This is a genomic window from Halomonas campaniensis, assembly GCF_014193375.1.
Classification (GTDB): Bacteria; Pseudomonadota; Gammaproteobacteria; order Pseudomonadales; family Halomonadaceae; genus Halomonas; species Halomonas campaniensis.
In genome coordinates this window covers 1-56,523 of sequence record NZ_JACHZF010000018.1, presented here as the reverse complement: position 1 = coordinate 56,523, position 56,523 = coordinate 1, and the positions used below count along the sequence as shown (strand labels likewise).

51 protein-coding genes and 2 pseudogenes (1 of these 53 only partly in view) are annotated in these 56,523 nt (G+C 64.3%); 16 read left to right on the top strand and 37 right to left on the bottom strand.

The genetic code is table 11. From position 1 onward, the window contains the following. The 3 genes from BDK63_RS12905 to BDK63_RS12895 all read left to right on the top strand — a co-directional run. On the top strand, positions 1-981 hold the 3' portion of the coding sequence (locus BDK63_RS12905; RefSeq protein ID WP_183332610.1) for a Gfo/Idh/MocA family oxidoreductase. The gene continues 201 nt to the left of window position 1, outside the view; the window shows 981 of its 1,182 coding nt (coding positions 202-1,182); its start codon lies beyond the left edge, outside the window; the stop codon is at positions 979-981. A gap of 65 nt (positions 982-1,046) precedes the next feature. Then, the gene (locus BDK63_RS12900; protein WP_086508639.1) at positions 1,047-1,532 is read left to right on the top strand and encodes a MarR family winged helix-turn-helix transcriptional regulator; all 486 of its coding nucleotides are present in this window, start codon (positions 1,047-1,049) and stop codon (positions 1,530-1,532) included. Positions 1,533-1,578: 46 nt separating this feature from the next. Continuing rightward, a complete protein-coding gene (locus tag BDK63_RS12895) occupies positions 1,579-2,343 on the top strand; it encodes a class II aldolase/adducin family protein (RefSeq protein ID WP_183332608.1) in 765 nt (254 codons plus the stop codon). An 85-nt stretch (positions 2,344-2,428) separates the two neighbouring features. Here BDK63_RS12895 and nadC read toward each other — a convergent pair whose 3' ends face one another. The 8 genes and pseudogenes from nadC to BDK63_RS12855 form a co-directional block, all read right to left on the bottom strand. After that, the gene (gene nadC / locus BDK63_RS12890; RefSeq protein ID WP_183332606.1) at positions 2,429-3,277 is read right to left on the bottom strand and encodes a carboxylating nicotinate-nucleotide diphosphorylase; all 849 of its coding nucleotides are present in this window, start codon (positions 3,275-3,277) and stop codon (positions 2,429-2,431) included. 30 nt (positions 3,278-3,307) lie between these two features. Then, entirely contained in the window at positions 3,308-4,204 is an 897-nt protein-coding gene (locus tag BDK63_RS18760) for an EamA family transporter (RefSeq protein WP_183332604.1), read from the bottom strand. 90 nt (positions 4,205-4,294) lie between these two features. After that, on the bottom strand, positions 4,295-6,235 hold the full coding sequence (locus tag BDK63_RS12880) for a TRAP transporter permease (protein ID WP_246386092.1): 1,941 nt from the start codon (positions 6,233-6,235) through the stop codon (positions 4,295-4,297). 12 nt (positions 6,236-6,247) lie between these two features. Beyond that, entirely contained in the window at positions 6,248-7,246 is a 999-nt protein-coding gene (locus BDK63_RS12875; protein ID WP_183332601.1) for a TAXI family TRAP transporter solute-binding subunit, read from the bottom strand. 103 nt (positions 7,247-7,349) lie between these two features. After that, positions 7,350-8,342: an ABC transporter substrate-binding protein gene (locus BDK63_RS12870; RefSeq protein ID WP_183332599.1), complete on the bottom strand. Its 993-nt coding sequence runs from the start codon at positions 8,340-8,342 to the stop codon at positions 7,350-7,352. 82 nt (positions 8,343-8,424) lie between these two features. After that, positions 8,425-9,738 carry a Rieske 2Fe-2S domain-containing protein gene (locus BDK63_RS12865; protein WP_183332598.1) on the bottom strand — a complete coding sequence of 438 codons (1,314 nt, stop codon included), beginning with the start codon at positions 9,736-9,738 and terminating at the stop codon, positions 8,425-8,427. Positions 9,739-9,918: 180 nt separating this feature from the next. Then, positions 9,919-10,346, bottom strand: a pseudogene (locus BDK63_RS12860) (integrase core domain-containing protein); the annotation flags it as partial. Between the two features lie 50 nt (positions 10,347-10,396). Then, positions 10,397-11,650 carry an IS256 family transposase gene (locus tag BDK63_RS12855; protein WP_183332595.1) on the bottom strand — a complete coding sequence of 418 codons (1,254 nt, stop codon included), beginning with the start codon at positions 11,648-11,650 and terminating at the stop codon, positions 10,397-10,399. A 375-nt stretch (positions 11,651-12,025) separates the two neighbouring features. On the opposite strand from BDK63_RS12855, the pseudogene BDK63_RS12845 reads away from it, so the two are divergent. Beyond that, a pseudogene (locus BDK63_RS12845) lies at positions 12,026-12,712 on the top strand (LysR substrate-binding domain-containing protein). Positions 12,713-12,768: 56 nt separating this feature from the next. Here the strand turns inward: BDK63_RS12845 and BDK63_RS12840 are convergent. The 5 genes from BDK63_RS12840 to BDK63_RS12820 form a co-directional block, all read right to left on the bottom strand. Further along, entirely contained in the window at positions 12,769-13,860 is a 1,092-nt protein-coding gene (locus BDK63_RS12840) for an NAD(P)-dependent alcohol dehydrogenase (RefSeq protein ID WP_183332589.1), read from the bottom strand. Between the two features lie 66 nt (positions 13,861-13,926). Continuing rightward, entirely contained in the window at positions 13,927-15,393 is a 1,467-nt protein-coding gene (locus BDK63_RS12835) for an aldehyde dehydrogenase family protein (RefSeq protein WP_183332587.1), read from the bottom strand. A 37-nt stretch (positions 15,394-15,430) separates the two neighbouring features. Further along, positions 15,431-16,981 (bottom strand): FAD-binding oxidoreductase, encoded by a 1,551-nt coding sequence (locus BDK63_RS12830; protein WP_183332584.1) that lies wholly within the window; start codon positions 16,979-16,981, stop codon positions 15,431-15,433. 31 nt (positions 16,982-17,012) lie between these two features. After that, the gene (locus BDK63_RS12825) at positions 17,013-17,552 is read right to left on the bottom strand and encodes a hypothetical protein (protein ID WP_183332582.1); all 540 of its coding nucleotides are present in this window, start codon (positions 17,550-17,552) and stop codon (positions 17,013-17,015) included. A gap of 4 nt (positions 17,553-17,556) precedes the next feature. Next, positions 17,557-17,931 carry a c-type cytochrome gene (locus BDK63_RS12820; RefSeq protein WP_183332580.1) on the bottom strand — a complete coding sequence of 125 codons (375 nt, stop codon included), beginning with the start codon at positions 17,929-17,931 and terminating at the stop codon, positions 17,557-17,559. A gap of 314 nt (positions 17,932-18,245) precedes the next feature. Between BDK63_RS12820 and BDK63_RS12815 the strand changes: the two genes are divergently transcribed. Further along, positions 18,246-19,991: a sigma 54-interacting transcriptional regulator gene (locus BDK63_RS12815; RefSeq protein ID WP_221202615.1), complete on the top strand. Its 1,746-nt coding sequence runs from the start codon at positions 18,246-18,248 to the stop codon at positions 19,989-19,991. Between the two features lie 41 nt (positions 19,992-20,032). Here BDK63_RS12815 and BDK63_RS12810 read toward each other — a convergent pair whose 3' ends face one another. The 10 genes from BDK63_RS12810 to BDK63_RS12765 form a co-directional block, all read right to left on the bottom strand. Next, complete coding sequence (locus tag BDK63_RS12810; protein ID WP_183332578.1) at positions 20,033-20,440, bottom strand: nuclear transport factor 2 family protein; 408 nt, start codon at positions 20,438-20,440, stop codon at positions 20,033-20,035. Positions 20,441-20,521: 81 nt separating this feature from the next. Next, positions 20,522-21,355: a 3-oxoadipate:acetyl-CoA acetyltransferase gene (locus tag BDK63_RS12805; protein ID WP_183332576.1), complete on the bottom strand. Its 834-nt coding sequence runs from the start codon at positions 21,353-21,355 to the stop codon at positions 20,522-20,524. 148 nt (positions 21,356-21,503) lie between these two features. After that, positions 21,504-22,136, bottom strand: coding sequence for a protocatechuate 3,4-dioxygenase subunit alpha (gene pcaG / locus BDK63_RS12800; RefSeq protein ID WP_183332574.1), 633 nt, complete (start codon positions 22,134-22,136; stop codon positions 21,504-21,506). 13 nt (positions 22,137-22,149) lie between these two features. Further along, a complete protein-coding gene (gene pcaH, locus BDK63_RS12795; RefSeq protein ID WP_183332572.1) occupies positions 22,150-22,872 on the bottom strand; it encodes a protocatechuate 3,4-dioxygenase subunit beta in 723 nt (240 codons plus the stop codon). Positions 22,873-22,990: 118 nt separating this feature from the next. Then, positions 22,991-23,914, bottom strand: coding sequence for a pca operon transcription factor PcaQ (pcaQ, locus tag BDK63_RS12790; RefSeq protein WP_183332570.1), 924 nt, complete (start codon positions 23,912-23,914; stop codon positions 22,991-22,993). A gap of 70 nt (positions 23,915-23,984) precedes the next feature. Further along, complete coding sequence (locus tag BDK63_RS12785) at positions 23,985-25,160, bottom strand: alpha/beta fold hydrolase (RefSeq protein ID WP_183332568.1); 1,176 nt, start codon at positions 25,158-25,160, stop codon at positions 23,985-23,987. A 13-nt stretch (positions 25,161-25,173) separates the two neighbouring features. Continuing rightward, complete coding sequence (pcaF, locus tag BDK63_RS12780) at positions 25,174-26,376, bottom strand: 3-oxoadipyl-CoA thiolase (RefSeq protein ID WP_183332566.1); 1,203 nt, start codon at positions 26,374-26,376, stop codon at positions 25,174-25,176. Positions 26,377-26,412: 36 nt separating this feature from the next. Beyond that, positions 26,413-27,186 carry a CoA-transferase subunit beta gene (locus tag BDK63_RS12775; RefSeq protein WP_183332564.1) on the bottom strand — a complete coding sequence of 258 codons (774 nt, stop codon included), beginning with the start codon at positions 27,184-27,186 and terminating at the stop codon, positions 26,413-26,415. Further along, a complete protein-coding gene (locus BDK63_RS12770) occupies positions 27,186-28,016 on the bottom strand; it encodes a CoA transferase subunit A (RefSeq protein WP_183332562.1) in 831 nt (276 codons plus the stop codon). The genes BDK63_RS12775 and BDK63_RS12770 overlap by 1 nt, the downstream gene beginning before the upstream one ends. A 175-nt stretch (positions 28,017-28,191) precedes the next feature. Further along, positions 28,192-29,535: a class-II fumarase/aspartase family protein gene (locus BDK63_RS12765; protein WP_183332560.1), complete on the bottom strand. Its 1,344-nt coding sequence runs from the start codon at positions 29,533-29,535 to the stop codon at positions 28,192-28,194. Between the two features lie 124 nt (positions 29,536-29,659). Between BDK63_RS12765 and BDK63_RS12760 the strand changes: the two genes are divergently transcribed. From BDK63_RS12760 to BDK63_RS12735, 6 genes are all read left to right on the top strand, one after another. Beyond that, positions 29,660-30,451, top strand: a complete 792-nt coding sequence (locus BDK63_RS12760) for an IclR family transcriptional regulator domain-containing protein (protein WP_183332558.1) — start codon at positions 29,660-29,662, stop codon at positions 30,449-30,451. 70 nt (positions 30,452-30,521) lie between these two features. Next, entirely contained in the window at positions 30,522-31,301 is a 780-nt protein-coding gene (locus BDK63_RS12755) for an IclR family transcriptional regulator (protein ID WP_183332556.1), read from the top strand. Between the two features lie 75 nt (positions 31,302-31,376). Beyond that, positions 31,377-32,333, top strand: coding sequence for an AEC family transporter (locus BDK63_RS12750; RefSeq protein WP_183332554.1), 957 nt, complete (start codon positions 31,377-31,379; stop codon positions 32,331-32,333). A gap of 109 nt (positions 32,334-32,442) precedes the next feature. Then, positions 32,443-34,188: an FAD-dependent oxidoreductase gene (locus BDK63_RS12745; protein WP_183332552.1), complete on the top strand. Its 1,746-nt coding sequence runs from the start codon at positions 32,443-32,445 to the stop codon at positions 34,186-34,188. Continuing rightward, positions 34,181-35,008 (top strand): sugar phosphate isomerase/epimerase family protein, encoded by an 828-nt coding sequence (locus BDK63_RS12740; protein ID WP_183332550.1) that lies wholly within the window; start codon positions 34,181-34,183, stop codon positions 35,006-35,008. Before BDK63_RS12745 ends, BDK63_RS12740 begins: the two co-directional genes overlap by 8 nt. Before the next feature lie 76 nt (positions 35,009-35,084). Next, complete coding sequence (locus tag BDK63_RS12735) at positions 35,085-35,978, top strand: DMT family transporter (protein WP_183332548.1); 894 nt, start codon at positions 35,085-35,087, stop codon at positions 35,976-35,978. A 109-nt stretch (positions 35,979-36,087) separates the two neighbouring features. Here BDK63_RS12735 and aroQ read toward each other — a convergent pair whose 3' ends face one another. The 3 genes from aroQ to BDK63_RS12720 form a co-directional block, all read right to left on the bottom strand. After that, positions 36,088-36,534, bottom strand: a complete 447-nt coding sequence (gene aroQ, locus BDK63_RS12730) for a type II 3-dehydroquinate dehydratase (protein ID WP_183332546.1) — start codon at positions 36,532-36,534, stop codon at positions 36,088-36,090. Next, entirely contained in the window at positions 36,534-37,397 is an 864-nt protein-coding gene (locus tag BDK63_RS12725; protein ID WP_183332544.1) for a shikimate dehydrogenase family protein, read from the bottom strand. The genes aroQ and BDK63_RS12725 overlap by 1 nt, the downstream gene beginning before the upstream one ends. A gap of 62 nt (positions 37,398-37,459) precedes the next feature. Then, positions 37,460-39,304 carry a bifunctional sugar phosphate isomerase/epimerase/4-hydroxyphenylpyruvate dioxygenase family protein gene (locus BDK63_RS12720; RefSeq protein WP_221202613.1) on the bottom strand — a complete coding sequence of 615 codons (1,845 nt, stop codon included), beginning with the start codon at positions 39,302-39,304 and terminating at the stop codon, positions 37,460-37,462. 440 nt (positions 39,305-39,744) lie between these two features. On the opposite strand from BDK63_RS12720, the gene BDK63_RS12715 reads away from it, so the two are divergent. The 5 genes from BDK63_RS12715 (at position 39,745) to BDK63_RS12695 (ending at position 44,634) form a co-directional block, all read left to right on the top strand. Then, positions 39,745-40,746, top strand: coding sequence for a tripartite tricarboxylate transporter substrate binding protein (locus BDK63_RS12715; protein ID WP_183332540.1), 1,002 nt, complete (start codon positions 39,745-39,747; stop codon positions 40,744-40,746). Between the two features lie 58 nt (positions 40,747-40,804). Further along, positions 40,805-41,281: a tripartite tricarboxylate transporter TctB family protein gene (locus BDK63_RS12710; RefSeq protein ID WP_183332538.1), complete on the top strand. Its 477-nt coding sequence runs from the start codon at positions 40,805-40,807 to the stop codon at positions 41,279-41,281. A gap of 15 nt (positions 41,282-41,296) precedes the next feature. Further along, positions 41,297-42,799 (top strand): tripartite tricarboxylate transporter permease, encoded by a 1,503-nt coding sequence (locus BDK63_RS12705; protein ID WP_183332536.1) that lies wholly within the window; start codon positions 41,297-41,299, stop codon positions 42,797-42,799. Between the two features lie 103 nt (positions 42,800-42,902). Next, positions 42,903-43,565, top strand: a complete 663-nt coding sequence (locus BDK63_RS12700) for an HAD family hydrolase (RefSeq protein WP_221202612.1) — start codon at positions 42,903-42,905, stop codon at positions 43,563-43,565. A gap of 262 nt (positions 43,566-43,827) precedes the next feature. Next, complete coding sequence (locus BDK63_RS12695; protein ID WP_183332534.1) at positions 43,828-44,634, top strand: SDR family NAD(P)-dependent oxidoreductase; 807 nt, start codon at positions 43,828-43,830, stop codon at positions 44,632-44,634. A 25-nt stretch (positions 44,635-44,659) separates the two neighbouring features. Here the strand turns inward: BDK63_RS12695 and BDK63_RS12690 are convergent, their stop codons facing one another. From BDK63_RS12690 to BDK63_RS12640, 11 genes are all read right to left on the bottom strand, one after another. Further along, complete coding sequence (locus BDK63_RS12690; protein WP_183332532.1) at positions 44,660-46,432, bottom strand: ABC transporter substrate-binding protein; 1,773 nt, start codon at positions 46,430-46,432, stop codon at positions 44,660-44,662. 81 nt (positions 46,433-46,513) lie between these two features. Next, a complete protein-coding gene (locus BDK63_RS12685) occupies positions 46,514-47,251 on the bottom strand; it encodes a sulfite exporter TauE/SafE family protein (RefSeq protein WP_183332530.1) in 738 nt (245 codons plus the stop codon). A 129-nt stretch (positions 47,252-47,380) separates the two neighbouring features. Beyond that, on the bottom strand, positions 47,381-47,971 hold the full coding sequence (locus BDK63_RS12680; RefSeq protein WP_183332528.1) for a malonic semialdehyde reductase: 591 nt from the start codon (positions 47,969-47,971) through the stop codon (positions 47,381-47,383). A 55-nt stretch (positions 47,972-48,026) separates the two neighbouring features. After that, entirely contained in the window at positions 48,027-48,890 is an 864-nt protein-coding gene (locus BDK63_RS12675; protein WP_183332526.1) for an intradiol ring-cleavage dioxygenase, read from the bottom strand. A gap of 4 nt (positions 48,891-48,894) precedes the next feature. Next, entirely contained in the window at positions 48,895-49,812 is a 918-nt protein-coding gene (locus tag BDK63_RS12670) for an NAD(P)-dependent oxidoreductase (RefSeq protein WP_183332524.1), read from the bottom strand. Further along, positions 49,809-51,173: an amidohydrolase family protein gene (locus tag BDK63_RS12665; protein WP_183332522.1), complete on the bottom strand. Its 1,365-nt coding sequence runs from the start codon at positions 51,171-51,173 to the stop codon at positions 49,809-49,811. Before BDK63_RS12665 ends, BDK63_RS12670 begins: the two co-directional genes overlap by 4 nt. Further along, the gene (locus tag BDK63_RS12660; protein ID WP_183332519.1) at positions 51,170-52,249 is read right to left on the bottom strand and encodes a maleylacetate reductase; all 1,080 of its coding nucleotides are present in this window, start codon (positions 52,247-52,249) and stop codon (positions 51,170-51,172) included. The genes BDK63_RS12665 and BDK63_RS12660 overlap by 4 nt, the downstream gene beginning before the upstream one ends. A 66-nt stretch (positions 52,250-52,315) precedes the next feature. After that, entirely contained in the window at positions 52,316-53,875 is a 1,560-nt protein-coding gene (locus BDK63_RS12655; RefSeq protein ID WP_183332517.1) for a sugar ABC transporter ATP-binding protein, read from the bottom strand. Then, positions 53,872-54,831, bottom strand: a complete 960-nt coding sequence (locus tag BDK63_RS12650; RefSeq protein WP_183332515.1) for an ABC transporter permease — start codon at positions 54,829-54,831, stop codon at positions 53,872-53,874. Before BDK63_RS12650 ends, BDK63_RS12655 begins: the two co-directional genes overlap by 4 nt. Positions 54,832-54,847: 16 nt before the next feature. After that, on the bottom strand, positions 54,848-55,795 hold the full coding sequence (locus tag BDK63_RS12645) for an ABC transporter permease (RefSeq protein WP_221202611.1): 948 nt from the start codon (positions 55,793-55,795) through the stop codon (positions 54,848-54,850). A 179-nt stretch (positions 55,796-55,974) separates the two neighbouring features. After that, positions 55,975-56,523, bottom strand: a 549-nt coding sequence (locus BDK63_RS12640; protein WP_246386089.1) for a sugar ABC transporter substrate-binding protein, incomplete at its 5' end; no start/stop codon positions are given.

Sequence of the window (56,523 nt, the reverse complement as noted above, 5' to 3'; positions counted from 1 at the left end):
GAAGCGATATATGTCGCCACTCCCCACCAGCTGCATCGCGAGCATGTCGAACTGGCGGCGGCACATGGCAAGCATGCCCTAGTCGAGAAGCCGATGGCACTCTCCCTTGAGGATTGCCAGGCCATGATCGATGCCATGCGCCGCGCCAGACGCTGGCTAGTCGTCGGACACAGTCATAGCTTCGATGCGCCTTATCTGCGCACTCGCGAGATGATCGACAGCCAAGGGTTCGGGGCGGTGCGCATGATCAGCGCCCTCAATTACACCGACTTTCTCTACCGCCCCCGCCGTCCGGAAGAGCTGGATACCTCGCAGGGCGGCGGTGTGGTGTTCAGCCAGGCTGCTCATCAGGTCGATATCGTGCGTCTACTCGGCGGCGGGCACGTCAAAAGCGTACGGGCCGCCACTGGAAGCTGGGATCCTGCACGCCCCACGGAAGGCGCCTATAGTGCGCTACTCACCTTCAATAACGGTGTCTTTGCCAACATGACCTACAGCGGATTCGCGCATTTTGATAGCGACGAACTCTGCGGATGGTCTGGCGAACTAGGCCAGCCTCGAGATCCCAACCAGTACGGCACTGCCAGGGCGAAGCTGGCGAAGATTCAAGGACCCGAAGAGGAGACCGCTCTCAAGAATACCCGCACCTATGGCGCCGGCCTGTCCCTAGCCAATAGTCAACTACCAGACTCGGCACACAATCATTTTGGCTTCATCCTTGTTTCCTGTGATGGTGCCGACCTTCGTCCCCTACCGCACGGGGTACAGGTCTATGCCCATACTCGCCGCTATCTAGAAACATTGCCGTCACCGGAGATCCCGAGGCGTGAAGTCCTGGATGAACTGATAGGTGCCATACGCCATGACCGTCCCCCCATTCACACCGGCGAATGGGGCATGGCCACGATGGAAGTCTGTTTTGCACTGCTTGAATCCGCACGACATGGACATGAAGTCACGCTATCTCACCAGCACGCATGACGGAACTGGTGTGTTATAATGAAACGTTGGAGTAGGGCAATATTGCTTTCTTGGAGGACGTCACGATGCCCCGTACCAACAATAGGGAAACGCAAACGGTTCTTCGTCATTGGCAAGAGGATGTTCCGGACGATCGCCTGGCCCACTTGATACGCGATGCAGGCCGAGTTCTGACAAAGAGCCTACAGACACGCTTGGCAGAGCACTCAGTAAGCTTCGGCCACTGGTCGTTTCTGCGCATCCTCTGGGTAACGGAAGGATTGACGCAACGCGAGCTCAGTGAACAGGCTGGACTGATGGAGCCCACGACCTTTACCGCCCTGAAAGCAATGGAGGCCAAAGGCCTGATCGAGCGCCGACAACTCAATGGTAACCGCAAGAACATACATATCTACCTTACGGAAAAAGGGCGTAATCTCAAGAAAACCCTGATCCCACTGGCTGAGGAAGTCAATGATATTGCCGTGCAAGGTGTCGAATGTGAAGATCTTCGAGTGACACGGCGCACCTTGCTCAAGATCATCAGCAACTTGGCCGAGGCTAACGAATAATTTCTGACCCCGACCACTTATACACTCACCACCCTATGGAATAGCGATGAATACCGATAATTCGACCTCAGTTACGGCCACCCAAAGCACAGAAGATCTATTGAGGGACCTCGTAGATGCTAACCATATCCTTTTCAATGAAGGCGTACTCGATGCCTTCGGACATGTCAGCATCCGGCACCCGGAAAATACCGAACGGTTTCTGCTGGCGCGGAACATGGCACCCGGGCTCGTCACGTTGGACGATATCCTGACATTCGATCTCGATGGCAACCCCATCGATGCAGATGACCGGCCCGTCTATCTTGAGCGCTTCATTCATGGAGAGATCTACCGGGCACGACCGGATGTCATGGCGGTTGTACATAGCCACTCTCCTTCCGTCGTCCCCTTCAGTGCCGTCAAGTCGACTCCTTTGCGGCCGATGTGCCATATGAGCGGCTTCTTGGGTGCTGGTGCGCCGATCTTCGAGATCCGGGACACGGCAGGCACGGCGACTGACCTGCTGATCCGGGATCGTTCGCTGGGGGCTTCACTTGCCGATTCCCTGGGAAACGACAATGTCGTACTGATGCGTGGGCATGGCGCGACGGTCGCCGGACCTACCTTGAAGCAAGCAGTCTATCGAGCCATCTATGTCGAAGTAAATGCACGGCTTCAAGCTGATGCACTGCGACTTGGCCCCATCGAGTACCTTACCCTCGACGAGGCACGCTCAGCCAGGGAGACGACCGAGGGGCAGGTGGAAAGGCCCTGGCAACTTTGGAAAATGCGAGCACGCCAAGCACAAACTCACCTTGGCAGATTTTGAACCCTTGTACATCGGAGATACATCTAACTGCCGACACCACGGTATTATTCGATTGACGTCGGCAGTCCATTGTCCTCTCGCCTTTTTATATCGATAGACGCATCGACAGATCAATCGCCTCGAGGTCCTTGGTCAGGGTGCCAAGGGAGATGTAGTCCACTCCTGTCCTTGCGATATCGATCAAGGTGGCCTCCGTGATGCCTCCAGAGGCCTCAAGCACCACGCGCCCTGCTGCTAAACGGACTGCCGTACACATGTCCTCGACCCCGAAGTTATCCAACATGATAATATCGGGACTCGCCTCAAGTGCTTGATGGAATTCCTCAATGTCTTCGACTTCTACTTCAATCGACTTCTCGGGCGCCAAGCGTCTCGCTTCGTTTATTGCCAATGCTATACCCCCACAAGCTGCTATATGATTCTCTTTGATAAGGTAAGCATCGTACAATCCCATTCGGTGACTATGGCAGCCTCCGCAACGCACCGCATATTTCTGAGCCAAGCGCATTCCTGGCAGCGTCTTCCTGGTATCCAGAAGCTTAACCGATGTCCCTTCAATTAATTTACAATAAGACCAGCTACGAGTTGCTGTTCCCGAGAGAGTCTGCAGATAGTTGAGTGCCGTTCTTTCACCTGCCAGAAGTGATCTCGCACGCCCGGTAATCTGACAGATACCTTGACCGACCTCTACCTCGTCACCATCCTTGACGCTCCAGAAGACTCTTACCTCCGGATCAATTTGATAAAAAACCTCATCAACCCAGCCAGCACCACATACTATAGCTGTTTCCTTTGCTGTAATAACAGCCTCACCAATGCAATCAAATGGCACTAATTTAGCAGTAACATCTCCGTCTCCAACATCCTCCATCAGTGCAGCAGCAACATTCCGCCGCATGTCAGCACAAAGGTTATTTCTATCCAGTTGATACATATTTCACGCTCGCCTATGAAGTATAAGGCTTTAAGATACCCCAAAATACAGTATCAAGCCAACACCTAAAACGGTAAAAATGGTGCCGAGCACAACCCATTTGTTGAAGACCTCTTCATCTCGCATGAACAGCCCTGTAACAAGCAACACAAAGAAAGGGGTTGTCGAAGCCAAGGGGGCAACAACGGAAACCCTCCCCACTTGCAACGCCATATAAAGAAGCACAGGACCAAGGCTCGAAAAAACACCTGCGGCTACAAATCCAACAAGTTCTGGAAGCTCACACCTCAATACTCCTGAAGGCCTGAAAGCCACCAGGTATAGAGCGAACAACAGCCAAGAAGTGGATGTTGTTACCGCTGCTGCAGTGACTGCGTCCGTACCAATATCAATACCGATCTTTCTGAATAAGACTGATACACCGTAAGCAAGTGATGCAGCGAGTGGAAATAAAAGATACGGTTTCGGTGCTATAGTACAGCTCATGGAGTCCTTACCGCTCTGCAAGCCAAGAAGCATGCTTCCAGCGAGCACAAGCATAATACCGAAAAATATTTCGGAATCAAGAATCTCACCTAGGAAAATGGCTGCCAGAAATACAGTAAACACCGGATGTGTCAATGTGATAGGGGTGGTGATGTTAGCACCCAACCTAGCCATGCCTTGAAACTGAAATAGCCGGCCAAGTAATGGTGCAAAAATACCAGCGAGTGCGAAATACTGCCACTCCACAGAAGGAGAGATACTACCTTTATCCCTCATCAAGCTCCATGCCCAGAGAAACACCACATTTGTGGTGAGGGTTACCCATAGGGCAGCAAGGGATGAAGCACTTTTACCGGCCATCTTGACGAAAATAAATGTGACAGCAAACATCAGTGACGAGGCTAAAGAAAGTAAGATAGGGATGGCTTCCGAACTCGTCACATCGCCCTCACATAAAAATTAAAAAAGACAGGGAACATATTAGAACCCTGCCTTGATGAGCCAACAAACCCAAAAAATATCTTTAAATAATTACACTACCACTTTATTTGCATATAATCGTAGATGCGGTGTTGCCATTATGGCTAGGGCAACACAAATGGTCGCGATCACTATAGCCCACCAACTTGGCATGATAAAGAGTAGACCGGCCAGGCCAAAGCCAACTCTCGGGAGAGCCTTAGTCAGCTTCTGGCGCCAGAAGCCTTCTACCGCGACACTGAGCAATAGCACTCCCACCACTGCAGAAATGCAAGAAATGGCGATCTCTATCCAGCTACCTACCAGCAGCAAGCCCTCGCCATGCACGAATGCAAACGGCACGATGAAGGCCGTAATGGCCAGTCTCACTGCCCCAGTAGCAATTTCCAGAGGCTTGGCATCGGCGATCGCCGCGGCAGCGAATGCCGCTACGGCAACTGGTGGCGTCATGGCTGAGAGCACGGCAAAATACAGGATGAACATGTTCGCCTGGAGGACACTTAAATCCATGCTCAGCAGAGTGGGCCCGACCAGTACAGCTGCCAAGATGAAGGCTGAGGGTGTCGGCATTCCCATTCCCAGGATGATAGCTAGCATGGCAGAAATGATCAGCGCAATAAACGTGCTATCACCAGCGAGCATAAAGACGAGTTCGGCAAACTTTCCTCCCAGCCCTGTCATGGAAATTCCGCCTATCACCAGTCCAGCCGCCGCGCAGGCTGCCACGACGGACACCATACGCAGCGTGGTAACAGCCAAGGCGTCCCAGATCGCCTTAAGACTCATCCGAGTCGAAGATCGAATTGCAGATACAAGTAGAACCGAGACAGTAGCAATCACCGCCACATAAGTCGGAGAGTAACCCATCACTAGAGCCACTGACAAGGCTACCAATGGAAGAATAAACAAGCCGCCGTTCTTAAGCGTTTGTTGGAGGCGCGGCGTTTCATCCTCCGAGAGCCCCTTCAGGCCGAGTTTCTGTGAGCGCAAATGCACCTGAACATAAACGCAAAGGAAATAAAGTAGCGCCGGAACAATGCCGGCAATTACGATATCGCGGTATTCGATTCCAGTATATTCCGCCATGATAAATGCTGCTGACCCCATCACTGGAGGCAAAAGGCTTCCCCCCGTTGATGCAGCTACTTCAACACTGCCCGATAGCGGTTTGCTGTATCCAAGACGCTGCATAATAGGGATGGTAACGGAGCCCGTTGTGACCACATCGGAGGTAGGACTACCTGACATGGTACCATAAAGGCCAGATGAAATGACGGCGATCTTAGCCGGGCCTCCAGGCTTTCTTCCAGCAATAGCCGACGACAAATTATAGAAAAACTCGGCCCCACCCGCTTTAGACAGAAAGGTTCCGAACATCACGAACAGGAAGGCATAAGTCGCCGCCACCCTGAGCGGTACCCCGAACAATCCATCCGAGGTAAACATCATAATATCAAGGAAGTGATTGTAGCTGACCTCCCTGAAGCCAAATGCACCCGGGAGGGAGTGACCCCAAAGATTGTAGGCGACAAAGACCAACACTACACTGGTAAGACCAAAACCCACGGTGCGACGAGTCGCTTCAATTGTCAGCGCCAAAAGCACGCTAGCCGCTAGCAAGTCCGGCGTCTCCAGTGGATCGAATAGGGTGATCCGCTCGGCTATCCTCTGGCTTTCCATAAAGAAATAAGCACCGACGATGATGCTGGCTACGACAAAGCACCAGTCGATCAGGCTGGGGCGATCCTGCCGCCCCTTGGGCCCAGCACTAATATTGATAAACAAAAGAGCCAACATAGCGGATAGAAAGACGACCATCATGACATAAAGATCAATGTATATGATTGTCGTCGTATAAATGACCGCCAGCGCTACAAGGGCAGCGCATCCATGCACTGCCATACCCAACATCCCTGTCAGGTTCCTCTTGGAGCCGGTCCCCGCTAGCAGAAATAAGATATGACTCATAATTAAGCCTCTTGGCTGAATCATTATTTTAATAACTTATCGGAGGCCTACTTCGCTTAGATAACGTGCGGCGCCATCATGATACGGCACAACTTCAACAGAAGCCATGATTTCCGGTGTCAAAGCTCTCATTGCAGAGTGAACACCAGCAATTTTTTCATAGTTTTCATAAAATGCTTTTGTTAAATCATATGCCATATCCTCATCCATGTCGCTTCGCACAGCCAAGGCAGCACTAACCGTTACAGTCGGGGTGTCGCCTGGCGCCCATTCATAAGCGCCGCCAGGGATAACGAATGGGTTAGTGCCGGTCCTCTCCGCTACTGTATTGATAGTTTCATCAGCCAGTGACAACAGTTTCAAATCAACGCTTGACGCAGCCTGCATGATGGAAGCCTGCCCGACGAAAAGGCTGTTCAAGAACATATCAATCCGGCGATCCTGGATCAGGCTAGTCTGCTCACCTGATGCTGCATAGATGATATCACCTCCCCAGCTCTTGAGTTCATCCGGCCCAGCCCCAATGGTTTCCAACATGACTTCGGCAACATTAGATGCGATATTTCCTCGTCTATTTATGGCTATGGTAAGTGGCTCCTCGACTTCAGAAATATCCTCAAAGTTTTTAATCCCATACCTCTCAGCGACAGACTCCCTTATGACAGCTTGCATAGGAGACCAAGTATAGAGATAAGCAAGCACTCTGATGTCGTCATTTACTGGCTCACGAAACGGTGCTTCACCATCACGAGCCAGTTGCAATACAGAATCCTCAATAATGGCAAGGTTTGCATCATCGCGCTGCAGGATAGCAACGTTGGCAATACCTCCTCCTGACGTTTGGTAAGTAACAGTCGAGCCCGGAAAGTCTTCTTTCAGGGCACTGTCTAGACCCGCACCGAGTAACGACCACAGACCACCTGGGGATGCGCCAGAGACAGTCATGTTATAGCTTTGAGCTGAAGCGACATTCATCATCAGCCCAGGAGCAACAAGGGCCATGGCCATCAAAGACTTCTTGATTGATTTTTTCATTTGTTTACCTTTTGTACTGGCGTCGTCATTGGTTCTACAGGGAATTGCTTGTTTTTGTAAATATGTCGCTGTGCAACGAAAACAATCTTCGTATAAACGCATTTTAGATCTTGAAGCTTTCCAGCGTGGCGGGATGGAACAGTTCCTCCGGCTTCAGGAGCCGCCGGGAAAGTCCCTCCGCATGGTGTTGCTCAAGAAACCTCTCCAGCGTTTGTCGATTGGGAGAAAATCCATAGGACCAGAAATCCTCACCCATCAGGCTCCGAGCGGCTTGGAGCTGGTCCTCGACGAACGGAAGTGTCACCTTGGTTGCTGAGGTATCACTGAGCTTCGCCAGTGCGCTAGCCTTGGATTGCTCGAATGCTTTGTAGACGGAGAACGGTAGCCAGGGATGGCGCTCTACAAGCGTCTTGCGAATACCCAGCAGATGCATGATGGGGAAGATGCCGGTTCGCCGATACCAGTCCGAGGCTGCCTGTTGAGGATCACGGTAGAGGTACCCCACATGAGGATGCCCCTGCATGAAACAGGACGGCGCTCGAGGCCCCATTACCGCATCCAACTCGCCGGAGGCCAGCATACCGGAGAGCGTTTCCCCTTCGGGAATATTCTCCACTCTAACTCCTTCGGGGAGATCGAGGTTGATTTTCTCGACCCGGCCTGGCTCCTCGTAACCGCCACGCATCCAGGTCACATCACGGGGCTGGAGGCCATGATCCTCCTCGAGGAACAAACGGGCCCAGACATTGGCGGTCAACTGATATTCGGGGACTCCAATGCGCTTGCCCCGCAGGTCGGCCGGCGATTCGATGCCGCGATCGGTCCGAATGTAGATGGAGGTATGCCGAAAGGCGCGAGAGGGGAAGACGGGCACCCCAATATAGGGACAATCACCCGCCGCTGTTTTCACGGTGTAGCTGCTCAGCGAGAGCTCCGTGATATCGAAATCGGCATGACGGAAGGCGCGAAAGAAAATCTCCTCCGGATCATGCAGCATGAATACAGGATCCACACCATCGATCTGCACCTCTCCATCGATCAATGGTCTCACGCGGTCGTAATTGCCGACGGCAACCGAAAGTTCCAGCTTGTTCATCAGGGCTCCTACTTTGTTATCCGTGATTCGGAACGTTCAGCAACATGAATGGGGTTGCTCCTTGGCTCAGCGTATCTATTTCCTAACGGTAGTAGTGGTGCGGCTCGCCGTCATACAGCTCCGCCTCTTCCGGAGCGGTACCCAATTGACGCCAATCCTCTTCTTTGGGGACGATACCCTGGAAGGACTTGAGCTTGTAATGCGGAATCCGCGGCTCCTTAGTGCCAATGGCTGGCCCTCCTTGCTGCATGGTCTTGGCAGCCTGCACCATCTGGCGACGGAATTCGACGATCGCCAGGTCACTCGCACCGAGACGATCATGGGTACGATCGGCAATCGGGCCCATGGTTTCCCACATCGCGATGTCCTGATTGGGGATGCCCTTGATCCCGGTGAAACTTGTACCGAGTTGCATGATGCGGCGATCCTGCCAGTAGTTGTTTTCGCGGGTGCGGAACTTGCGGAAGTGCTCGTCGACATCGATCCCGATCTGCGTGCCGAGGAACTTACGCCAGGACTCTGTATCAGGCGTGGTACTCGCGTCGCCCCATGCGATGAAGTGGAACGCTGTATGGGTGTCATCGATCGGCACGTGCAGGATCGCGATATCGTAGAGGTTGTTGGGTGGAATCTGCACGGTGTAGGGGGCTATGAACAGCGTGGTGCGCACGTAATCATGCGTCTTGGCGTCCTTGATCGGACGACGTATCGCGGCATAGCGAAAACCGAACGGCGTGGGCTGCACCTGCAGACGCGGTGCCTTGTCCGTGGACGGGCGTAGCCAGAGCTTGTCGGTGGCCTCGGCACCATCCTTGCGGGCCGGCACCATGTCGGTGGAATGCAGGCTCGAGGAGTGGGCCGAGTCGATGGCGCCCTCGAGGATCTGGGCCCAGTTGCAATCGACAATCACCTTAGAGATGGACACCTTGGTTTCCGGCGTCGGCTGGAACACTGGCGGCATGAACTCCGGCTGCTCCTCGGGAGGCCCCATATAGACCCAGACAAAACCGGCCGCCTCATGGGTGGGGTACGCCTTGTGCTTGACCTTCTCGGTCATCTTCGATTCGGGTGGTTCGGAAGCCATCTCCAGGACATTGCCCTCGACATCCATCTTCCAGCCATGGTATAAGCAGCGCAGTCCACACTCCTCGTTACGACCCAGCACCAACGACGCGCGCCGATGCGGGCACATCTCGTCCAGCACCCCTACGCGCCCTTCGGTATCGCGGAAAGCCACCAGATCCTCACCGAGCAGCCGAACCCGCACCGGATCACCGTCCGGCTCCTCGATTTCCTCGGATAGGCAAGCGGGCAGCCAGTGACGACGCATAATCTGCCCCATGGGCGCATCACCTTCAACACGGCACAGCAGGTCGTTCTCTTCTTGTGTCAGCATAAGGCACGGTCTCCGTTTCAAGGGGTAGTGAGCTATATGAGCAGCTCTCGCCGATAAACTTAGATATCTAACTTCTATGCCTAACCATAGCGCCTCGATCGGCCATGTCAAACAGACTAAAGTCGCATCCTCGTGGATCGGACACCGCGATGCTGACGTAGCCCCTCCCTCCAGCTGCACCTAGCTGTGTAAACCCATCAGGTTGTTCACGGAAAGGCCCAGCCGGCTAACCGGAGGGTGATAGTCCAGGCTGGCATGCGGCCGATTCCAGTTGTACTGATGAAGCCAGGCAGGCAGGTGCCTGCCGCGTTCTTCCGAGCTGCCGTAGGAGCGAGCGTAGGCCCACTCACGTAGCGCCGTCTGGATGAACCGCTCTGCCTTGCCATTGGTGCGTGGACTTATGGCTTGGTCCGACGGTGTTTCAGCCTCAGCCGCCGGCACAGGCGCTGCAAGCGCCGGGAGCGGTAGCAGGCACCGTTGTCGGTGAGCACCCGGGTAAAGCGGACACCCAGGCTGGCGTAATAACGCACGGCCTGGAGCAGGGCCAGGCAAGCGTTCCAGCCCGTTTCGTCCGGGTGAAAGCTGCTGAAGGCCACCCGCGAATGATTGAACCGTACCGGCTTTTTCGGGAGTTATCGCCAAATCTGGTGGATGGCGATCAGGCCGCACTCCTGTCTGATTGATCAACTACTTGCTCCCCGTCCTGGAACTTGACGTTGCTGACGACCAGTTCCAGCTTCTGGAAGTGCTTGATCCTCCTCCATCGCTTTTGGGCGCTCTGGAGCAGCTTGAAGACCATCGCCAGGGTCGTCGCTCGGGAGCCGCAGTTCCGGCTCCGCTTGGTCCTCAGCCGGACCGTGGCGAAGGTCGACTCGATCGGGTTGGTGGTGCGGATATGCACCCAGTGCTCTGCCGGGTAGTCGTAAAACGCCAGCAGCTCGTCCCGATCCTTGGCCAGGCACGCCATCGCCTTGGGGTACTTGGCCTCGAAACGTTTCACCGTGCGATCAAAAGCCTTGTGCGCCCCGTCGCGGGTCTCGGCCATCCAGATTTCATGGAAGTCAGCCTTGACCTTCGGCTGAACAGATTTCGGCAGCTTGTTCAGCATGTTAGCCGTCTTGTGGACCCAGCAGCGCTGATGATCGGTTGCCGGGTAAATCTTGCTCAGCGCCGCCCAGAACCCCATGGCACCGTCGCCTACTGCCAGCTTGAGAGCCTGGGTCAAGCCACGCTCTCGCAGACCTGTCAGCAGGGTCTCCCAGCTGGCTGCCGACTCGCGGAAGCCGTCCTCGACAGCCGCCAGCTCCTTGCGGCCCTGCTCGGTGACGCCGATGATCACCAGCAGGCACAGGCGGTCGCCCATGCGGATGTTGCTGTACACGCCGTCGGCCCACCAGTAGACGTAGCGTTTGTCGGCAAGGTCCCGCTTCTGCCACTCGGCATGCTCGTCTTCCCACTGCTTCTTGAGCCGTGGCACCGTGTTGGCTGACAACCCCTTGGCCTGGTCGCCCAGCAGCGCCGCCAGGGCCTCCTGATAGTCGCCGGTGGAGATCCCCTTCAGGTAGAGCCAGGGGATCAGCTCCTCGATGCTGCGGGCCCGCTTCAGGTAGGGCGGCAGCAGGCTGCTGTTGAACCGAACGCCACCGCCGCTGCGGTCGCGCACCTTGGGCACCTGCACGCTGACATCCCCGATCCCGGTCTGGACGGTGCGCTCTGGCAGGTAGCCATTGCGGACCACGGCTTGGCGCCCATCATCAAGCCGTTGGTCGGCGTACTGTGCCAAGAAGGTGGCCAGTTCGGCCTCGACGGCCTTGGCGATCAGGTCACGGGCGCCTTGGCGCAGCAGCTCGTGCAGCGGGTCAGCGACCTGGGGTTCTGGTTGTGAAAGAGCCCGGAGGGTAGAATCGGTCATGGCGTATCCACTCGTGTTGATTGAGATCTTGGTCGTGATCAATCAACAGGATACGCCACCCTTCCTACCCCCTCCCGTACACCAGAAATCACCATAGCTCGTGTTCTCACCGGCCCTCTGGACTTGTCGCATGCTGTGCCGCTTTCGCCACGTCCGATAGTGCTGGCAGAACTGGCTGTACCGGTAGGCCTTGTCGCCGTGAACCTCGTCGTGCTCCGCCCACACCAGTTACAGGGTCACGCCCTGCGCTTGAGCGCCTGGTGGACCTGGAAGTAGCCCGGTGCCGTGAATCGCAGCGGCGGTGTCTTGGCCTGAAACAGCCGCGTCTCCAACGCCGCCTCGCCGACGCCGCGGGCGGATCAGCATCATCCCGGCATCGCCGAGGCGCTGGGCCGGCTGCATGAGACCCTCAACCTGCGCGATGACTTCGAACCGGCCAGCAGCGAGCGCACCTTCCAACTGGCGATGACCGATATCGGCGAGATCGTCTTCCTGCCGCGGCTGCTCGAGCACCTGGCCAGGGAGGCGCCCGGCATCCGGCTCAGCACGGTGCGCAGCCATCGGGAGGACCTGAAACGGGAGATGGAGGAGGGGCGGATCGACCTGGCCGTTGGCCTGATCCCCCAGCTGGGGGCAGGCTTCTACCAGTAGCGGCTCTTCGTGCAGCGCTATGTCTGCCTGATGCGGGCGGGCCACCCGCTGGCGGCGGGCGACTTCAGCATGGAGGCCTTCATGGCGGCCACCCACGCGGTGGTGGTGGCGAAGGCCACCGGGCACGGCATCGTCGAGGAGCAGCTCGCCCGGGCGGGCATCGACCGCCCGGTCCGCCTGCAGCTGCCCCACTTCGCCGCCGTGCCCTACATCATCAGCGAGAGCGACCTGGTGGTGACGGTGACCGACAAGTTCGCCGAGGCGACCCGGAGACGCTTCGGCCTGGCGGTGCGCGAGCACCCCCTGCCCTTTCCCGAGATCCCCATCAACCTCTTCTGGCACCGCCGCTACCACCGCGACGCCGGCAACCGCTGGCTGCGCGGCCTGCTCTTCGCGATGTTCGCCGAATAGAAAGAGGGGGCACCTGCCCTGGCAGATGCCCCCTCGTGATGGCCGCATAAGCAGGGTCAGTCGGCGATCTTCAGCACCGGCTTGACGGTGGTGCCGTTCTTCGAGTCCTCGAAGGCCTCGTTGATCTGCTCGGGGGCGTAGAACTTCACCAGCCGATCGAAGGGGAAGCGCCCCTCCTTGAAGTAGGCCACCAGCTGCGGGATGAAGACCCGCGGCACGGAGTCGCCCTCGATCACCCCGATCATCGACTTGCCCTCGGCCATCAGGTCGTGGTGCACGTCCAGGGTCACCTCGGGGGTGACGCCGACGATGGCCGAGACGCCCAGCGGCTTGAGCGCCTGCAGCGACTGGCGCACCACCACCGGCACCCCGGTGGTCTCGACGGCGAACTGGCTGCCGCCACCGGTGATCTCACGCACCCGCTCGATGGTGTCTTCCTGCTGGCCGTTGATCGCATGGGTAGCACCCAGCTCACGGGCCAGCTCGAGACGGCTGTCGTGAACGTCCACCGCAATGATGTGCCGGCAGCCGGCAATGCGGGCCGCCATGATGGCGGAGAGCCCTACGGCCCCGCAGCCATAGACCACCAGGCTCGACCCGAACTCGGGCTTGAGCCGGTTGAGCACGGTGCCGGCGCCGGTCTGGATGCCGCAGCCCAGCGGGCCCAGCAGCGCCAGGTCCACCTCCGGGTCGACCTTGACCGCGTTGCGGGCGCTGACCACGGCATGGGTGGCAAACGACGACTGGCCGAAGAAGGTGGCCAGCGCCTCGCCGTCCCGTGCCAGGCGGTGGCTGCCGTCATCCATGGCGCCGCCGAAGTTGAGCGCGTTGAAGGTATCGCAGACGGTGGGGTGGCCGGTCAGGCAGTGGCCGCAGCCGCCACAGTGGCCAAACGACAGCACCACGTGGTCGCCCACCTCGAGCCCGGTCACCCCCTCGCCGAGTGCCTCCACCACGCCGGCCCCCTCGTGGCCCAGCACGATGGGGAAGGGCGCGATGCCCAGATCCCGGGCCACCGCATCAGTATGGCAGACGCCCGTGGCCACGATGCGCACGCGAATCTCGCCCAGGGCGGGCTCGGCCAGCTCGACCGCCTGCCATTCGAAGTCATGCCCCAGCGCCTGGGTCACAGCTGCCTTGATCTGCATGGATAGTCTCCTCGCCTTGATGATTCGAAAGCCGGGCCACCCCGAGGTGGCCCGGTGCACGCGGTCTCAGAAGGGATAGCCACGCGGCGCGTGCTGCACGCTGATCCAGTGGTCGGTGGTGAACTCCTCGATGGCCCAGTCGCCGTTGAAGCGGCCCAGGCCGGAGTTCTTCTCACCGCCGAAGGGCACGTGAGCCTCATCGTTGACCGGCATGTCGTTGACGTGGGTCATGCCCGCCTTGATGCCCTGGGCGAAGCGCAGGCCGCGGGCCAGGTCGCCGCTGAACACCGCGCTGGAGAGGCCGTACTCTGTGCCGTTAGCCAGTTCCAGGGCGTGGGCCTCGTCGCGGGCCTTCTGGATGCCCACCAGCGGACCGAAGATCTCCTCGCGGCTGATCTCCATCTCCGCGGTGACGTCGCCGAACACATGGGGCGGCACCAGCTGACCCTGGATCTCGCCCTCCAGCAGCACGGTCGCGCCCTCGCGCTTGGCGGTGGCGATCTTCTCCTCCAGCCCCTCGCGCTGCTTGGCGTTGATCACCGGGCCCACCACGGTGGCCATGTCATCGGGGTCGCCCACCTGGAGCCCCTTGACCTTCTCCACGAAGCGCTCGACGAAGGCGTCATAGCGGCTCTCGTCCACGATGATGCGGTTGACCGCCATGCAGATCTGGCCCTGGTGCAGGAACTTGCCCATGGCCGCGGCATTCACCGCCTGCTCGATATCGGCGTCGTCCAGCACCACGAAGGGGCTATTGCCGCCCAGCTCCAGGGAGACCTTCTTGATATGCTCGCCGCCGCTGGCGATGCGGCCGATGCCGCGGCCCACCTGGGTGGAGCCGGTGAAGGAGATCAGGCGCGGCACCCGGTGCTCGACGAAGGCGTCGCCGATCTCGCTGCCGGCACCCACCACCACGCTGAGCAGCCCCTCGGGCAGGCCGGCCTCCTCGAAGATCTTCGCCAGCAGCAGGCCGCCGGTGACCGGCGTGTCGCTGGCCGGCTTGACCACCACGGCATTGCCCAGGGCCAGCGCCGGGGCGATGGAGCGCTGGGAGAGGTGCAGCGGGAAGTTCCAGGGGCTGATCACGCCGACCACGCCCAGGGGCTTGCGATAGACGCGGTTCTCCTTGCCCGGCACGTTGGAGGCCAGGGTCATGCCGTGGACCCGGCCCGGCATGCTGGCGGCCTCCAGGGTGATCCCGCGGGCCGCACCCCACTCGACGTTGGCCTTGAGTCGGGTACTGCCCGACTCGCGGATCAGCCAGTCGATGATCTCCTCCTTGCGGGCATCGAAGATCGCCACAACGCGCTGCAGCAGGGCGCTGCGCTGGGCCGGCGGGGTCGCCGCCCAGGCGGCCTGAGCCTTCTCGGCGGCCAGGAAGGCGGCGTCGAGGTCATCCCGAGTGGCCAGCTGGATCTCGAGCAGCTCGCTGCCGTCGTAGGGGCTGGTCACGCGGGCGGTGCGCTCGCCGCTGCCCTTGCGCCACTCGCCGGCGATGGGCTGAAGCTGAAAGTCGCTGTATGCAGTGCTCATCTGATCTCTTCCTTACGGTCGGTTCATCGACGGACGGTTACAGGCGAATGCCGGACTTGCCCGGGGAGAGAATCCCGTTGGGGTCCAGGGCACGCTTCAGGGTGGTGTGTACCTCGCGCAGCGGCTCGCCGAAGGTGCCGGCCACCTGCTCCATGAACTCGTTGTTGGTACGGTAGAGGCCATAGCCGCGCTTGGCGAACTCGTCGATCAGCTCGGCGAAGCAGTCGTGGGCGCGCCGGGTCTCCTCCGGGTCCTGGCGGTTGTAGAGCAGGTCGATGACGTGGTGCATATCGCGCCAGCCGACGATGTACTCGGCCACGTAGTCGAAGCCGTACTTGCCGAGGATCTGCTGAGCCAGCTCGGTCTGGTCGCGGGTCTCGCTGCCCTTGGCCTGGGAGACCGGGGCGAACCACATGGAGCCGCCGCCCCCGCGCCAGTTATAGAGGCCGAACTCCTGCAGGTTCATCTCACCCTTCATCAGCGCCGAACGGTACTCGAAGCCGCCGCCGCGCTTCTCGGCTTCCGCGCCGAACATGATCTGGGCCTTGCCGCTCTTGCTGAAGGCCTGCTCGATGATGTTCCAGTTGACCTCGATCTGCTCCGGCGTGCCGTAGAGGGCGGCGTAGATGTTCCACTCGCCGATCCCCTCGTCCTGCTTGATGCGCTCGATGGCCTCCCGCGGGATGGACTCGGTGCCGTCGTAGTAGGCCTTGCGCTCCACGTGGGTACCGGCATCCCACAGGGTGTGCACGATCACCACGGCGTTGGGGATGATCTGCGCGATGCGCAGCGGGCGCATGATCTCGACGATCTCCTCGATATCCTCCGGATCGGGGTACTGGATCAGGAAGGGGCGATAGGCCGGCGGCTCCGGCATCAGCCACAGCCCCATCTTGGTGACGACGCCGTAGTTGGACTGTGAGAAGAGGCCGTCCAGGTAGGGGCCATAGCCCCACTTGAAAACCTGCCAGGAGGTCGAGTTCTCGATGCCGCCCATCCCGGTACGGATCATCTCGCCGTTGGCCAGCACCACCTCCATGCCGCACTGGAACATGAAGTGCTCGCCATAGGGGGTGTAGCCCACGCCGCGATCCAGGGTGTTACCCACCGGGCCGGCGATGGCCGAGGGGGCCGGCACCGAGAGCCACAGCTTGTGGCCCTTCTCCTGGATGTAGTCGTAGAGCTGCTGGTAGGTGACGCCGGGCTCCACCAACGCGGTGCAGGAGTCCGGATCCACCTCGAGGATGCGATTCATGCGGTGCAGGTCGAGGATCACCTGGCCGGTCTCCCCCGGCGCCGCCGAGCCGTAGCCCAGGTTCTTGCCGGTGGAGATGGTCCAGATCGGCACCTTGAACTCGTTGCAGGTGCGCACGATCGCCTGGACCTGCTCGGCGCTGGTCGGCATCACCGCCGCCGAGGGAATGTAGTCGCGGTCGTCGCCGGCCATCATGATCTTGGTGTAGGGCGCCAGCTGGCTCCCTTCGGTCAGGACGCTGTCGGCCCCGACAATCTCGCGAAAACGGCTCAGGGCGGTGTCGAAGTCCGCCTCGCTGACGCCCTTGGGAAGAATGCGCTGTGTCGTGCTCATGGGGTGTTCTCTCGCTTGTTGTAGTAGGGGCTCAGACCCGGACCAGGAAGCTCAGCTCGCGGGCACCGGTATCGGCAGGGCGGCGGAACTGGCGCGCCTCGCGACCGGCCGCGCCGGCCAGCGCCAGGCGGGCGTACTCGCGTCCCAGAGCGGACTGCCAGCTGCCGCCGGAGAGCGCCAGCGGCTCGGCGACCGGGCCGCGGTGGCTCACCAGGTGGTGGCGACCCTCGTCATGGCGCCCCAGGGCCAGGATCTGTCCCCGGCCGGCCAGCAGGCTGGTCAGCAGCACCAGGCCCGCCTCATCGGTGAAGCCGGTGATCAGGGTCCCCGCCGGCAGCGCATTGAGCGCCAGGGGGTCGAGGCGCCCCTCGTAGCGCGGCTCCCAGCCCTGCTGGCGCAGCCCCAGGCCCAGCTCGGTGGCCGAGCGGTCCACGCCGTAGAGGCGAATCGCCCCATGGATGGGCGCCCCGCCCGGGGTCGCCTGGCCGGCCCAAGCGGCGGCCATGGTCAGCGGTACCGCCGAGCCCAGCAGCAGGCCATTCTTGAGCAGCTGTCGACGCGTCAGTTTCATGGCCTCACTCCTCGCCAGCGGCGGTGTCGGCAAAATCACCGCGGGCCAGAGCCGCGCTCAGGGCATCGAGCTCGGTGTCGCTGATCTTGGCCGGGCGGAAGGAGGGCATGGCGGCCCGACCGTTGCGCACGGTCATGCGGATGTAGTTGACCCAGGCCTCCTGGGCCGCCTCGGGAAAGGCGTTGGTGATCACCGGGCCGACCGCCTTGTCCGGGGCGTGGCAGTGGGCGCAGACCTGGCGGTAGACCTCGGCGGGCTCGCGGGCATCCGGCTCGCCGGCCGAGAGCGTGGTGGGCAGCAGCAAGGCACCGAACAGGGCCAGGGCCCCGAGCCGGTACGCGGAGAGGTGCCGTGAGGGCGGCGTTTTTGTGTGTTGCATGTCAGTGTCACCCGTCTTGTCGTCAAGGGCATGTCATCAGCAGAGCAGGCCGCCCATCACTCTTATACTTTCGTATAAAACAAAGGGTTAGCACCCGGCTCCACGCCATTACCCTGTCAAGAACCGTGCCGGATTCGGAAAGATGCGAGGCATCAACGACCTAGGGAGGCGCTTCGGCCCTTCTCGTGCGCTTGACGGACAGGTGTTCGATATTTTCGCTTAATCATTTGATGAGCCCGTGACCAAATCAGCATCTCCGCCGACAGGTTCTCGTCGCCCGCGCGGCCCCGCCCGGCGACACGGGATGCTATCCTGTGCCGGTTCGCTTCCCGGTGTTCAGCGAGACCGCCATGCCCGCCATTCCCCATGACTACCCCAGCGCCCGCGACCTGATGGATGCCCTGCGCTTCCTGCCGGAAGAGGGGCAGATCTGGCTGGGCGAGCAGCGCATGCTGCTGATGTCTCTTCAGGCATCGGCCTTCTTCCGCAACGAGCTGGTCACTACGCTGGGCATCGAACGCGCTCGGGGCGTCTTCATTCGCCTGGGCTACTACTCCGGGCTGCAGGATGCCGAGCTGGGCGAGGCGCTGCGCGGCAAGGCGCTGGGCCTGCGCGACAGCTTCCTGGCCGGCCCCCAGCTGCATGCCCTGCAGGGGCACGTGCAGGCGATCCCGGTCCGGGTCGAGATCGACCCCGAGCACAACCGCTTCCACAGCGAGTTCATCTGGAAGGGCTCCTTCGAGGTGGAGGTGTGGCGCCCCCGGGGCGTGCAGGCCACCCCGGTCTGCTGGACGCTGCTGGGCTACGCCTCCGGCTATGCCACCCAGCTGCTGGGACGCGAGGTGCAGTATCGGGAAGTGGAGTGCATGGGCTGCGGCGATGCCCAGTGCCGCATCGAAGGGCGGTTTGCCGAGGAGTGGTCGGATCATGAGGCCTTCTCGGCCCTGCTGCGCGAAGCCCCGCTGATCGACGAGCTCTACGACCTGCAGGCTCGGGTGGCCACCCTGGAGGGAGATCTCGCCCGGCGACCCCGCGACGAGGACTGGGGCCCCATCGGTTCGGCCCCGGCCTTTCGCGAGATGCTCGCCATGCTCGACAGCGCCGCCGCCGCCGAGGTGCCGGTGCTGCTGCTGGGCGAGACCGGCACCGGCAAGGAGATCCTGGCCCGGCGCCTGCACGACCACAGCCAGCGCGCCGAGGGCCCCTTCATCGCCGTCAACTGTGCCGCCATCCCGCCGGAGCTGATCGAGTCGGAGCTGTTCGGCGTGGAGAAGGGCGCCTACACCGGCGCGACCCAGTCACGCCTCGGGCGCTTCGAGCGCGCCCACGGGGGCACTCTCTTCCTGGATGAGCTGGCCGAGCTCTCGCCCCGCGCCCAGGCGGCGTTGCTGCGCGCCCTGCAGGAGCATCAGATCGAGCGCGTCGGCGGCCAGGAGGTCAGGGAGGTGGATGTCCGGGTGGTGGCCGCCACCCACACCGATCTTCACCAGCGCGTCGAGGAGGGCCGCTTCCGCCGTGACCTGTTCTTCCGCCTCAACGCCTTCACCCTGACGGTGCCGCCCCTGCGCGAGCGCCGCGAGGACACTTCCGCCCTGGCCGAGCACTTCCTCGCCCGCTGCGAGCACCACTACCAGCGGCGCACCCTCGGCTTCTCCGACCAGGCGCGCGCGGCCATGCTCCAGTACGCCTGGCCGGGCAACGTGCGCGAGCTCAAGAACACCATCGAGCGCGGCGTGATCCTGACCGCGGATCACAAGCACATCACCGAGCGTGCGCTGTTCGGCGACTACCAGGTGCCGACGCTGCAGCGGGAGAAGAGCCAGGGGCTGGACGACCAGGGGCGCCTGGTCGAGTCGGCGGACGCCTCGCACGAGGACGCCTCGCCTCGCCGGCATATCCAGGCGCTGTTCGACGCCGGGCTGACGCCGGAGGATATCGAGAGGGAGATGCTGGTGGCGGCCCAGGCCGCAAGTGACGGCAATATCGCCGCCGCCGCTCGCCGCCTGGGCATGACCCGCCCCGCCTACGCCTACCGGCTGAAGAAGTACGGGCTGCGCTGAAGGCGGGCGCTCGATCGGCGCCCGCCAGTCTCAAGCCTGATTCAGGACGCGACCGGGCTTGCCCAGGCCGCCCGGGTGCTGTGCACGGCGCTCTTGTGGGTGATCTGCCAGCGGCCGTCGAGCTTGAGCAGCGCCAGCACGTCCACCCAGGAGTCGGCCGGGGTCTCGGTGTTGTCGAAGCCCAGCAGCACGCTGGCCACCTCGCCGGCCTGGGTCACCTGGATGACGCGACCGCGCACCTGCCGGTGGCTGGCCGCCCAGCGCTCGAAGCGGTCGCTGATCAGGTCCTTGCTGAAGCCGCCCTCGGCGTCCACTGCCAGGATCCAAGCGTCCTCGTGGAAGGCCTCCTCGAGCTTGTCCCGACGACCCTGAAAGCCCTCCACATAGCCCTGCACCACGCGGACGATCTCGTCATGGTCGGGCGTACGTTCGTCGACTGTCGTGTTCATGCGCTTCCCCTCCTGGTATCGAAGTCATGCAAACGCCGCCTGCCGTGAGACGGCAGGCGGCGTGCACCCCGTGCGGTTGGATCAGGCGGGCTGGCCGAGGCCCAGGATCTCGCGAGCCTGCTGCCAGGTGGCCACCGGACGCTCGTACTTCTCGCACAGCGCCACGGCACGCTCGACCAGGGCCGCGTTGGAGGGGGCCAGGGTGTCGCGGTCGATGCGCACGTTGTCCTCGAGGCCGGTGCGGGTATGGCCGCCGGCGGCGATGGACCACTCGTTGAGCTTGAGCTGGTTGGAACCGACACCGGCGCCGCACCACTGGGCATCCGGCGCCAGGCGCTTGAGGGTCTCGATGTAGAAGTCGAAGGTCGGCTTGTCGGCCGGCATGGCGTTCTTCACGCCCATCACGAACTGCACGTAGAGCGGCGCCTTGAGCTTGCCCTGCTTCGACAGGTTGACCGCCTGGTGGATGTGCGACAGGTCGAAGGCCTCGATCTCGGGCTTGATGTCGTACTTGAGCATCTCGCCGGCCAGCCAGTCGACCAGCTGGGGGGAGTTCTCGTAGACCCGGTTGGGGAAGTTGTTGGAGCCCACCGACAGGCTTGCCATGTCGGGCTTGAGCGGCAGCATGCCGCCACGCTCCTCGCCGGCCCCGGAGCGGCCGCCGGTGGAGAGCTGGATGATCATGCCCGGGCAGTGCTTCTTCAGGCCTTCCACCAGGCGCGCGAACTTCTCCGGGTCGGAGCTGGGGGTCTGGTCATCGTTGCGCACGTGGCAGTGGGCGATGGTCGCTCCGGCCTCGAAGGCCGCCTGAGTGCTCTCGATCTGCTCCTCGACGGTGATCGGCACGGCCGGGTTGTTTTCCTTGCGCGGCAGGCTGCCGGTGATGGCGACACAGATGATGCAGGGGTTGGACATGGTGATCTCTCTTGGTACCGAAGCGGTACCGTGGCTCTATTGTCATCAGGGGGATTTCCCCCGCGGCTGGTGCTCGGCGTCAGCAACGCCGAACGCCGCCCCGGGGGGCGGCGCGGATGACCGGGACCCTGAAGACCAGGGCGCCCAATCAGAAATCGAAGAAGACGGTTTCACCCTCGCCCTGCAGGCGAATATCGAGGCGATAGCGCACCTTGCCGTCGACCTCCTCGCGCCGGGCGATCAGGGTCTGGCGGCGGGTCGGCGACTCGATGCGGGTCAGCACAGGGCACTTGCCGTTGGCCTCGGCCTCGTCCTCGAAGTAGAGGCGCGTCTGCAGGTGGATGTTGATGCCCCGGGCGAAGATCGTCAGGTTGATGTGCGGTGCCTGGGACTGCCCGCTGGCATGGGCCACCGAGCCCGGCTTGATGGTCTTGAGCGACCATTCGCTGCCGTGGTCGAAGGTTGTGGCGGTGCGACCGAAGCTGTTGAACGGCTTCTTCAGGTCGAACTCGCGCTGGTACTCGCCATTGGCATCGGCCTGCCAGGCCTCGATGAAGGCGTCGCGCACCAGGTCGCCGTTGCCGTCGATCACGGTACCGACGATCTCGATCTGCTCACCCTCGGCCCCATCACGGGCCATCTCGTTCCAGATCTCCTCGTCGCGGGTCGGGTTACCGGCGGCGGCCAGGGCCAGGCCGATATGCACGTAGGGCCCGGCGGTCTGGGAAGCGGTCTCGCGAAGCATCAGTTCGCTGGTGGGTCGGGAATTCGGCTGGTTCATCTCGTTGCCCCTGTCACTGATTCTCGAAATAGGTCTGCAGCTCGCCTCGTACCACCAGGTCGAAGCGATAGGCCAGGCAGTCCATGGGGTTGCTGCGGGCCATGTCCAGGCGACCGATCATGGTCTCGACGGCGTCGCGATCCTTGATGGTGTTGACGATGGGGCACAGCGGAATCAGCGGATCGCCCTCGAAGTACATCTGGGTGATCAGGCGCGTGGAGATCGACGGCCCCATCACCGAGACGTGGATATGGGACGGACGCCAGCTGTTCATGTCGTTCGGCCAGGGATAGGGGCCCGGCTTGATGGTGCGGAAGCGGTACCAGCCCTGGTCATCGGTCAGGCAGCGGCCCACGCCGCCGAAGTTGGGATCCAGCGGCGCCAGGTAGCGGTCGTTCTTGTGGCGGTAGCGGCCGCCGGCGTTGGCCTGCCACATCTCCACCAGGGTGTGGGGCACCGGCTTGCCGAACTGGTCGACCACGCGGCCGAACATGATGATGCGCTCGCCCTGGGGAAGGCCCTGACCCTGAGTGAAGTTGAGCAGCAGGTCGTTGTCGTGGGGGCCCATGCGCAGATGCCGGAAATCGGGACCGGAGAGCTCCGACACGGTGGGCTTCTGCATGCTGACCAGGGCCTGCTGCGGGGAGCGGGCCACGGAGGTCTTGTAGCCGGGGGCATAGGCCGGCGGATGCCAGTTGCGGTCGCGCTCGACGAAGCGCTTGTTCTCTTCCTGCATGACGATCGTCTCCGGGGGTGGATGATTGACCTGGGTCAGTGTCGCGGCATTGACACCGGCTGACCATTGACGTCTCGGCCACCCGATATAACCCCCAGGTTATGGGAAGGCACCGTTCTCACTTCAGGCTGGCCGCCACCTGCCTCAGGCGCTCGCAGAAGGCCTCCAGCGCCAGCGAGGGTCGCAGGGTGGCATTGAGGCAGAGCCCCACCGAGCCGCCCTGCTGCTCCAGGGGCAACGCCAGCTCGCAGAGCTCTCCTGCCGCCACGCTCCCTTCCACGGCCTCCTCGGGCGCCACCCAGATCGCATCGCTGCCCAGGGTGTAGCCGCGACTCAGCGGCAGCGACAGCGTCTCCAGCCGCCGCGCCGGCAGGACCAGGGCGTGGCTCAGGCAGAAGCTGTCCACCTGCTGGCGCAGGGTCGTCTGGGGCGGCGGCAGCACCCAGGGGTAGGCGCCCAGCGCGTCGGCCGGCAGCGGGCTCACGCCGGCCAGCGGGTGGCCGGCACGCACCATCAGCAGCAGCCGCTCGTAATAGAGGTGCTCGAAGGCCAGGTCCTGGATCTCGCGCGCCTCGGTCATGCGCCCCACCACCAGGTCCAGCTCGCCGCGGCGCAGCCGCGAGAGCAGGAAGGCGCTGGGGCCGGTCACCACGTTCACGCCGACGTCGGCATGCTCCGCCCCCTCCGCGTGCCAGCGCCGCAATGCCTCGGGCAGCAACCGACTCTCCACGGTGGAGAGCGCCCCCACCCGCAGCGGACGCTCGCCATCGCGGGCCTCGCCGATGGCGCCGACCCCCTCCTCCAGGGCGCGAATGGCAGGGCCGGCATGGCGCAGCAGGGTCAGGCCCGCCTGGGTCAGCGCCACCCCCTTAGGGGTGCGCTCGAACAGGCTGGCCGTCAGGATCTCCTCGAGCTCACGGATGGTCTTGGAGATCCCCGGCTGGGTGATCGCCAGGCGCTCGGCGGCACGTGCAAAGCTGCGCTGCCGGGCGACCTCCAGGAAGGCCTGCAGGTGACGCAGCTTGATCCGGGCATTGAGCATGTCCACCTCCTGCCGGCGCCCACAGGGGGCGTCGAGACAGCCCCGCCAGGGAGCGGGGCGCGACCGTCACCTAGCGGGCATCACCCCAGCCCAGCTCCTTGGCCAGGGCGAAGGCGTGGTTGGCCGCCGGCACGCCGCCATAGATGGCCACGTGCATCAGCACCTGACGCAGCTCCGCCTCGGTCAGGCCGATGCGCTTCGCCGTCTTGAGGTGCAGCGTCAGCTCCTCGCGGCCCAGCGCGGCCAGGATGCCGGTGGTGATCATGCTGCGCTCGCGACGGGTCAGGTCGTCGTTGCTCCACAGCTCGCCCCAGGCCAGGCGGGTGATCATCTGCTGGAAGGGGGCGTCCAGGCTGGTGGCGTTCTCGGTGGAGCGCGCCACGTGGGCCTCGCCCAGCACCTGCTTGCGGGTCTCAAGGCCCGTGGCGTAGTCGACGCCCTGATGGCCGACATCGCCCAGGTCCACCGCCATCACCGCCAGCAGCTTCTCGGCGAACAGGCCGGGCACCTCCACGGAGGGCACGTGACCGACGCCCTCGAGGATCTCGAGGGGCGCGCCGTCGAGCTCCGCGGCCAGGGCCTCGAGGGTCGCCGGCGGGGTAGCAAGGTCCTCGCTGCCGCCCAGCAACTGCACCTTCACCGGCTTGCCGCTGAGCTTGCCGGTAAAGGCGTGGCTGCCCAGCATCTCGCACAGCCTGGCGTAGGCGTCATCGTCGCCGCGGCCCATCTGGGTGCACCAGCCCGCCTTGAGGGCAGGCTCCGCCTCGAAGCAGGCCGGGGCGAACCAGCGCGGCACGATCTCCTCGGACATCGCCGCCAGGCCTTCCTGGCGGATGCGGCCGGCGCGGGTGTTCCACAGTTCGGCATTGCCGATCACCGCCCCGGTGTTGGTCAGGGTGGCGGAGAGCAGGCGCTCGGCGTGCTCGCTGATCAGCTGCTGGCCCACCACGCCGCCGATGGAGGTGCCGGCGAAGTGGAAGCGCTCGGCACCGGCGAGATCGGCCAGGGCCAGGGCCTCGGCGGCCAGGTCGACCGGGGTGACCGGACGCTCGCCCCAGGCCTGGCTGGCGCCGTGGCCGGGCAGGTCCCAGGTCAGCACCCGGTAGCGCGGCAGCAGCGCCGGCAGGACGTCGTCCCATACCGCCTGGCTCATCCCCAGGGGGTGCGCCAGCACCACCAGGGGGTTGGCCTCGCTGCCGAGCAGGCGATAGGCGACGCTGCGCCCGTTGATGTTCAGAAATGCCATGGAAACTCTCCTGTTAAACCCGCTCGATCAGGGTAGCAATGCCCTGCCCCACGCCCACGCACATGGTGCACAGGGCGTAGCGCTTGCCGCTCTTCTGCAGCTCATGGGCGGCGGTCATCAGCAGGCGGGCGCCGGACATGCCCAGCGGGTGGCCCAGGGCGATGGCACCGCCGTTGGGGTTGACCCGCGGGTCGTCGTCGGCAATCCCCAGCTCGCGCAGGCAGGCCAGGGCCTGGGCGGCGAAGGCCTCGTTGAGCTCGATCACGTCGATCTCGTCCAGCGACACGCCGGTGCGCGCGAGCAGCTTCTGCACCGCGGGTACCGGGCCGATGCCCATGATGCGCGGCTCGACGCCGGCGGTGGCCATGCCGAGGATCTTCGCCATGGGGGTGAGGCCGTGCTTCTCCACCGCGACGGCGCTTGCCACCAGCATGGCGGCAGCGCCGTCGTTGACGCCCGAGGCGTTGCCGGCGGTGACGCTGCCGCCCTCGCGGAAGGGCGTCGGCAGGCCGGCGAGCTTCTCGAGCGTCGTCGCGCGCAGGTGCTCGTCCTGGTCGAAGCGCAGCGGCTCCTGCTTGCGGCGCGGGATCTCGATGGCGGTGATCTCACACGCGAAGCGACCGGCGGCCTGGGCGGCGGCGGCCTTCTGCTGGGAGCGCAGGGCGAAGGCGTCCTGGTCCTCACGGGAGATCTTGAACTGCTCGGCGACGTTCTCGGCGGTCTCCGGCATGGACTCGACGCCATAGGCCTTCTTCATCAGCGGGTTGATGAAGCGCCAGCCGATGGTGGTGTCCTCGATCTTCTGGCCCCGGGAGAAGGCGCTGTCGGCCTTGCCCATCACGTAGGGGGCCCGGGACATGGACTCCACGCCGCCGGCCAGCGCCAGCTCCATCTCGCCGGCCTTGATGGCGCGAAAGGCGGTGCCCACCGCGTCCATGCCGGAGCCGCACAGGCGGTTCAGGGTGGTGCCGGGGATGGACACCGGCAGGCCCGCCAGCAGCGACGCCATGCGCGCCACGTTGCGGTTGTCCTCGCCGGCCTGGTTGGCGCAGCCCATGAAGACCTCCTCGATGGCGGAAGGGTCCAGATCGGGCGCTTGCGCCAGCACTGCCTTGACGATGGCGGCCGCCAGGTCGTCGGGGCGCACACTCGAGAGGGTACCGCCGAAGCGGCCCACGGCGCTGCGCCGCGGATGGCAGAGGAATACGTCGGTCATTGCCTTATCTCCTGGAAATCGCTGCGAGTGGCGGCATCACGCCCCGGCATGGGCGCGGGCGGTGCGGTCCTTCAGGTCCCGCAGGATCTCGAGCTCATGGGCCGAGGGCACAGGTGTGGTCTCGAGCCGCTCGGCGAAGCGGATCTCCCAGCCGGTGGCCTCGATCACCTCCTCGCGGGTCACGCCCGGATGGAGCGACACCACGACGAGCTCCTTGGTCTCGGGGTCCGGCTTCATCACGCACAGATCGGTGATCACCCGGGTCGGGCCCTTGCCGATATTGGGCACGCCGTCGCGGCCCTTGCCGTCACGGCCGAAGCCCAGGGTGGTGACGAAGTCGACCCGGTCGACGAAGGCGCGCCTGGAGTGCTTCAGGGTGATGAAGACCTCGCCCGCATTCGTTGCGATCTCCGGCGCCCCGCCGCCGCCCGGCAGGCGCACCTTGGGCTCGCGGTAGTCGCCGATCAGGGTGGTGTTGAGGTTGCAGTAGCGGTCGATCTGGGCGGTGCCCAGGAAGCCCACGTCGATCTTCCCGCCCTGCAGCCAGTAGCGGAACATCTCCGGCACCGCCACGGTGGTGAGCGCCGTCTCGGCCAGCTCGCCGTCTCCGATGGAGAGCGGCAGCACGTCGGGTTTGGTCTGCAGGGTGCCGGACTCGTAGATCAGCACCACGTCGGGGGCGTGGGTCAGGCGCGCCAGGTTGGCCGCCTCGGAGGGCAGGCCGATGCCGACGAAGCAGGTGGTGCCGTTCTCCAGGGCGCGAGCCGCGGTGACGGTCATCATCTCCGAGGAAGTGTAGTCGAGGCTCATCAGGCGTTACCCCCTGCGTTCATGACGTTTTCTTCGATCCAGGCCGTGAAGGTGTCGCGATCCCGGGCGATGGCATCCCACTCCTTGTAGAAGGCGTTGTTGCGCGGGTAGTAGCCGTGGGCATAGGAGGGCAGCGAGCCCTTCTCGGCCACCGCGATGGCGTCGATGGCCCAGCCGGGAATGATGCAGGTGTTGGGGTGGTAGCCGGGCTCGGTGCGCAGGTCCTCGACGATCTCCTCGACGGTGACGATGCTCTTCTTGGCCGCCAGCACCGCCTCCTTCTGCACGCCGACGATGCCTTCCACCAGCACGTTGCCGGCGCGGTCGGCCTTCTGGGCGTGGACGATGGAGACGTCCGGGCGCACCGAGGGCACCGCGGCCAGGCGCTCACCGGTGAAGGGGCACTCGATGAACTTGATCTGGTCGTTGACGCTGGGCAGCTCGCTGCCCACGTAGCCGCGCAGTACCGCCAGGGGCAGGCCCGCCGCGCCGGCCTCGAAGGCGCAGGCCATGGCGGCATGGCTGTGCTCGAGGATCTCGACCCTGTGGGGCCAACCCTTCTCCACGGCGTCGCGCAGGCGATGCAGGGAGCCCACGCCGGGGTTGCCGCCCCAGGAGAAGATCACCTTCTTCGCGCAGCCCGCGCCGATCAGCTGATCGTAGATCAGGTCGGGGGTCATGCGGATCAGGGTCAGGTCGCGTTTCTTCTGGCGAATCACCTCGTGACCCGCGGCGAAGGGAATCAGGTGGGTGAAGCCCTCCATGGCAACGGTAGCGCCATCCTCGACGTAGCGCGCAACCGCGTCATGCAGGCTAAGGAACTCGGCCATGGGATCTCCTCCTGGCGGTGACTCTCGCAAAAGTTCGAATAACGAACTTTGTTTTGTGATGCGAACAAATTACTCCCGCCGTCGGCCAGCGTCAAATTGTCGACGCTCTGAACGCCGAGAGGGGAAGGCCAGGCCTTCCCCTCTCGTACGACACAATGTCTTCCCGGACAGTCGCTTAACTGGTCATCAGCCACTCGGCGGCGCGCGCCACCTGAACCCGACTGCTACCAAGGTATAATGACGGATCCGTGACACGGGCCACCTCCTCCGGGTCCAGCCGGCCCTGCACCTCGGGATGGACATTGAGCGCCGCGGCGTAGGCCACTCCCTGCAGGCGCGCCGTCTCGGCGGCCTCGGCGCTGATGCGCTTGGCGGCGTCCGGCCCCAGGGTCGGCGCCAGCAGCTTCGCCACCGGCTCGGCCATGATCCCGCCGCCGGTAGCGGCCAGATTGCGTTGCATCGCCTCGGGGTGCACCTCCAGCCCCTCCAGCAGCACCGCGGCCTGCTCCAGGGCCCCCTCCAGCAGCAGGGCACTGTCGACCAGCGGCGCCCACTCCGCATGCCACTCCCCCAGGCCCCGCTCCAGGGGCTGGGCGGCGGCGTTGAGCAGCACCGTGGCATGGCCATGCACCTGGCGGGCCGCGCCGCGGATCAGCGCGCAGCGCACCGGGTTGCGCTTGTGGGGCATGGAGGAGGACTCGCCCATGCCGGGGGCCGAGGGCTCGGCTACCTCGCCCACCTCGGTCTGGGTCAGCAGTGCCACGTCCAGGGCCAGCTTCTCGGCGGCACCCGCTACCGCGTCCAGCGCCGTGCCCAGGGCATGCACCGGCTGGCGGTCGGTGTGCCAGGGCAGCACCGGGGCACTCAGCCCCAGCCGCTCGGCCAGGGCGTCCATGTAATCAAGCCCCCGGTCATCCCGGCCCGGCTCTTCCAGACCAGAGTGCACTCCCACGGCGCCGCCGAACTGCACCGGCAGCTCGACCCCGGCCAGCCGGCGGCGCGCCTGCTCCAGGCCGATGGCCCAGTGCGCCACCTTGACCCCAAAGGTGATCGGCAGCGCCTGCTGCATCAGGGTGCGCCCCACCATCACGGTCTCGTCATGGGCCTCCATCAGCGCCATGGCGGCGGCCCGGCAGCGCCGCAGCAGCGCATCCAGGGCCGCCAGGCGCGGCTTGAGCAGCAGCATCAGCGCGGAGTCGACCACGTCCTGGCTGGTGGCCCCCTGGTGGAAATAGCGCTTGAGTTCGGCGGGCAGGGCCGCCCTGGCCTGCTTGACGAAGGGAATCGCCGCGTTGCCGCCGCTGGCGATGCCGGCGGCGATGGCATCGATATCGAAGCGGTGGCCCTCGAGGAGATGGCGCATCTGGGCACTCATCTGCTCGGGGACGGCACCGCGGGCCTCCTGAGCCTCGGCCAGGGCCAGCTCGAAGGCCAGCATGGCCTGGACCATCGCCTCGGCGTTGCATTCGGCCAGGGCCGACTGGCTCATGAAGGGGTGCTGGATCAGGGCGGCAGGCATCGGTGATCTCCGGCGATGGCAGGGGCCAGCGGGGGCTAGCCAAAAAGTCGTACAAGTGTTCGCAATTCGAACACTATGCTAGATTGGAGCGTGGATTCGAGCAACACGACCAAGGACACGAAGGATGGCAACCGCAGCACAGGATGAGGTCCTGACCCCCGACGATCGCGATTTCGTCACCGCCCTGGCCAGCGGCCTGGAGGTGATCCTGGCCTTCGACGAGGAACATCCCCGCATGACCCTCAGCGAGGTCGCCGCACGCACCGGCATGAACCGCGCCCGCGCCCGGCGCTTCCTGCTGACCCTGCATGCCCTGGGCTACGTGCGCAAGCAGCAACGCGTCTTCGAGCTGGCCCCCAGGGTGCTGCAGCTGGGCTATGCCTTCCTCTCCGCCAACGACTATCGCAGCGTGATCCAGCAGGTACTCGAGGATATCACCGAGGCCTGCGGCGAATCCTCGTCGCTGGGGGTGCTGGATGGCGACGAGGTCACCTACGTGGCGCGCTCCTCCTCGCGCCATCGGCTGATGGCCATCACCCTCTCGGTGGGCACCCGCCTGCCGGCGGCCCATACCTCCATGGGGCGCGTGCTGCTGGCCCAGTTGCCGGACGAGGAGCTCGATGCCTGGCTCGAGCGGGCCGTGCTGGAGAAGCATACCGACAAGACCATCACCGACAAGGCCGAGCTCAGGAAGTGCATCCTCAAGGTGCGCCAGCAGGGCTACGCCATCGCCGACCAGGAGCTCGACTCCGGGCTGCGCTCCATCGCCGTGCCGGCCTTCGACGCCAACGGCAAGCTGCTGGGCGCCATCAACATCAGCACCAATGCCGCGCGAGTGGCATTCGACACCCTGATGACGGAGTACCTGCCACTGCTGCAACAGAAGGCCCGCGATATTCGCGCCACCGTCAACTGAACCATCAATGCGCGATGACTTTTCCTGAACAACGTTCTAAAGTAAATCTTTTGGATAGCGAGATGTGACCATGGCGGGGAGCCTGATCGAACGCACTCTGGGCGTACTGGAAGCCCTCTCCGAAGATGCCAGCGGCCTGCCGCTGCTGGTCGTTGCCGATCGCCTGGGCATCCCCAAGAGTGCGGCGCATCGCATCTGCAACGAACTGATCCGGCTGGGGCATGTGCGCCAGGATCCCATGAGCCAGCGCTACCAGCTCACCACCCGCCTGGTAGCAATGGGGTTCCGATACCTGGCCAGCACCGGGACCAGCGACCTCATCCAGCCGATCCTCGACCGCCTGGCCGAGCAGAGCGGCGAACTCGTTAGGCTCTCGGTGATCGAGGGTGACCACCTGACCTGGATCGCCAAGGCCCAGGGCGCACGCAGCGGTCTGCGCTACGACCCCGATATGGGCAAGGCGGCGCCGCTGTTCTGCACCGCCAGCGGTCACGCCTGGCTCGCCGCCCTGCCCCCTGAAGAGGCACTGGCGCTGCTTGAGCGCCACGGCCTGGAGACCGACCACCCGGTGGGCCCCCAGGCGCCCCGAAGCCGTGAAGAGGTCCTCGAGCACCTCGAGTGGACGCGGAGTCGCGGCTACAGCTGGGTCAGCGACAGCATGGGTCCCGGCACCACGGCGATGGCGGCACTGATCCGGCACCCTGCGGACGGCCACCCCCAGGGCGTGCTGAGCATCGCAGGCCCCAGCGTGCGACTGGATGCCGAACGCGTGGCGGCGCTGGCACCGGCAATGCTGCAGGCCGCCCAGGAGCTCTCCCAGGTCGCCCCGACCTCCCCGCTGTTTACCTGAACGATCGCAGGCCGGCACCATTGCTGACTCAGCATGCCGGCCTCTGCTCCCTGGAGCCACGGCAAGGAGGCCTCCGTGCTCGAGATACTGGTCATCACCACGCCGATCTTCCTGCTGATCGGCACGGGCTATCTGGCCATGGCCACCAAGCTGGTAAACCGCGAGCAGATACAGGGCATCGGCACCTTCGTGCTCTACTTCGCGCTGCCGTCACTGGTGATCCGGGCCCTGACCCAGAACCCCCTCGACGAAGTCATCCAGCCCCACTACCTGCTGGCCTATGGACTTGGCTCTGTCGCGGTATTCGCGGTCGCCCTGCTGCTGACCCTGCGTCTGCAGGGGAAATCTCTCAGCGAGGGGGCCATGCATGCCTTGGGCATGTCTGCCTCCAACAGCGGCTTCATCGGCTATCCGGTGGCCGCCATGGTACTCGGCGCTTCGCCAGCAGCCATCTTCCTGGCCTTGAACATGCTGATCGAGAACCTGCTGATCATCCCGGCGGCGCTGATCCTGGCCGAAGCGGGCCGCCAGAGCGGCGCCGGAATCATCACCGCCGCCCGCAAGACGGTCGTCCGTCTGGTTCGCAATCCGATACTGATCGGCCTGACACTGGGCGTGATGCTGGCGGTGACCGACACCTCCCTGCCTCGCCCCATGGCACAGGTCGTCGACATGCTGGCCAGCGCCGCGGGTCCTGCCGCCCTGTTCGTGATCGGTGGCACGCTATTCGGCCTTCAGGTGCGCGGCATGGCCGGTGACGTCGGCCAGATCGTGATTGGCAAGCTGCTCCTCCATCCCCTCGCGATACTCGGCTTCTTCCTGCTGATGCCCGAGGCAGACCCGATGCTGCTTGCCGGCGCGCTGCTGTTCGCCTGCGCACCGATGATCAGTGTCTATCCCTTGCTCGGCCAGCGCTACGGTCTGGCCGGGGTCAGCGCCACCGCCCTTATGGTCGCCACCCTGGGCGCTTTCGTGACACTAAGCCTCGCCATAGGCCTGATGAAGCACTACGACCTGCTGCCGGCCGGCTGAATACATCCACTGCCACCCGGAACCATGGCGGCACGTCGCGCTCGGCCATTGCTAAAAGTGGAATTATGTTCTAGATTTTACCAGAACAGTATTCCAGTGAGGGCTCGACATGGCCAACATGCAGGACGACTACGATCTGGTGGTAATCGGGTCCGGCGCCGCCGGTCTCTCCGCCGCCGTCACAGCGGCCTATCAGGGCCTCAGGGTCGTGGTGGTTGAGAAGGCCGCGACTCTGGGTGGCGCCACAGCCTGGTCCGGCGGATGGATGTGGACCCCGCTGAACCCCCTGGCCCGCGCCGCCGGCATCGAGGAAGACCCGGAGACGGTGCGCACCTACCTGCGCCACGAGCTGGGCGAGCGCTATGACCCAGCCAGGGTTGACGCCTTCCTCGCCGCCGCGCCGAAGATGGTCGAATTCTTCCAAGAGAAGACCGCGCTGCAGTTCGCCGACGGCAACGCCATCGCCGATGTCCATGGCGATAGTCCCGGGGCTGGCACCGGCGGCCGTTCGGTAATCGCCGCCCCCTTCGACGGCCGCGAACTAAGTCGTCAGACGCTGGCCAAGCTGCGCAAGACCATGCCAGAGACCGCCTTCCTCGGCATGCCGATCCAGGCCGGGCCGGACCTGATGGCGTTTCTGACCGTCACTCGTTCGCTCAGGTCCTTTGTCCATGTCACCAAACGCTTCACTCGCCACCTCTATGATCTGGCCCGCCATGGCCGCGCCATGCAGCTGGTCAACGGCGTGGCTCTGATCGGCCGGCTGGCCAAGTCCGCCGACGACCTGGGGGTAGAGCTACGCGTTGCATCACCGGCGAAGCAGCTTATCCGCGTGGAAGGACGGGTCGGCGGTGTGGTGGTGGAGGCTCCAGACGGCGAGGTGACCCTCAACGCCCGGCGCGGCGTGGTGCTGGCCGCTGGCGGCTTCCCCTGGGATATCGCACGGCGCAAGGCGCTCTTCCCGCACACCCCCACCGGCCAGGAGCACTGGCCACTGCCCCCGCCCTCCGCCAGCGGCGATGGCCTACGCCTGGGAGAGTCGGTTGGCGGCGAGGTGGACACCAGCCTCTACTCGCCGGTGGCCTGGGCGCCGGTCTCGCTGGTGCCCTACCGGGACGGACGCGTCGGCCACTTCCCGCATATCATCGATCGCGGCAAGCCCGGCATCATAGGCGTGCTGGCCAGCGGTAGGCGCTTCGTCAACGAGGCCCACGGCTACTACGACTATGTGGATGCCATGGTCAAGGCGGTGCCGGAAGGCGAGGAGCTCTGCTCCTGGCTGATCTGCACCCACCGCTTTCAGCGCCGGTACGGCCTCGGCATTACCCGCCCGTCTCCGGTGCCCTTCAAGCACTGGATCCGCAAGGGCTACCTCAAGGTCGGGCGCACTATCGAGGAACTGGCCAGGAACTGCGGCATCGACCCGGACGGGCTCGCAGCCACGGTCGCCGAGTACAACCACCACGCCGCTCGGGGTGAGGACCCGGAATTCGGCCGCGGCTCCACCCCCTACAACCGCAAGCAGGGCGACCCGGCCCATGGCCCCAACCCCTGCGTGGCGCCCCTGGACCAGGGCCCCTTCTACGCGGTGAAAGTGGTCCCCGGCTGCTTCGGCACCTTCGCCGGGCTCAAGACCAACGAGCACGCCCAGGTGCTGGATGCTCAAGGGCATCCGATTGGCGGTCTCTATGCGGCAGGTACCGACATGGCCAGCATCATGGGCGGCTACTACCCGGCCGGCGGCATCAACCTGGGCCCGGCCATGACCTTCGGGCATATCGCCGGCCTGCATGCTACCGGCAAGGGCGCCGTCATTCCCGCCGAATCAAGAAGCGAGCTCGCCGACGATGTCTGATCGCCTCTTCTCTCTGGCCGCCCTGACGGTCCTGGAACTCTCGCCCCCCGACATGGTGGAGGCCGCTGCCACTGCCGGCTACGATGCCGTCGGCCTGCGGCTGATCCCGGCGACGCCGGAGGAGCACCACTATCCCCTGGCAAGCGATGCAGGCTTGCTGCGGCGCACTCGACAGCGCCTGGGGGAGACAGGCCTCAGGGTCCTCGATATCGAGATCCTGCGCCTCAGGCCGGATACCGAGGTGGGCCGGGACTTCCATCGTGTGCTGGAGATCGGCGCAGAGCTGGGGGCCAGCGAGGTGCTGGTGGCTGGGAACGACGAGGACCACGTGCGCCTGGTCGATAACTTCGCGTCGCTCTGCGAACTGGCCGCGCCTCTCGGCCTGCACCCCCATCTGGAGTTCATGCCCTGGACAGGTGCGAAGAATCTTTCCCAGGCACAACGAATCGTCTCCGCAGTTCGTGATGCCGGCCATACCAATGCCTGCCTGTTGGTCGACGCCTTCCACTTCAACCGTTCGAGCAGTCGTCTGGAGGAGCTGGCTGAAATACCCGCCGAGTGGACGCGCTACGCCCAGCTCTGTGATGTCGCAGGTCCAGTCCCCGCCAGCATGGAAAAGATCCTGCACGAGGCCAGGCAGCAGCGCTGCTTTCCCGGCGATGGTGATATCGACCTCAAGGCCTTGCTGAGGACGCTGCCACCCGAGGCACCGCTCAGCCTGGAGATCCCCACCGAGTCGCTGCGCCGGCAGGGCGTCACCGCGCTGGAGCGGGCGAGGCTGGCGCTCGAGAAGGCTCGAACCCTCGTCGCCAGCCGGTAGGCCCCAACAGTTGGCACCTGGCACCTATCAATTAGCCTGCTAGTATTAAGCTTCTACCTTGAGACGCCCGAGCGCCATGACGCCTTCCACGACCACGCTTCCCGCCCCCACCGCCGACCGCCCCCTGCTGGGCATCGCCTTCATGCTGGGGGCCGGACTGCTGTTCACCCTGCTCGATACCGGGGTCAAGTGGCTCACCCAGAGCTATTCGCCCGTGCAGGTGGTCTGGGCGCGCTACGCCGGTCATATGCTGGTGCTGGGCGGATACCTGCTGATGCTCGGCTGGCCCCGTTGCCGGGAAATCCTGGCCTCCATCGAGTCGCTTCCCGGCCAGTTCCTGCGAGGCCTGCTGCTGCTGGGGGCCAGCACCTTCGCTTTCCTGGCCTTCCGCGAACTGCCGCTGCTGCAGGTCTATGTGATCAATTTCAGCGCGCCGCTACTGGTGACCCTGCTGGCGATTCCGCTGCTGAAGGAGAAGGTGACCCCGGCACGCGGCGCCGCTGTCGTGACCGGCTTCATCGGGGTGGTGATCGCCGTGGGCCCGGTGGACTGGCGTGCCCAACCCGCCGCCCTGCTGCCCTTCGGGATGGCGTTCTGCTTCGCGCTCTACCAGCTGGCCACGCGTCGCTTCGGACGCAACGACCATCCGCTTGCCTCGCTGTTCTATGCGGGCCTGGCCGGCGCTCTGGTCAGCTCCCTGGTGGTTCCTTTCGTCTGGACGCCCATCGCCGTCGGCCACATCCCCCTCTTCCTGCTGGTCGGCACCCTCGGAGCCGTGAGCCAGCTCGGCCTGATCCTGGCCATGCGCTGCGCACCCGCCTCCCTGGTCTCGCCCTTCCTCTACCTGCAGATCGTCTGGGCCACCCTGGCCGGCCACCTGGTGTTCGGCGATGTCCCGCTGCTGGCAACCTACCTGGGTGCCGTGCTGATCATCGGGGCCGGGCTCTTCCTCGCCACACGCCGGGGATAAGCAGGGAAAACGAGGGACTCAGCCCCTGACCACGAAACGGCCCCAGCAACGACAACGCCAGCGGCCGTGCCGCTGGCGTTGTCGCCTGGAAAGGCCTACGGGTCCGGAATCAGCCGTCGGCGGCCTGGATCACGGCATCCAGCGCCGCCTTGTAGCCCTGGGTGCCGAGGCCGGCGATCACGCCGTCGGCGCGCAGGGAGACGTAGGAGTGGTGGCGGAAGCTCTCGCGCTGGTGCACGTTGGAGATGTGCACCTCGAAGACCTTGCCTTCGAAGGCGTTCAGGGCATCGAGGATCGCCACCGAGGTATGGGTATAGGCCGCGGGGTTGATGATGATCGCTTTGGTCCCGTCGAGGCGAGCGGCATGGATAGCGTCGATCAGTTCGCCCTCGTGGTTGCTCTGCCGGCAATCGAGGTCCCAGCCGGCCAGGACCGCCTTCTCGCGCAGGGCGTTGTTGACGTCGTCCAGGGCCTCGTAGCCGTAGATCTCCGGCTGGCGGGTGCCCAGCAGATTGAGGTTGGGCCCGTGCAGGACCAGCACCTTGCCCTGGCTCATCAGCCATTCTCCTTCAGCAGTTCACGCTTGTAGTGGGCAAACAGGGTGGCCGCCTGCTCATCGGCGGCGGCGCGCCTGGCCTGATCCTCGCAGAACAGCTTGAAGGCGTCGACGCCCTGGAAGACGAACAGGCTGACGCCGCTCACCACGCTGGCCCCCACGGCTGTCGCAGCGGCAATGAACTCGGTGACTGCCGGCACATAGACCGCATCGAAGATCCAGTGGTGGGCCTGAATCAGCTCCTTGGGCAGCGGGCAGCCGGGGCTCTTCTCATGGCCGATGGGGGTGCAGTTGACCAGGCCGTCGCAGCCCGGCACCGTCTCGGCAAGTTGCTCGGCCGTGATGGTGGAGGAGGCGAAGCCCTGGGCCTCGAGCTCCCCGGCCAGCTGGCGCGACTTGGCCGGATCGAGATCCATCAGGACCACCTCGGAGGCGCCGAGCTTGCCCAGGCCGAAGGCCACCGCCTTGCCCACGCCCCCGGTGCCGATCAACAGCACGCGCCCCGGGTCACGATCGCCCAGGGTGGCCCGGAAACCGCTCATGAAGCCGGTGAAGTCGGTGTTCTCGGCGATGATCTCGCCCTCCTCGAACACCAGGGTGTTGGCCGCCCCCACCATGCGTGCGCCCTCCGAGGGGCGGGTGGCCAGCGACACGGCGGCCTCCTTCCAGGGGTAGGTGACATTGACGCCCCGATAGCCCCCGGCAATCACCTTGCGCACCTGCTCCTCCAGCGAGGCGATGGGCTGCTCATTGGCGTCGAAAAGATCGTAGGTGGTCGGGATGCCGGTCAGCTCGCCGAGCCGCACGTGCAGGTCGGGCGAGCTAGAGTTCATGATGGCCTTGCCGATGAGACCGAGTTTCATAACTATCCTCCCAAGCGAAGGCGGCGCCATGCCACCTCCCTGTCGTTGTTGTGGGCGGCCCTTCAGCGCTGGGCGGCCTGGGCCGCCAGGCGGATGCCCGCGTTGGCCGCACCGAACTGCTGGTAGCCGCCACGCCGCTCGACGATCTCGAAGAAGAAGCGCCCCGAGAAGGTCTCGGTGTAGGCGTGGAAGAAGTCCCCTTCCTCATTGCGGTCGAAGAGGATATTGCGCTGGCGCAGCGCCTCCAGCAGCGCCTCGTCGAGGCCGAAGCGCGCCTCCAGGTCGTCGTAGTAGTTCTGCGGGATCTTCAGCAGCGGCAGGCCCCGGGCCTGGATCTCGTCGACGGTGGCGAAGATGTCGTGGCTCTCGAAGGCGATCTGCTGCACGCCGCCGCGGAACTCGCTGAGAAAGCGCCCCGGTTGGGTCTCCTGGGCCTGGGAGACCGTCAGCGGCAGGCGGATGCTGCGGTCGGGGCTGACCACCGCCTGGCTCACCAGCATGCCCCGCGGGTCGATGATCTCGTTCTCCGGCTCGGCATCGAAACCGAAGACGGTACGGTGGAACAGCTGCCAGCCCAGCAGCTGGGTCGCCGGCAGCACGTAGGAGAGGTGGTCGATGCGAGCCAGGCCTGCCTCGTTGCGACTGTCCTGATCGAACAGCTCGAAGTCGGTTCGCCACTGGAGGTCATCGGCCGCCGCATCATCCACCAGATAGACCAGGCTGCCCTCGATGCCGCGCAGTGCGGGAATCTCCATCTCGCCTTCGCCCACCTGGCCGCGGAATGTCGGGGCCTTGAAGGCCTTGGCGCGGGCCAGGGCAACCTCGACGTCATCGACCCGGAAGCCGACGGCGCATACCGAGGTGCCATGCAGCAACCGGAAGGTGTGGGCGAAGCTGTCGGTCTCGAAGTTGAGCACCAGATGGATCTCGCCCTGCTTCCAGAGCTCGACGTTCTTGGAGCGGTGGCGCCCCACGTGGCGGAAGCCCAGCGCCTCGATGAACTCGCCGAGAGGGGCGGCACTCTCCTCGTCCAGGGTGAACTCGATGAAATGGATGCCACCGTAGTGCGGCGCCGGCGGGATCTTGCCGGCCCAGGGCCCCTCGGGCAGCAGGTTCTCGAGCCAGATCAACGAGCGCAGCCCGTCCAGGGCGGTGATCTCGGTGGGGGCGGCGCGGAAGGCATCGCTGAAGATCTCCAGCGACAGCGGCCCGTCATAGCCGGACCGGGCCAGCGCTTCCATGAACGGCTTGAGCGGCAGGCGCCCCTGGCCAGGGAAGCAGCGGAAGTGGCGGCTCCATTGAAGGATATCCATCTCCAGCAGCGGGGCATCGGCCACCTGGACGAAGAAGATCTTCTCCCGAGGAATCTTGCCGATGGTGGAGAGGTCATGCCCCCGCGAGAGGATATGGAAGCTGTCGAGCACTACGCCGAGGTTGGGATGGTCGGCGCGGCGCACCGCTTCCCAGGCATCCCGGTAGTCGGAGATATGCCGCCCCCAGGCCAGTGCCTCGAAACCCACCCGCATATTTCGCCGTGCCGCCCGCTCGGCCAGTTCGCGCAGATCCGCCACGACCCGATCCATGTCGTCGATGGCCTGGGGCGAAACGCTACTGCAGACCAGCAGAAAATCGGTGCCCAGTTGCTCCATGAGGTCAAACTTGCGCTCGGCACGCTTTAGGTTGCGGCTACGCTGGGGCTCGGGCATGGCCTCGAAATCGCGAAACGGCTGGAAGGCCACGATGGCCAGGCCCAGGCGCTCGCAAAGGGCCCTCACCTCCTCAGGGGAGCCATCGAAGGAGAGGAGGTCGTTCTCGAAGATCTCGACGCCATCGAAACCGGCACGGGCGATGGCCTCAAGCTTGGTTCTCAGGTCGCCGCTCAGGCAGACGGTCGCTATGGCACGCATCCTCATCCTCTCCCGGCCCCTTTCGCCAGATGGCAAAGGAGCCTCTCTTGTCATCAGGAAGGGTATCCCCCGGCCCGGATCAAATAATAGAACTCGGTTTTAATGTTCGCATAGCGTTCTTTAGTTCGCAACATGCGCGAGCCTCACCAGCCATGATGCGGCATACCTTCGCCGGCCCGGATCATTCAACGACTACTATAGTGGCAGGGACCGATCAGCAGGGCAGTTCGGTCAACGCCGTACGAGGCCTGACTCCGAAAGGCCACTCAGCACTCTACCTTGGTCGAAGATGGGCAGATGGGCATTGACACAAATGGAAGCGAGTTCTAGTGTTCGCCCACAGCACTAGCGTTCGACAAGCGAACAAGAAGAAGGCAACCCTGCCGAGACCAGTCACCTGGTACGGCGCACAACACAATAACTCTCCCGGAGGATTCCCCATGTTCAAACCGCTTCTGACCGGACTCGCCGTCGCCGCCGGCACCCTCGCTCTCACCGGCAATGCGCTGGCCGAGTATCCGGAGCGCAACATCCAGGGCACCATCCAGTGGGGTGCCGGTGGCGCTACCGACAACGTGGTGCGCAGCCTGACGCCTCACGTCGAGGAGATCCTCGGCACAACCATCGTGCTGACCAACCGCCCGGGCGGCACCGGGGTAATCGGCATGAACCATGTCATGCGCCAGCGACCCGATGGTTACAACCTGCTGTTCGGTGCCGAGAACCCGCAGCTCTACCCGCTGATGGGCCTCGCCGACTTCACCTACGACGATATGCATGCGGTCAACATCATCGGTCAGGGCCTGGTGGTGATCGCCACCCACCCGGACAGCCCCTTTGACACCTTCGCCGAGCTGCTCGAGTACGCCAACGAGAACCCGGGCGAACTGCGCATGGGCGGCACCGGTGCCGGCGGCCTCCCCAGCACCATCCATGCGATGATCAATGCCGTAGGGGAGCTCGATGTGCGCACCGTCACCTTCGGTGGCGATGGCCCGGGCGTTACCGCCCTGCTGGGTGAACACATCGACTTCATGCCCTTGAGCCTCTCGGCAGTCGCAGAGCAGATCCGTGGCGGTCGCCTGAAGGGCCTGGCGGTACTCAACAGCGAAGAACTGGAAGAGCTCCCGGGGGTCCCTCCAATCACCGAGGCCCTGCCCGACATCGAGTCATTCCTCCCGTGGGGGCCGTTCTGGGGCGTCTTCGTCCATCAGGACACGCCTGACGATATCAAGACCATTCTCGAGGATGCCTACCAGCAGGCCGTGGCCAGCGACGGTTTCCAGGAGTTTCTGGAAAACTTCGGTGGCACCACCCTGAACCTGAGCGGCGACGCGGCACAGCAGTACCTGGACAACTGGCAGTCAGTGACCGCCTGGTCCATGTACGAGGCCGAAGCCGTCGAGACCTCGCCCGAGGAGCTGGGTATCCCCCGCCCCTGACCCCACCCATTGAGACTAGGGAAGGAGGGCACTGCCCTCCTTGCCCCGGAGTCTGTCCATGAGCAAGAAAATCGAGCAAACCCAGGCCGGTGAGAAGGTCTTCGACTGGTTGCTGCTCCTGTTCAGCGTTGGCGTCCTGGTCGAGGCCTTCCGGATCGATGGGGGCCTGAGGCTCAACTCGGCCGGCTCCTTTCCGGTCGGCCTCGCCTTGGTGATGCTGGCTTCCTCGATAGCCATCCTGTTCAGTCACCGCCGCAAGCGGCGTGACCCGCGCATCCGCAGTGCCCTGCACGAGTGCCAGGTGTTTCTGCATGAACACTTTCAACCCCACATCGTGGTGTTCTCGGTCGTCTCCGTTATCTATCTGGCCGCGATCATCTGGGCAAGCTTCTACATCAGCACCTTCATCTTCCTGGCAGCGATGTTCATCTACTATCGCCAGGGCAGGATCATCAGCTCGCTGATCATTACCTCTCTGGCCATCGCGGTGATCTACGTGCTTTTCACCATGGTTTTTCGCGTCTACCTCCCCTGACCCTCGAGGCATCCGATGAGTGATACCTTCTCCTATCTGCTCATGGCCTGGCTCGATCCAGGTCTGCTTGGCCTGACAGCCCTGGGCGTGCTGGCCGGCATCTACATTGGCGCCATCCCTGGCCTGTCGGTCACCATGGCCGTATCGATCCTCATCTCCTTCACTTTCGCCTGGGACATCAATAATGCCCTGGCGCTGATGGTCGGCATCTATGTGGGCGGCGTCTATGGCGGCTCGCGCACCGCCATCCTGCTCAACATCCCCGGTGCCCCCTCAGCCGTTACCACGGCCTTCGACGGCTACCCGCTGGCCCAGAAGGGTGAAGCGGGCCGCGCCATCGGGCTGAGTACCGTCATGTCAGTGATCGGCGGCCTGATTGGCGTGGCCGTGCTGGCCGGCACCGCCCCACATCTGGCAGACCTGGCGCTGCAGTTCGCCCCACGCGACTATTTCCTGATCGCCATCCTGGGCCTGCTGCTGGTCAGCTCTCTGTCGGGCAAGTCATTGGCCCGCGGCATCTTCTCGGTGGCACTGGGCGCTACCATCGGCCTGGTGGGCATGGACATGGTCACCGCACAGCCACGTCTGACCCTGGGCAGCATGGAGCTGCTGGGCGGCATCCACTACGTGGTGGTGATGATCGGCCTGTTTGGCGTAGCCGAGGCCTTCTACCAGTTGCACAACATGGCCAAGGTGCCGGTCAAGCAGAAAGTCGACAAGATCATTCCGCCGTTGAACATGGTGCTGAAGTTCCTTCCGCTGTCCATCCGTACTTCAATCATCGGCGTGGTCGTCGGCGCCCTGCCCGGCACCGGTGGCGACATCGCTTCGCTGTTCGCCTATGACCATGCCAAGCGTACCGTCAAGAACCCGAGCACCCCGTTCGGCGAGGGGGCCTATGAGGGTCTTGTCGCCCCGGAGACCGCCAACAATGCGGCGGTGGGCGGCGCCTATGTGCCCATGCTGACGCTCGGTATGCCGGGTGATGCGGTGACCGCCGTCATCATTGGCGCCCTGGTCATCCACGGCCTCAACCCTGGTCCGATGCTGATGATCGAGACGCCGCACATCTTCTGGTTCACGGTGGGCAACCTGGCCCTGGCCAATATCTTCCTGCTGGTGTTCGGCCTCACCGGCATCAGGATCTTCTCGAAGATCGTCGAGGTCCCCAAGGCGATCATGATCCCGCTGATCCTGGTGCTGTGCGTCGTCGGCACCTATTCGCTCAACAGCAACATGATGGAAGTCTACTGGATGCTGGGCTTCGGCATCCTCGGCTACTGGCTCAAGGTGTTTGGTTTTCAGATGGGGCCGATCATCCTCGGCGTGATCCTCGGGCCACTGCTCGACGAATCCTACCGCCAGGCCATGTCCTCGGTGGGCGATCGCGGTGGCGACTTCCTGCTCGCCCTGGTCGCCAACCCTCTGTCGCTGGTGCTGACCACGGTGATCGCGCTGGTACTATTGGGCAACACTCCCCTGAAGGGTTGGCTGGTGGGCCGCTTCCAGCGAAACTGAGCCTGCCTGTCCATCAGTAGTAGGCAGCGCGGCCCGATGGGCCGCGCTGCCGTTCAGGACCCGGCGAACCGATACCATCGGCGATGTTCTGGAGGAAAGGGGCTTGAGTGACGATATCGCGACATCCGGTTATGCACTGGTCTTCGATTTCGACGGAGTGGTGCTCGACTCGGCGACGCTCAAGCGTCAAGCCTTCGCTGACCTCTATCGCGACGAGCCCGAGGAAAGGCGTCGGTCGGTAGTCGCCTATCTGAGCCGGCGCGGCGGGCAGCCGCGAGAAGTAAAGTTTCGCCATATCGAGGCCCACATCCTCGGCCGAAAGGCCAGCGAAGAGAGCATCCGCGAACTCTGCGAGCGCTTCAAGGCAAGCGTCGAGAAGCGACTGCTTGAGGCACCTGCGATTCCCGGCGCGCTGGAGTTTCTGGAACGCTGGCAAGGTCGGCTACCGCTCTACCTGCTCTCGGCCACACCTGAGCATGAGCTCCGGACAATTGTCGAGCGCCGCGACCTGACCCGTTACTTTCTGGAGGTGGTCGGCTCGCCCCCGGACAAGGTCACCGGCCTGCGCAACCTGCTGGCACGCCGCGAGCATGCCGCTCAAGATACCGTCATGATCGGCGACTCCTACAACGACTATCGTGCCGCACGCTCCAACGGCACCCGCTTCATCGGCATCACCGCCGACCCGGCCGCCTCACCCTTCCCCGACGACGTGGTCACCGCAGTCGACCTAACCGGCCTGGAGTTGGCCCTGACCAAGCTGTAACGCCCCTCCCCCCTCTTGGCGCCCTGGTAAAAAATCCAATCTGGTCATATTGCCCCTGACCTCGGCTGTGAATTCCCCCCTGCCCTGCCGACAATGCGGATCAGCAAGACCACAGCGAAACCCTGAAGTCGCCAGGCTGCTTTCATGGCCGGGAACATCAGCAGGATTCCCGGCACCCAGACCGGCTTCCTGACTCGGGGGCCAGATATCGATATGGCATGTCGCCATGCCTTTGCCTTCAACAACTCCAAGAGGTGACCCGATGGACAAGACACGTTTGGCAGGGAAGAACTGCCTGATTACCGGCGCCGCACGCGGCATGGGGGCGGCCGTCGCCGAGCATTATGCCGCCCAGGGGGCCAATGTCTGCGTGGCCGACCTGAACATCGAGGGCTGCGAGGAAGTGGTCCAGCGCATCAACGCAAGGGACGGCGGCAAGGCCATCGCGGTCAAGCTCAACGTGACCGAGAGAGACCAGGTGAAGGCCGCCGTGCAGGCCACCGTCGACGCCTTCGGCAGCCTCAATGTCATGGTCAACAATGCCGGCATCAACAAGCCGCTGATGTTCCTCGACATCACCGAGGAGAACTGGCACCAGATCATGGACGTCAATGCGCTGGGCTGCCTGCTCGGCATGCAGGAAGCCGCCAAGCAGATGATCGCGCAGGGCAAGGAGAACGGGCCCTACAAGATCCTCAATGTGGGCTCCATCCTGTCGCGCCAGGCCTTCGATGACGTGGTGCCCTACTCCTGCAGCAAGCACGCGGTGCTGGCCATGATCAACGGCGGTGCCAAGGCGCTGGTCGACCACAACATCACCGTCAACGGCTACGGCCCCGGTGTGGTGCGCACCGAGCTGTGGGAGCAGCTCGACAAGGACCTGGTCAGCATCGGCAAGTTCGACAAGCAGGGCCAGTCCATGGACGAGCTCGCCGAGAAGATGATCCTGATGAAGCGCTACTCCTACCCGGAAGATGTGGTCGGCACGGCCTCCTTCCTGGCCAGCCCCGAATCGGACTACATGACCGGCCAGCTGCTGATGATCGACGGCGGCATGATCCTGCAGTGATGGCATCGGCCAGCCGGCCGATGGCTCAGTAGCAGCCCCTGTCTCGCATCACCCGATCGGCCCTGTCCTGCGCCAAGGACAGGGCCTTCTTGATGGAGCGCCGCCCGTCCAGCACCTCGAAGATCTCGTGTCCGGCGATGCTGATCAGGTCCGTGATACCCGGAACGGGAGGCCGCGGCCAGGCCTGCAGGATGTCCTTCCTCGCCATGTCATCCACGATCCCGATCAGCGGCGACAGCGCCGAGACCTCAGGGTCCTGGCTGACGCTGAAGCGCGGGGTCACCAGGCTGCCGTTCAGGATATAGAGCTTGGACATGTTGGCCGAGGTGAGATGACGCAGGGCCGTCCAGACACTCTCGATCCGCTCCTCGGCGAGGTTGGACGGAATGGCCAGGGCATAGCCCCCGATCGGGGTGATCGCACGGCCATGGTTGCCGATGGGGTGCGGCAGGTAGCCCGTGTTGCCCCAGGCCGGCGACTGGCGATCGAACTCGATGAGCGGCGCCAGCAGCGTGTAGCAGTAGGCCATGCAGGACTCGCCGGAGGCATAGGATTGGGCTCGCTCGTACCATGCCATGTGGAGAATGCTGGGGGGCGAATACTTGAGGATATCCAGCATGTACTCGCAGGCCCGGTAGGCGGCATCCGACTGGAACATCGGCCGCAGCTCCTCCCCGGACGCCTGCTGGAAGTCATAGCCTCCCTCGCAGCGGCGAAGGTTGATGATCGGCTGACCGAACTTGGCCATCAGGAAGCTGAAGGTATGGCCCAGCGGTGTGCCTCGCGCGGCATTCCAGGCAATGCCGTAACGCCCCCGGGCGGGGTCATGCAGCCGCCTGGCTACCTTGATCAGCTCCTCGGTGGTCGTGGGGGGCTCGAGCTGCGCCTCCTCGAGGATATCCTTCCGGTAGCAGAGCAGCTCCGGGGTGGTCTGCAGGGGAATGCCGTATTGCTCACCGGCGTATCGCGTGCTCTGCACCGCAACGGGGTGAAAGTCGGAGAGGTCATGGGCATCGCGCCGGATGAAGCGATCGAGGGGCATCAGGATGCCCTTCGAGGCCAGTTCGCCGAACCAGGGCAGGTCGCAGGCCACCAGGTCATAGCGGGACTTCGCCCGGCCGGCATTGGTGAGGATCGCCTCGAGCAGGTCGTCGATCGACCTGGCGGAGTTGTGGATCTCGAGACCGAAGATCGACTCCAGCTGCTGCTTGAGGTTGTGCATCGCCATGAAGGTGGGATCGGCGTGGATGAGCCCGCGCAGCCCGCCCTTCAGTTCGAGCCGTGCCGAGAGCACCGCTGGCGGGGAGATCACGCGCCCCGTCTCGGCCGCATCGAGGAAGATCCGGCGCCCGGTGTCCGACGCCGGATCCACCCCGAACAGGGGCCCCAGCAGGCCCTTGATGTGGTGCGCATAGGTCTCCCACTCCTCGATCATCATGGGCGAGGGGTGCAGCGAGACGGTCTTGCCCGATTTCGTCCTGGGGCGTGACAGGATCAGCCCGCGCTGGATGATGCTCTCGATCCCGCGCTTGGCGGTACCGTAGGAGAGCCCGGACGCATCCGCCAGCGAGGTGGGCGTCGTCAGCCGGCCGGCCAGGTGGTTGCGCATGAGGTGGAGCATCATGCGCATCTCCCGGTAGCCGTGGCTCAGGGAGAGCGAGTGCTCGGTCTCCTCCTCGAACTTCTCGATGAAGTCGATGAAGCGCGAGAGCTCCGTATGGGAGAGCTTCGACCTCGGCGTCTGGGACAGCCTGTCGTAGGGCCCCTCGGGATGGCTCTCGTCGGGGAGGTCGCTCATGGTCGCCTCGAGGCAGGAAGTAAGGGAGTGCCACAAGATAGCGCCGCCCCACGCCTGGCCGCAAACGCGACGCCAACGCGGCTATCCCCAGCCGTCGACGATCAGCCGAATGCCCAGCAGGATCAGCAGGCCCAGGATGATCCGGAAGAACAGCTCACCGCTCAGCCGCCGCTGGATGACCAGCCCCAGGCGCACCCCCAGCCAGGCCACCGGGATCAGCAGCAGCGCGATGGTGAGGTTCTCGACGTTCAGCAGGCCGAGCATGCCGTAGGGCACCAGCTTGACCAGGTTGGTGGCGGCCAGGAAGACCACGGCGGTTCCCAGGAACTGCTCCTTGGAGAGCCGGCACTGCAGCAGGTAGAAGTTGAGCGGCGGCCCCCCGGCGTGGGCGATGAAGCTGGTGAAGCCGGCGATACCGCCGCTCAGCGCGCCCGTCCAGGCGGGCAGCACCCGGCCGCGGAAGGGCTTGAGCAGCCCCCACAGGCCGAACAGGATCGAGAACACCCCCAGCAGTACCTTCAGCAGGTCCTCGTCGAGGCGGCCGTAGGTCAGGTAGCCGACCGTCACCCCCAGCACCGCCGGGGGAAACATCAGCCAGAGCACGGCGCCCACACGGTGACGCCACCAGGCCTTGAGGCTGAACACATCCATCACGATCAGCAGCGGCAGCATCACGGCCACGGCGAAGGCCGGGCTGGCCTTGAGCGAGATCAGCGGCACCGCCACTACCCCGACACCGCCGGCGAAGCCGGATTTCGAGATGCCGGTGATCAGTACGGCGATGATGATCAACACGATGAACTGCCAGTCGTACAGCATGCGGGCCCCTGCTCTGTGACCAGGTACAAAAAGGGGCCGTGGCGATCACGGCCCAATCGGAGTTTGCCATTGGCTCCCGTGAGGAGAGTGCCTCACGGGCTTCCGGGAGTCGCCTCCCGAAAGACGGGGTTACAGGACCTCGCAGATCTCCTCGAAGGCGAAGCGCTCCTGGCGCGGGAAGAGCGCCTCGGCATCCCCGTAGCCCAGGTTGCAGAGGAAGTTGCTCTTCACCTTGCCGTCCGGGAAGAAGGCCTCGTCGACGGCGGCATTGTTGAAGCCGGACATCGGCCCGGCATCCAGGCCCAGCGCCCGAGCCGCCAGGATGAAGTAGCCGCCCTGGATGGAGCTGTTGCGGAAGGCGGTGGTATGGATGAAGTCCGGCTTGCCCTCGAACAGCGACTTGGCGTCCTTGTTGTGGGAGAACATGCGCGGCAGGTGCTCGTGGAACTCGGTGTCGAAGCCCAGCACCGCGACCACCGGGGCCTTCATGGTCTTCTCCTGGTTGCCCGGCAGCAGCGCGGGCTTGAGGCGCTCCTTGGCTTCCTGGCTCCTGAGAAAGAGGATGCGGGTCGGCTGGCAGTTCATGGAGGTCGGGCCGAAGTGCATCAGGTGGTAGAGCTCGTGCAGGGTCTCGTCGCTGACGTCACGATCCTGCCAGACGTTGTGGGTACGCGCCTTGGTGAACAGGGTCTCGACCGCGGAGTTGTCGATAACAGTCATGTCGCTTTCCTCTTGCTGGATGGTATTGGCTTCAGGGTGTCGTCTTGCAGTGGGACTAGCGGCTCGCCTTGAGGCCGAAGTCGTAGGTCAGATGGCGGAAGGGGACTTCCATCGACCGCCCATCCGGTGCCTTTCCCGGCGGCAGCAGCTGGTACTCCCTGACCAGGGAATCCTTGACGCCGAAGACGGCGTCGGAGTCGAGATAGGGGTCGTCCTCGGCGAAGACCTGGGTCACCAGGGTTTCAAAGCCCTCGGCCATGAGCATGAAGTGCACGTGGGCGGGGCGATAAGGGTGGCGACCGGTGACTTCCAGCATCTTGCCGACCGGGCCGTCGGTGGGGATCGGGTAGGGCGAGGGGGTCACCGTCCAGAAGGCATAGCGCCCCTGGTCGTCGGTGGTGAACCGGGCCCGCAGCGAGGCGCCCTCGAGCTCCTTCTGGACGTCGTAGAACCCTTCGCTGTCCGATTGCCAGACATCGATGACCACATTGGCCAGGGGCTCGCCGCGCTCGTCATGCACCCGCCCCTCCACGAAGAAGGGCTCCCCCTCGACGTTCCAGTCGATCGACTCGCCCCGGGCGGCCTGGGGCGGGTCGGCCACATAGAAGGGGCCCAGCACCGTGCTCTCGGAGACCATGGGGTCCGACGTCTGGTGATTGATGGCGTCGACCAGCATGGTGACGCCCAGGGTGTCGGAGAGCAGGATGAACTCCTGGCGCTTGTCGTCGCACATCTGGCCGGTGCGGGTCAGGAAGTCGATGGCCTGGGTCCACTCCTGCTCGGTGGGCTCCACCTCGCGGATGAAGCCATGCAGGTGGGTGACCAGGCTGTTTAGCACCTGCTTCAGGCGCTCGTCACCGCAGCCGGCGAACTGCTCGATCACGGCATCGGTGATGTTCACGGCATTGAGGTTTCGCATCTCGTCATCCCTTGGCGCCGGAGGCGCTCTCGATGGCCGGCAGCCCGGAAAGGCGCTCGGTGTGGTGGATCGTGGCGATGTAGTCGTCCTCGCCGTGGCCCGTGCCGATCAGCGAGCTGTAGGCCTCGCGCATCTGGGCGGCCAGGGGCACGGCGACACCGTCGGCGTGGGCACAGCCGAGGATCAGGTCCAGGTCCTTGGCCATCTGGGCGGCCGAGAAGGTGGAGGTGAAGTCGCGATCCTTCAGCGGCTGGGTCTTGTACTTGACCATCGGCGAACCGACGGCGCTGTCGGCCATCAGGTCCAGCATCGCCTCCCAGCCGATGTTGCCCTTGCGGGCCATGGCCAGGGCCTCGCCCATCATGCCGGCGCTCACCGCGATCATCAGGTTGATCGCCAGCTTGGCGTAGCGGGCCTGCTCCGCGTCTCCGAGCCAGTACTGGGCCTTGGTGAAGGCGGCCATCACCGGCACGGCCGCCTCCAGGGCGTCGCGCGGGCCGGAGACCATGGCCGACAGGGTGCCGGACTCGGCGGCGACCGGATTCCCCGACACCGGGCTGCGCAGATAGGCGATGCCCCGCGCCTCGGCGGCCTCGGCCACCCGGGCGGAGGCCTCGATGCTGACGGTGCTGGTCTCGATCAGCACGCTGCCCGGGGCCATCGCCTCGATCAGGCCATCCGCTCCCAGGTGCAGGCCCAGCAGCGCCCGATCATCGGGGATCGAGACGAACACCAGGCGGCACCCCTCGACGGCGGCGGCCAGGGACGGGTGAGGGGCGATGCCGGCCTGCTCGGCCAGGGCCATCCGCTCGGGGCTGAGGTCGAACCCCTGGACGGGGGTCCCCGCCGCAGCGATCCGCGCGGCCATGGGCAGGCCCAGCTTGCCGAGGCCGATCCAGGCGACCTTGTTGGTGGCTGTCATTGTGTTGTCCCCCCTTGTTGCCGTGACTGAAGCTCGGCGTAGATGCGGTGACCGGAGGCTGCCAGGTGGCGGACCCCCTCCTCGACGTCCGCCAGCAGCCTACCGTGTCGCTTGTGGAACTCTCCCGCCACCATGACGCTGTCGACATTGGCCAGGCTCGCCTGCATGACCACGGTGGAGACCGGGTCGCTGACCGGCTGCATGTTCAGCAGGCCGCTGTCCAGCAGCACCAGGTCGGCCTGCTTGCCCGGCGTCAGGCTGCCGATGCGCGCCTCCAGGCCCAGGGCGCGGGCACCGTCGAGGGTGATCCACCCAAGCGCCTCGCGAGTGCGGATGGTCGAGGTCTCGGGAATGCCGCCCCGCTCGCGCCGTGAGGCATCGTTGTCCAGCGAGCGCTGCATGCCGAGCGCCATGCGGGCCACGGTGAACATGTCACCGGAGATCACCGATTCCAGGTCCACCCCCAGGGAGACCACGCCGCCATGCCGGCGAACGTGGCCGGTGATCGGGAAGCCGTGCCCCTGGGTCATCTCGTTCTCGGGCGCGACGGAGAAGGTCACCCCCTGCGCGCAGAAGCGCGCCAGCTGAGCGTCGCTGAGGCTCTGGCCGTGGACGATGTTGATGTCCGGCCCCAAGAGCCCCTTCTCCTCGATCACGTCCCAGCCGCCGGGACTGACGGCCTCGCCGCCGCCCTGGTGCATGGAGGCCACCAGGCCGAACTCCTTGGCCAGCTCGAAGTCCTGCAGGCTGACCTCGAGGGTGGAGTAGTGCGGCCCGAGGATGGCCAGCCCCAGGGTCACGCGCCCCTCGGGGTCGGCCAGTTCGCCCTCGAGCAGCCGCTCGACCTCGCTGCGCGGATGGGGGATCTCGCTGAAGTGGGGCTGCCCCGGCTTGGGATCCGGCTTGGGCGAGCCGTGGAAGAACAGCGCCCGGATGCCGGACGCCTTGAGCCCGCGCACCGCCGCATCGGTGTGCTCGGGGGTGGGGTTGTTGTGGCACCAGTCCCCCAGGGTGGTGGTGCCGCAGTTGAGCTGGTTGAGCGCCCCCATGCGGGTGGCGATCTGGATATCGTCGGGGGTGAAGAGCGTCGCCAGGCCGCGGTGGACATGGCCGAAGTACTCGAGCAGCGTCCAGTTGGCGGCCACCCCGCGCAGGGCGGTCTGCCAGGTATGCATGTGGGCGTTGACCAGCCCGGGGATCAGGATGCCGCCGCGGCAGTCGATGACCTCGGCCCCCTCGGCCGGCAGGTCATGGCCCACGGCCAGGATCCGGTCGCCTTCCACCAGCACCTGGCCGTCGGCCAGGTCGCCGAGCTCGGGGTCCATGGTGATCACGGTGGCATTCGTAAATAGCGTCTTCATGTTTGGACTCCCTCCTCGCTCGCCGGTCGCTGGCCGACCAGGGCATGGCTCAGCAGGCGATGGATGCCCTGGGCCTCGACCTCGCGGGGATTCCAGTAGGGGTTGCGGGTGGCGATCTCGGTGGCGCGCTCGACATCACTCGGCTTGAGGCCGATCTGCTCCAGTGCCGTGGGCGCACCCACCGCACGGGCCAGGTCGAAGAGGCCGGCGGCGGGATCCTCGCAGCCCAGGGCCCGGGCGATGCGCGACATCGCCTCGGGGGCCGCCGGGGCGTTGTAGGCCACCGCATGGGGCAGCACGATGGTATGGGTCTCGGCATGGGGCAGGTCGAAGGAGCCGCCCAGGGTGTGGCAGAGCTTGTGGTGCAGCGACATGCCCACCGACCCCAGGCAGGTACCGCACAGCCAGGCGCCATACAGGGCATCGGCGCGCGCCTCGGCATTGCCCGGGTCGCCGGCGATCACCGGCAGACTGCGGGCCAGCGCGGCGATGCCCTCCTCGGCCATCAGCGAGATCACCGGGTTGCGGTCGCGGGCATAGAGCGCCTCCACCGCATGGGCGATGGCATTGATGCCGCTGGTGCCGGACATCCCGGCGGGCAGCGAGAGGGTCAGGTCGACGTCGTAGATCACCGTCTCGGGCAGCACCTCCAGGGTGCGCTGGGTGGTCTTGATGCCGTCGCGGGTCTCGCCGAGGATCGGCGTCATCTCGGAGCCGGCATAGGTGGTGGGGATGGCCACCTGGGGGAGCCAGGTGCGCAGCGCGATGGCCTTGCCCAGGCCGATGGTCGAACCGCCGCCGATGGCCACGGTGCAGTCCACCGCCAGCTCCTCGACCACCCGCATGGCGCGCTCGGTCACCTCGACCGGCGTGTGCATGGCGGCCTCGGTGAACAGCCCGGCCCCGCGCTCGCCCAGCTGCTCCAGCACCGCGCGGGCCTGTTCCTGCTGCTGGGGAGTGGCCAGCACCAGGGCCCGGCGGCAGCCGAGCTGCTCGATTTCCTCGGCGAGGCGCGACAGGGTCCCCTGGCCGAATACCACCCGGGATGGCAGGCCATGATAGACAAAGGGTTGCATGGGTCTTTCCTCAGACGTTGAAGGTGCATGGGGGCGCCCCAGCGGGCGCCGCGGCGGCGAATCCGCCTAGGCGGTCGCCGCCGCCGGGGCTGACGTGCCCATTCCGGTAATCGCCTGCACCAGCGCGTCCTCGCTGACGCTGTCGCCGTCGAACTCGGCGGTGACCCGGCCGTCGTACATGGCGATGATGCGGTTGCTCAGGCCGAGCACCTCCGGCATCTCCGAGGAGATCACCAGCACCGCGTAGCCGGACTTGGCGAGGTCCTTGACCAGGGCGTGAATCTCGGCCTTGGAGCCCACATCGATGCCGCGGGTCGGCTCGTCGAGGATCAGCAGCTTGGGATGGGTATGCAGCCACTTGCCGATGACGATCTTCTGCTGGTTGCCGCCGCTGAGGTTGCCGACCTTCTGGCGCCAGCTGGGCGTCTTGATCTTCATCGCCTGGTGGTACTTGTCGTAGACGCTGCGCTCGGCCGAGCCCTTCATGAACCCCCCGGAGGAGACGCTGGAGAGGCTCGCCAGGGTCATGTTGTCCCGGCAGTTCATGCCCAGGATCAGCCCCTGGTCCTTGCGATCCTCGGGCACCAGGGCGATGCCCGCGGCCACCGCATCGTGGGTGCTGCGGAAGTTCACCACCTCGCCATCCAGCACCACCTCGCCCGCCACGGGCGTGCGCAGCCCGAAGATGGTCTCGGCCACCTCGGAACGCCCCGCCCCCACCAGCCCGTACATGCCGACGATCTCGCCCTTGCGGACGTTGAAGCTGACATCCTCGAAGATCCGCTTCACCGTGAGGTTGCGCAGTTCGAGCATGTTCTCGCCGAAATCGGTGGGCTTGCTGGCGTGGTCGAGCTCCAGGCTGCGGCCGATCATCATCCGCGTGACCTCGTCCTCATGGGTCTCGCAGGTATTCACCGTGCCGGTGTATTCGCCGTCACGCAGCACCGAGATGCGATGGGAGAGGTGGAAGATCTCGTCCATGCGGTGCGAGATGTAGACGATCCCCACGCCCTGCTCGCAAAGCGAGTGGATCACGTCATAGAGTACCGGCTTCTCGTGGTCGGTCAGCGAGGCGGTCGGCTCGTCGAACACCACCACCCGGGGGGTGAAGACCAGCGCCCGGCCGATCTCGACCATCTGCTTCTTGGCGATCGACAGCGACCCCACCAGGTCGTCGTGCTGGAAGCTGCACTTGAGGGTCTCGAGGATGGCATTGGTGTCCTCGCGCAGCTTGCGCCAGTCGACACGGTTGCCCCACTTCTTCGGCAGGCTGCCGAGGAAGATGTTCTCGGCCACGGTCATCTCCGGCACCAGCGACTGCTCCTGGTGGATCAGCACCACCCCGGCCCGCTTGGCATGCTTGGGGTTCTCGAAGGCCATCTCCTCGCCGCCGAGGATGATCCGCCCCTCGTTGGCCTGGTGCTTGCCGGCCAGCACCTTCATCAGGGTGGACTTGCCGGCGCCGTTCTCGCCGAGCAGGGCATGGACCTCCCCGGGGCGAACGTCGAAGTCGACCTTGTTGAGGGCCACCACCCCGGGAAAGCGCTTGGTGATGCCTTCGAGCTTGAGCACCGGGTCGGCGTCGATCGGCTGGCGCTGGCCAGTCCTGGCGTGGACGGGAGTCATATCCGCACCTCCTTGGTCGAGGGCACATTGAGCTTCTTGTCGATGATCAGCACCGAGATCAGGATCACCCCGAGCACGACCAGCACGTAGAAGGCCGGCACCTGCATCAGGTTCATGCCGTTGCGCAGGATACCGATGGCCAGCACGCCGCCCAGGGTGCCGACGATGCTGCCGTAGCCGCCGGTGAGCTTGGTGCCGCCGAGCACCACCGCGGTGATGGTCCACAGCTCGTAGTCACGCCCGAGGTTGGGCGTGGCCGCCCCCATCTGGCTGGCCAGCAGCACCCCGGCCAGGGCCGCGAAGAAGCCGACGATGATGAAGTTGATCATCATGTGGCGGCCGAGACGGATGCCGGCATCGATGGAGGCCTCCGGGTTGCCGCCCACCGCGAAGGTATTGCGCCCGTGGCCGGTGCGGGTCAGCACCAGGTGCATCACCAGGGTGCAGAGCAGGAAGATGATCGCCAGCACCGGAAACGGCCCGATGCTGCTGGCGCCGAAGTCCGAGAAGGCGAAGTTCATCGAGTAGAAGGACTGCTCGCCGGTGTAGAGGAAGATCAGCCCGCGGATGCCCAGCATGGCGCCCAGGGTGACGATGAAGGCGTTGACCCCGGTCTTCCACACCACCAGGCCGTTGATCGCCCCGAGCAGCATGCCGGAGGCCAGTGCCGCGATGATGGCGATGGTCAGGCCATAATCCTGGAGACCCACCGCCAGCGAGGCGGCAAGCCCGAGTATTGCCCCCACCGAGAGATCGATGTTGCCGTTGATCATCACGTAGGTCATGCCCAGGGCGATCAGGCCGATGGTCGAGGTCTGGACCAGGATATTGGTGATGTTGCCCAGCGACAGGAAGTACTCCGACATGAAGCTGAAGAAGATGAAGATGGCGATGACGAAGATCCAGATCGGCTGGATCGCCGCCCTGCCACGGAAGAAACCTTTGATTGACATCATGCGTCATGCCTCCGCGTCACGAGTGGGTCGTCAACAGGCGCTTGCGCTTGTTGGCGAGATCCAGCCAGACGGCCAGGATGATGATCACCCAGGTCACGATCCACTGGGTGTAGTAGGGGTAGCCCATGAGCAGCAGGCCGTTCTGGATGAAGCCGAGGATCAGCACGCCGATCACCGTCTTCCAGATGCTGCCGGCGCCGCCGAGCAGGCTGGTGCCCCCCAGGATGATGCCGGCCAGCACCAGCAGCTCGTAGCCCTGGCCCACGTTGTTCTGGGAGCCCATGACCCGCGAGCCGAGCACCAGGGCGGCGCAGGCCACGCAGAAGGCCGAGATCAGGTAGGTGCTGAAGACGCACCAGTTCTTGCGAATGCCCGAGTAGACCGCCGCCATGGGGTTGCCGCCGACGGCGAAGATGCGCCGCCCGTAGCCGGTGCGGGACATGACGATCTGCATCAGGATGGCCAGCAGTCCGAACAGCAGCACCGGCACCGCGATCCCCAGCACATAGCCGCGACCGAAGAAGGCGAACCAGGTGCCATCCTGATTGGCGATATCCACGTTCTGGCCACCGCTGTAGATCAGTACCAGGCCCTGGATGATGGAGAGCATGGCCAGGGTGACGATCAGGGAGTTCAGCCGCATGAAGCCGATCAGGATGCCATTCACGGCGCCGAGCATCAGGGTCAGGGCGAACATCATCAGGATCGCGTTGGTCGGGCCGATCTTGTCGTGGAGATCCACCACCAGGACGGTGGCGAACGACAGCATCGAACCCACGGAAAGGTCCAGGTTACCGCCGATGATCACGACCGTGACGCCGACGGCGATGATGCCGATGATCGAGGCCTGCCGGACCACCGTCATGATGTTCGATTGGGAGAGAAACTGCTCGGAGAAGAATGAGAAGACGACCATGCCCAGCAGGAAGAAGATCAGGATACCCTGGGCGGAGAGGAAGCTCATCACCCCCGCCTTGCTGACATTTCCCGCCAGGAGTCGTGTTTTGGTTTGTTCTGCAGAAGACATGAGAATCACCTGTTGAGGTAGGACCGTGCGTAAGGAATGACTGCGCTCCGGCCAGTCCTGTCACCCGGGGCAGGCATCGCTCGTGCGACGCCTGCCCCGGGCAGTTGACCGTGACGTCAGAAGACCGGACGGTCGAACTCTTCCAGGTTCTCGGCGGTGATCTTCGGGGTCTCGAAGAAGTTGAGCTTGGGGACTTCCTCGCCGGCCAGCACATCCAGTGCGGTCTGCAGGGCCGCCTCGGCATCGTCCACGGGAGACTGGTAGATGGAGCCGTAATACTCCCCGCGGGCGATGGCGTCATAGCCCACGGCGAAGTTGGTGGCGCCGATGAAGATGATCTCGTCGGCCCGGCCGGCGCCCTTGGCGGCATTCAGGGCGCCGACCCCCATGTTGTCGTCACCGGAGTAGACGCCATCGATGCGGTCGTACTTGGTGAGGAAGTCCTCCATGACGCGCTGGGCCCGCTCGCGGTTCCAGTTGCCCGGCTGGGTCTCCATCAGCTCGACGCCGGGGCAGAGTTCGGCGAGACGCTCCTCGAACCCGGCGGCCCGCTCGATGGCGGTGGTATAGCCCGGATGTTGCACCGGGTCAGTCAGAAGTCCCCAGATGCCATGCTCGGTGGGGATAAAAGGGCTCTGGGGGTGGAGATTGGCTGCTTTTTGATC

Excerpts from the sequence above, each read along its gene's own strand:
- BDK63_RS12900 (WP_086508639.1), top strand. The coding sequence starts at position 1,047 with ATGCCCCGTACCAACAATAGGGAAACGCAAACGGTTCTTCGTCATTGG.
- BDK63_RS12895 (WP_183332608.1), top strand. The coding sequence starts at position 1,579 with ATGAATACCGATAATTCGACCTCAGTTACGGCCACCCAAAGCACAGAA.
- nadC (WP_183332606.1), bottom strand. The coding sequence starts at position 3,277 with ATGTATCAACTGGATAGAAATAACCTTTGTGCTGACATGCGGCGGAAT.
- BDK63_RS12880 (WP_246386092.1), bottom strand. The coding sequence starts at position 6,235 with ATGATTCAGCCAAGAGGCTTAATTATGAGTCATATCTTATTTCTGCTA.
- BDK63_RS12875 (WP_183332601.1), bottom strand. The coding sequence starts at position 7,246 with ATGAAAAAATCAATCAAGAAGTCTTTGATGGCCATGGCCCTTGTTGCT.
- BDK63_RS12870 (WP_183332599.1), bottom strand. The coding sequence starts at position 8,342 with ATGAACAAGCTGGAACTTTCGGTTGCCGTCGGCAATTACGACCGCGTG.
- BDK63_RS12865 (WP_183332598.1), bottom strand. The coding sequence starts at position 9,738 with ATGCTGACACAAGAAGAGAACGACCTGCTGTGCCGTGTTGAAGGTGAT.
- BDK63_RS12855 (WP_183332595.1), bottom strand. The coding sequence starts at position 11,650 with ATGACCGATTCTACCCTCCGGGCTCTTTCACAACCAGAACCCCAGGTC.
- BDK63_RS12840 (WP_183332589.1), bottom strand. The coding sequence starts at position 13,860 with ATGCAGATCAAGGCAGCTGTGACCCAGGCGCTGGGGCATGACTTCGAA.
- BDK63_RS12835 (WP_183332587.1), bottom strand. The coding sequence starts at position 15,393 with ATGAGCACTGCATACAGCGACTTTCAGCTTCAGCCCATCGCCGGCGAG.
- BDK63_RS12830 (WP_183332584.1), bottom strand. The coding sequence starts at position 16,981 with ATGAGCACGACACAGCGCATTCTTCCCAAGGGCGTCAGCGAGGCGGAC.
- BDK63_RS12825 (WP_183332582.1), bottom strand. The coding sequence starts at position 17,552 with ATGAAACTGACGCGTCGACAGCTGCTCAAGAATGGCCTGCTGCTGGGC.
- BDK63_RS12820 (WP_183332580.1), bottom strand. The coding sequence starts at position 17,931 with ATGCAACACACAAAAACGCCGCCCTCACGGCACCTCTCCGCGTACCGG.
- BDK63_RS12810 (WP_183332578.1), bottom strand. The coding sequence starts at position 20,440 with ATGAACACGACAGTCGACGAACGTACGCCCGACCATGACGAGATCGTC.
- BDK63_RS12805 (WP_183332576.1), bottom strand. The coding sequence starts at position 21,355 with ATGTCCAACCCCTGCATCATCTGTGTCGCCATCACCGGCAGCCTGCCG.
- pcaG (WP_183332574.1), bottom strand. The coding sequence starts at position 22,136 with ATGAACCAGCCGAATTCCCGACCCACCAGCGAACTGATGCTTCGCGAG.
- pcaH (WP_183332572.1), bottom strand. The coding sequence starts at position 22,872 with ATGCAGGAAGAGAACAAGCGCTTCGTCGAGCGCGACCGCAACTGGCAT.
- pcaQ (WP_183332570.1), bottom strand. The coding sequence starts at position 23,914 with ATGCTCAATGCCCGGATCAAGCTGCGTCACCTGCAGGCCTTCCTGGAG.
- BDK63_RS12785 (WP_183332568.1), bottom strand. The coding sequence starts at position 25,160 with ATGGCATTTCTGAACATCAACGGGCGCAGCGTCGCCTATCGCCTGCTC.
- pcaF (WP_183332566.1), bottom strand. The coding sequence starts at position 26,376 with ATGACCGACGTATTCCTCTGCCATCCGCGGCGCAGCGCCGTGGGCCGC.
- BDK63_RS12775 (WP_183332564.1), bottom strand. The coding sequence starts at position 27,186 with ATGAGCCTCGACTACACTTCCTCGGAGATGATGACCGTCACCGCGGCT.
- BDK63_RS12770 (WP_183332562.1), bottom strand. The coding sequence starts at position 28,016 with ATGGCCGAGTTCCTTAGCCTGCATGACGCGGTTGCGCGCTACGTCGAG.
- BDK63_RS12765 (WP_183332560.1), bottom strand. The coding sequence starts at position 29,535 with ATGCCTGCCGCCCTGATCCAGCACCCCTTCATGAGCCAGTCGGCCCTG.
- BDK63_RS12760 (WP_183332558.1), top strand. The coding sequence starts at position 29,660 with ATGGCAACCGCAGCACAGGATGAGGTCCTGACCCCCGACGATCGCGAT.
- BDK63_RS12755 (WP_183332556.1), top strand. The coding sequence starts at position 30,522 with ATGGCGGGGAGCCTGATCGAACGCACTCTGGGCGTACTGGAAGCCCTC.
- BDK63_RS12745 (WP_183332552.1), top strand. The coding sequence starts at position 32,443 with ATGGCCAACATGCAGGACGACTACGATCTGGTGGTAATCGGGTCCGGC.
- BDK63_RS12740 (WP_183332550.1), top strand. The coding sequence starts at position 34,181 with ATGTCTGATCGCCTCTTCTCTCTGGCCGCCCTGACGGTCCTGGAACTC.
- BDK63_RS12735 (WP_183332548.1), top strand. The coding sequence starts at position 35,085 with ATGACGCCTTCCACGACCACGCTTCCCGCCCCCACCGCCGACCGCCCC.
- aroQ (WP_183332546.1), bottom strand. The coding sequence starts at position 36,534 with ATGAGCCAGGGCAAGGTGCTGGTCCTGCACGGGCCCAACCTCAATCTG.
- BDK63_RS12725 (WP_183332544.1), bottom strand. The coding sequence starts at position 37,397 with ATGAAACTCGGTCTCATCGGCAAGGCCATCATGAACTCTAGCTCGCCC.
- BDK63_RS12720 (WP_221202613.1), bottom strand. The coding sequence starts at position 39,304 with ATGCGTGCCATAGCGACCGTCTGCCTGAGCGGCGACCTGAGAACCAAG.
- BDK63_RS12715 (WP_183332540.1), top strand. The coding sequence starts at position 39,745 with ATGTTCAAACCGCTTCTGACCGGACTCGCCGTCGCCGCCGGCACCCTC.
- BDK63_RS12710 (WP_183332538.1), top strand. The coding sequence starts at position 40,805 with ATGAGCAAGAAAATCGAGCAAACCCAGGCCGGTGAGAAGGTCTTCGAC.
- BDK63_RS12705 (WP_183332536.1), top strand. The coding sequence starts at position 41,297 with ATGAGTGATACCTTCTCCTATCTGCTCATGGCCTGGCTCGATCCAGGT.
- BDK63_RS12695 (WP_183332534.1), top strand. The coding sequence starts at position 43,828 with ATGGACAAGACACGTTTGGCAGGGAAGAACTGCCTGATTACCGGCGCC.
- BDK63_RS12690 (WP_183332532.1), bottom strand. The coding sequence starts at position 46,432 with ATGAGCGACCTCCCCGACGAGAGCCATCCCGAGGGGCCCTACGACAGG.
- BDK63_RS12685 (WP_183332530.1), bottom strand. The coding sequence starts at position 47,251 with ATGCTGTACGACTGGCAGTTCATCGTGTTGATCATCATCGCCGTACTG.
- BDK63_RS12680 (WP_183332528.1), bottom strand. The coding sequence starts at position 47,971 with ATGACTGTTATCGACAACTCCGCGGTCGAGACCCTGTTCACCAAGGCG.
- BDK63_RS12675 (WP_183332526.1), bottom strand. The coding sequence starts at position 48,890 with ATGCGAAACCTCAATGCCGTGAACATCACCGATGCCGTGATCGAGCAG.
- BDK63_RS12670 (WP_183332524.1), bottom strand. The coding sequence starts at position 49,812 with ATGACAGCCACCAACAAGGTCGCCTGGATCGGCCTCGGCAAGCTGGGC.
- BDK63_RS12665 (WP_183332522.1), bottom strand. The coding sequence starts at position 51,173 with ATGAAGACGCTATTTACGAATGCCACCGTGATCACCATGGACCCCGAG.
- BDK63_RS12660 (WP_183332519.1), bottom strand. The coding sequence starts at position 52,249 with ATGCAACCCTTTGTCTATCATGGCCTGCCATCCCGGGTGGTATTCGGC.
- BDK63_RS12655 (WP_183332517.1), bottom strand. The coding sequence starts at position 53,875 with ATGACTCCCGTCCACGCCAGGACTGGCCAGCGCCAGCCGATCGACGCC.
- BDK63_RS12650 (WP_183332515.1), bottom strand. The coding sequence starts at position 54,831 with ATGATGTCAATCAAAGGTTTCTTCCGTGGCAGGGCGGCGATCCAGCCG.
- BDK63_RS12645 (WP_221202611.1), bottom strand. The coding sequence starts at position 55,795 with ATGAGCTTCCTCTCCGCCCAGGGTATCCTGATCTTCTTCCTGCTGGGC.